The organism is Methylobacterium sp. E-016 (genome assembly GCF_022829745.1).
GTDB lineage: Bacteria > Pseudomonadota > Alphaproteobacteria > Rhizobiales > Beijerinckiaceae > Methylobacterium.
The window spans coordinates 55,894-110,588 of record NZ_JAKSYF010000145.1; the positions used below are offsets into that span (position 1 = coordinate 55,894).

56 protein-coding genes (2 of these 56 only partly in view) are annotated in these 54,695 nt (G+C 73.3%); 42 read left to right on the top strand and 14 right to left on the bottom strand.

Translation table 11 applies throughout. From position 1 onward, the window contains the following. Positions 1 to 1,890, top strand: partial view of a methyl-accepting chemotaxis protein gene (locus MKK68_RS21560; RefSeq protein ID WP_244032890.1) — the 3' portion only. Its footprint begins 267 nt before the window's first position; only the last 1,890 of its 2,157 coding nucleotides appear in the window; its start codon lies beyond the left edge, outside the window; the stop codon is at positions 1,888 to 1,890. Between the two features lie 240 nt (positions 1,891 to 2,130). On the opposite strand, the gene MKK68_RS21565 is transcribed toward MKK68_RS21560, so the two are convergent. Beyond that, a complete protein-coding gene (locus MKK68_RS21565; RefSeq protein WP_313899240.1) occupies positions 2,131 to 2,454 on the bottom strand; it encodes a hypothetical protein in 324 nt (107 codons plus the stop codon). Positions 2,455 to 2,744: 290 nt separating this feature from the next. On the opposite strand from MKK68_RS21565, the gene MKK68_RS21570 reads away from it, so the two are divergent. The 4 genes from MKK68_RS21570 to MKK68_RS21585 are packed head-to-tail and all read left to right on the top strand — an operon-like array spanning position 2,745 to position 5,593. Continuing rightward, complete coding sequence (locus MKK68_RS21570) at positions 2,745 to 3,179, top strand: DUF2948 family protein (protein ID WP_147843311.1); 435 nt, start codon at positions 2,745 to 2,747, stop codon at positions 3,177 to 3,179. Positions 3,180 to 3,217: 38 nt separating this feature from the next. Beyond that, a complete protein-coding gene (hisD, locus tag MKK68_RS21575; protein WP_244032891.1) occupies positions 3,218 to 4,513 on the top strand; it encodes a histidinol dehydrogenase in 1,296 nt (431 codons plus the stop codon). A 13-nt stretch (positions 4,514 to 4,526) separates the two neighbouring features. Continuing rightward, positions 4,527 to 5,051: a UPF0262 family protein gene (locus MKK68_RS21580; protein ID WP_244032892.1), complete on the top strand. Its 525-nt coding sequence runs from the start codon at positions 4,527 to 4,529 to the stop codon at positions 5,049 to 5,051. A gap of 56 nt (positions 5,052 to 5,107) precedes the next feature. Next, positions 5,108 to 5,593 (top strand): low molecular weight phosphatase family protein, encoded by a 486-nt coding sequence (locus MKK68_RS21585; RefSeq protein WP_147727383.1) that lies wholly within the window; start codon positions 5,108 to 5,110, stop codon positions 5,591 to 5,593. 199 nt (positions 5,594 to 5,792) lie between these two features. Here MKK68_RS21585 and MKK68_RS21590 read toward each other — a convergent pair whose 3' ends face one another. Then, on the bottom strand, positions 5,793 to 6,656 hold the full coding sequence (locus tag MKK68_RS21590; protein WP_244032893.1) for a C40 family peptidase: 864 nt from the start codon (positions 6,654 to 6,656) through the stop codon (positions 5,793 to 5,795). A gap of 284 nt (positions 6,657 to 6,940) precedes the next feature. Here MKK68_RS21590 and MKK68_RS21595 point away from each other — a divergent pair, with 284 nt between their 5' ends. Then, the gene (locus MKK68_RS21595) at positions 6,941 to 7,294 is read left to right on the top strand and encodes a hypothetical protein (RefSeq protein ID WP_147727385.1); all 354 of its coding nucleotides are present in this window, start codon (positions 6,941 to 6,943) and stop codon (positions 7,292 to 7,294) included. 31 nt (positions 7,295 to 7,325) lie between these two features. Here the strand turns inward: MKK68_RS21595 and MKK68_RS21600 are convergent, their stop codons facing one another. Together MKK68_RS21600 and MKK68_RS21605 are read right to left on the bottom strand one after the other, a co-directional pair. Then, positions 7,326 to 8,024 carry an SDR family oxidoreductase gene (locus MKK68_RS21600; RefSeq protein ID WP_244032894.1) on the bottom strand — a complete coding sequence of 233 codons (699 nt, stop codon included), beginning with the start codon at positions 8,022 to 8,024 and terminating at the stop codon, positions 7,326 to 7,328. 294 nt (positions 8,025 to 8,318) lie between these two features. Further along, the gene (locus MKK68_RS21605; protein ID WP_147727387.1) at positions 8,319 to 9,032 is read right to left on the bottom strand and encodes an MgtC/SapB family protein; all 714 of its coding nucleotides are present in this window, start codon (positions 9,030 to 9,032) and stop codon (positions 8,319 to 8,321) included. Between the two features lie 228 nt (positions 9,033 to 9,260). Between MKK68_RS21605 and MKK68_RS21610 the strand changes: the two genes are divergently transcribed. The 7 genes from MKK68_RS21610 (at position 9,261) to MKK68_RS21640 (ending at position 16,642) form a co-directional block, all read left to right on the top strand. After that, positions 9,261 to 10,259 carry an AAA family ATPase gene (locus tag MKK68_RS21610; protein WP_147727388.1) on the top strand — a complete coding sequence of 333 codons (999 nt, stop codon included), beginning with the start codon at positions 9,261 to 9,263 and terminating at the stop codon, positions 10,257 to 10,259. Positions 10,260 to 10,362: 103 nt separating this feature from the next. Then, a complete protein-coding gene (locus MKK68_RS21615; protein WP_243938780.1) occupies positions 10,363 to 11,307 on the top strand; it encodes a DUF58 domain-containing protein in 945 nt (314 codons plus the stop codon). A 153-nt stretch (positions 11,308 to 11,460) separates the two neighbouring features. Further along, positions 11,461 to 11,928: a DUF4381 family protein gene (locus MKK68_RS21620; protein WP_243989369.1), complete on the top strand. Its 468-nt coding sequence runs from the start codon at positions 11,461 to 11,463 to the stop codon at positions 11,926 to 11,928. Beyond that, complete coding sequence (locus MKK68_RS21625) at positions 11,925 to 12,944, top strand: VWA domain-containing protein (protein ID WP_243989370.1); 1,020 nt, start codon at positions 11,925 to 11,927, stop codon at positions 12,942 to 12,944. The genes MKK68_RS21620 and MKK68_RS21625 overlap by 4 nt, the downstream gene beginning before the upstream one ends. Positions 12,945 to 13,218: 274 nt before the next feature. Next, positions 13,219 to 14,148, top strand: coding sequence for a vWA domain-containing protein (locus MKK68_RS21630; protein ID WP_147860389.1), 930 nt, complete (start codon positions 13,219 to 13,221; stop codon positions 14,146 to 14,148). After that, on the top strand, positions 14,148 to 15,068 hold the full coding sequence (locus tag MKK68_RS21635; protein WP_244032895.1) for a tetratricopeptide repeat protein: 921 nt from the start codon (positions 14,148 to 14,150) through the stop codon (positions 15,066 to 15,068). Before MKK68_RS21630 ends, MKK68_RS21635 begins: the two co-directional genes overlap by 1 nt. Before the next feature lie 290 nt (positions 15,069 to 15,358). Next, positions 15,359 to 16,642: a hypothetical protein gene (locus MKK68_RS21640; protein ID WP_244032896.1), complete on the top strand. Its 1,284-nt coding sequence runs from the start codon at positions 15,359 to 15,361 to the stop codon at positions 16,640 to 16,642. A gap of 20 nt (positions 16,643 to 16,662) precedes the next feature. On the opposite strand, the gene MKK68_RS21645 is transcribed toward MKK68_RS21640, so the two are convergent. Beyond that, entirely contained in the window at positions 16,663 to 16,872 is a 210-nt protein-coding gene (locus MKK68_RS21645) for a hypothetical protein (protein ID WP_147844814.1), read from the bottom strand. Between the two features lie 108 nt (positions 16,873 to 16,980). Between MKK68_RS21645 and MKK68_RS21650 the strand changes: the two genes are divergently transcribed. From MKK68_RS21650 to MKK68_RS21670, 5 genes are all read left to right on the top strand, one after another. Beyond that, positions 16,981 to 17,184, top strand: a complete 204-nt coding sequence (locus tag MKK68_RS21650; RefSeq protein WP_243985733.1) for a hypothetical protein — start codon at positions 16,981 to 16,983, stop codon at positions 17,182 to 17,184. Positions 17,185 to 17,595: 411 nt separating this feature from the next. After that, complete coding sequence (locus MKK68_RS21655; RefSeq protein ID WP_409566135.1) at positions 17,596 to 18,606, top strand: sulfate ABC transporter substrate-binding protein; 1,011 nt, start codon at positions 17,596 to 17,598, stop codon at positions 18,604 to 18,606. Positions 18,607 to 18,731: 125 nt separating this feature from the next. Further along, the gene (gene cysT / locus MKK68_RS21660; protein ID WP_147727628.1) at positions 18,732 to 19,586 is read left to right on the top strand and encodes a sulfate ABC transporter permease subunit CysT; all 855 of its coding nucleotides are present in this window, start codon (positions 18,732 to 18,734) and stop codon (positions 19,584 to 19,586) included. Further along, positions 19,579 to 20,451 carry a sulfate ABC transporter permease subunit CysW gene (cysW, locus tag MKK68_RS21665; RefSeq protein ID WP_147727627.1) on the top strand — a complete coding sequence of 291 codons (873 nt, stop codon included), beginning with the start codon at positions 19,579 to 19,581 and terminating at the stop codon, positions 20,449 to 20,451. The genes cysT and cysW overlap by 8 nt, the downstream gene beginning before the upstream one ends. A gap of 58 nt (positions 20,452 to 20,509) precedes the next feature. Next, positions 20,510 to 21,493, top strand: a complete 984-nt coding sequence (locus MKK68_RS21670) for a sulfate/molybdate ABC transporter ATP-binding protein (protein WP_244032897.1) — start codon at positions 20,510 to 20,512, stop codon at positions 21,491 to 21,493. Between the two features lie 238 nt (positions 21,494 to 21,731). Here MKK68_RS21670 and MKK68_RS21675 read toward each other — a convergent pair whose 3' ends face one another. Further along, complete coding sequence (locus tag MKK68_RS21675) at positions 21,732 to 23,207, bottom strand: amino acid permease (RefSeq protein WP_147727626.1); 1,476 nt, start codon at positions 23,205 to 23,207, stop codon at positions 21,732 to 21,734. A 266-nt stretch (positions 23,208 to 23,473) separates the two neighbouring features. Here MKK68_RS21675 and MKK68_RS21680 point away from each other — a divergent pair, with 266 nt between their 5' ends. The 4 genes from MKK68_RS21680 to MKK68_RS21695 all read left to right on the top strand — a co-directional run bounded on the left by MKK68_RS21680 (position 23,474) and on the right by MKK68_RS21695 (position 27,698). Next, positions 23,474 to 24,274 carry an alpha/beta fold hydrolase gene (locus MKK68_RS21680; RefSeq protein WP_187274955.1) on the top strand — a complete coding sequence of 267 codons (801 nt, stop codon included), beginning with the start codon at positions 23,474 to 23,476 and terminating at the stop codon, positions 24,272 to 24,274. A 4-nt stretch (positions 24,275 to 24,278) separates the two neighbouring features. After that, complete coding sequence (locus tag MKK68_RS21685; protein WP_313899241.1) at positions 24,279 to 26,276, top strand: PAS domain S-box protein; 1,998 nt, start codon at positions 24,279 to 24,281, stop codon at positions 26,274 to 26,276. A 94-nt stretch (positions 26,277 to 26,370) separates the two neighbouring features. Next, on the top strand, positions 26,371 to 27,429 hold the full coding sequence (locus MKK68_RS21690) for a cysteine synthase A (RefSeq protein WP_147844572.1): 1,059 nt from the start codon (positions 26,371 to 26,373) through the stop codon (positions 27,427 to 27,429). 113 nt (positions 27,430 to 27,542) lie between these two features. Then, a complete protein-coding gene (locus MKK68_RS21695) occupies positions 27,543 to 27,698 on the top strand; it encodes a DUF3309 domain-containing protein (protein WP_147729453.1) in 156 nt (51 codons plus the stop codon). A gap of 151 nt (positions 27,699 to 27,849) precedes the next feature. On the opposite strand, the gene MKK68_RS21700 is transcribed toward MKK68_RS21695, so the two are convergent. After that, on the bottom strand, positions 27,850 to 29,412 hold the full coding sequence (locus MKK68_RS21700) for a serine protease (protein WP_244032898.1): 1,563 nt from the start codon (positions 29,410 to 29,412) through the stop codon (positions 27,850 to 27,852). 138 nt (positions 29,413 to 29,550) lie between these two features. On the opposite strand from MKK68_RS21700, the gene MKK68_RS21705 reads away from it, so the two are divergent. Beyond that, complete coding sequence (locus tag MKK68_RS21705; RefSeq protein ID WP_244032899.1) at positions 29,551 to 30,390, top strand: SDR family NAD(P)-dependent oxidoreductase; 840 nt, start codon at positions 29,551 to 29,553, stop codon at positions 30,388 to 30,390. A 46-nt stretch (positions 30,391 to 30,436) separates the two neighbouring features. On the opposite strand, the gene MKK68_RS21710 is transcribed toward MKK68_RS21705, so the two are convergent. Together MKK68_RS21710 and MKK68_RS21715 are read right to left on the bottom strand one after the other, a co-directional pair. Next, positions 30,437 to 30,970, bottom strand: a complete 534-nt coding sequence (locus tag MKK68_RS21710) for a hypothetical protein (RefSeq protein WP_409567294.1) — start codon at positions 30,968 to 30,970, stop codon at positions 30,437 to 30,439. Positions 30,971 to 31,091: 121 nt separating this feature from the next. After that, a complete protein-coding gene (locus tag MKK68_RS21715) occupies positions 31,092 to 31,589 on the bottom strand; it encodes an Hsp20 family protein (protein WP_147729722.1) in 498 nt (165 codons plus the stop codon). Between the two features lie 448 nt (positions 31,590 to 32,037). On the opposite strand from MKK68_RS21715, the gene MKK68_RS21720 reads away from it, so the two are divergent. From MKK68_RS21720 to MKK68_RS21775, 12 genes are all read left to right on the top strand, one after another. Then, the gene (locus tag MKK68_RS21720) at positions 32,038 to 33,699 is read left to right on the top strand and encodes a methyl-accepting chemotaxis protein (RefSeq protein ID WP_409567295.1); all 1,662 of its coding nucleotides are present in this window, start codon (positions 32,038 to 32,040) and stop codon (positions 33,697 to 33,699) included. Between the two features lie 694 nt (positions 33,700 to 34,393). Then, positions 34,394 to 36,322 carry a PAS domain-containing protein gene (locus MKK68_RS21725; RefSeq protein WP_279605458.1) on the top strand — a complete coding sequence of 643 codons (1,929 nt, stop codon included), beginning with the start codon at positions 34,394 to 34,396 and terminating at the stop codon, positions 36,320 to 36,322. A gap of 358 nt (positions 36,323 to 36,680) precedes the next feature. Next, positions 36,681 to 36,866 carry a hypothetical protein gene (locus MKK68_RS21730; RefSeq protein ID WP_147729728.1) on the top strand — a complete coding sequence of 62 codons (186 nt, stop codon included), beginning with the start codon at positions 36,681 to 36,683 and terminating at the stop codon, positions 36,864 to 36,866. Positions 36,867 to 36,883: 17 nt separating this feature from the next. Further along, positions 36,884 to 37,525: a nitrile hydratase subunit alpha gene (nthA, locus tag MKK68_RS21735; RefSeq protein ID WP_147729729.1), complete on the top strand. Its 642-nt coding sequence runs from the start codon at positions 36,884 to 36,886 to the stop codon at positions 37,523 to 37,525. Then, positions 37,522 to 38,187 carry a nitrile hydratase subunit beta gene (gene nthB / locus MKK68_RS21740; protein WP_147729730.1) on the top strand — a complete coding sequence of 222 codons (666 nt, stop codon included), beginning with the start codon at positions 37,522 to 37,524 and terminating at the stop codon, positions 38,185 to 38,187. Before nthA ends, nthB begins: the two co-directional genes overlap by 4 nt. Continuing rightward, positions 38,184 to 38,504: a nitrile hydratase accessory protein gene (locus MKK68_RS21745; protein WP_147860278.1), complete on the top strand. Its 321-nt coding sequence runs from the start codon at positions 38,184 to 38,186 to the stop codon at positions 38,502 to 38,504. The genes nthB and MKK68_RS21745 overlap by 4 nt, the downstream gene beginning before the upstream one ends. Positions 38,505 to 38,566: 62 nt before the next feature. Beyond that, on the top strand, positions 38,567 to 39,721 hold the full coding sequence (locus MKK68_RS21750) for an endo-1,4-beta-xylanase (RefSeq protein WP_244032902.1): 1,155 nt from the start codon (positions 38,567 to 38,569) through the stop codon (positions 39,719 to 39,721). Between the two features lie 426 nt (positions 39,722 to 40,147). Next, positions 40,148 to 41,047 (top strand): MipA/OmpV family protein, encoded by a 900-nt coding sequence (locus tag MKK68_RS21755; protein WP_187274916.1) that lies wholly within the window; start codon positions 40,148 to 40,150, stop codon positions 41,045 to 41,047. 181 nt (positions 41,048 to 41,228) lie between these two features. Beyond that, positions 41,229 to 42,383, top strand: a complete 1,155-nt coding sequence (locus MKK68_RS21760; protein WP_147844242.1) for an SDR family oxidoreductase — start codon at positions 41,229 to 41,231, stop codon at positions 42,381 to 42,383. Next, on the top strand, positions 42,380 to 42,706 hold the full coding sequence (locus tag MKK68_RS21765; protein WP_147729248.1) for a DMT family transporter: 327 nt from the start codon (positions 42,380 to 42,382) through the stop codon (positions 42,704 to 42,706). The genes MKK68_RS21760 and MKK68_RS21765 overlap by 4 nt, the downstream gene beginning before the upstream one ends. Positions 42,707 to 42,817: 111 nt before the next feature. Further along, entirely contained in the window at positions 42,818 to 43,078 is a 261-nt protein-coding gene (locus tag MKK68_RS21770; protein WP_187275608.1) for a hypothetical protein, read from the top strand. 205 nt (positions 43,079 to 43,283) lie between these two features. Then, complete coding sequence (locus tag MKK68_RS21775) at positions 43,284 to 43,712, top strand: hypothetical protein (protein ID WP_244032903.1); 429 nt, start codon at positions 43,284 to 43,286, stop codon at positions 43,710 to 43,712. 200 nt (positions 43,713 to 43,912) lie between these two features. Here the strand turns inward: MKK68_RS21775 and MKK68_RS21780 are convergent, their stop codons facing one another. Next, positions 43,913 to 44,917 (bottom strand): alpha/beta fold hydrolase, encoded by a 1,005-nt coding sequence (locus MKK68_RS21780; protein WP_147860009.1) that lies wholly within the window; start codon positions 44,915 to 44,917, stop codon positions 43,913 to 43,915. A 149-nt stretch (positions 44,918 to 45,066) separates the two neighbouring features. Here MKK68_RS21780 and MKK68_RS21785 point away from each other — a divergent pair, with 149 nt between their 5' ends. Further along, the gene (locus tag MKK68_RS21785; protein ID WP_147728833.1) at positions 45,067 to 45,561 is read left to right on the top strand and encodes an Hsp20 family protein; all 495 of its coding nucleotides are present in this window, start codon (positions 45,067 to 45,069) and stop codon (positions 45,559 to 45,561) included. Positions 45,562 to 46,037: 476 nt separating this feature from the next. Here the strand turns inward: MKK68_RS21785 and MKK68_RS21790 are convergent, their stop codons facing one another. Continuing rightward, positions 46,038 to 46,211 carry a hypothetical protein gene (locus MKK68_RS21790; protein WP_187274918.1) on the bottom strand — a complete coding sequence of 58 codons (174 nt, stop codon included), beginning with the start codon at positions 46,209 to 46,211 and terminating at the stop codon, positions 46,038 to 46,040. 161 nt (positions 46,212 to 46,372) lie between these two features. Here MKK68_RS21790 and MKK68_RS21795 point away from each other — a divergent pair, with 161 nt between their 5' ends. Both MKK68_RS21795 and MKK68_RS21800 read left to right on the top strand, forming a co-directional pair. After that, the gene (locus MKK68_RS21795) at positions 46,373 to 46,555 is read left to right on the top strand and encodes a hypothetical protein (protein WP_147843614.1); all 183 of its coding nucleotides are present in this window, start codon (positions 46,373 to 46,375) and stop codon (positions 46,553 to 46,555) included. 63 nt (positions 46,556 to 46,618) lie between these two features. After that, positions 46,619 to 46,894, top strand: coding sequence for a hypothetical protein (locus tag MKK68_RS21800; protein ID WP_244032904.1), 276 nt, complete (start codon positions 46,619 to 46,621; stop codon positions 46,892 to 46,894). Here the strand turns inward: MKK68_RS21800 and MKK68_RS21805 are convergent. The 3 genes from MKK68_RS21805 to MKK68_RS21815 are packed head-to-tail and all read right to left on the bottom strand — an operon-like array spanning position 46,869 to position 49,011. Further along, a complete protein-coding gene (locus MKK68_RS21805) occupies positions 46,869 to 47,807 on the bottom strand; it encodes an L-histidine N(alpha)-methyltransferase (protein ID WP_244032905.1) in 939 nt (312 codons plus the stop codon). The genes MKK68_RS21800 and MKK68_RS21805 overlap by 26 nt on opposite strands. After that, positions 47,804 to 48,754, bottom strand: a complete 951-nt coding sequence (locus tag MKK68_RS21810; protein WP_244032906.1) for a methyltransferase — start codon at positions 48,752 to 48,754, stop codon at positions 47,804 to 47,806. Before MKK68_RS21810 ends, MKK68_RS21805 begins: the two co-directional genes overlap by 4 nt. Next, positions 48,751 to 49,011 carry a hypothetical protein gene (locus MKK68_RS21815; RefSeq protein ID WP_244032907.1) on the bottom strand — a complete coding sequence of 87 codons (261 nt, stop codon included), beginning with the start codon at positions 49,009 to 49,011 and terminating at the stop codon, positions 48,751 to 48,753. Before MKK68_RS21815 ends, MKK68_RS21810 begins: the two co-directional genes overlap by 4 nt. Positions 49,012 to 49,405: 394 nt before the next feature. On the opposite strand from MKK68_RS21815, the gene MKK68_RS21820 reads away from it, so the two are divergent. The 4 genes from MKK68_RS21820 to MKK68_RS21835 form a co-directional block, all read left to right on the top strand. Beyond that, positions 49,406 to 51,502, top strand: a complete 2,097-nt coding sequence (locus MKK68_RS21820) for an OPT family oligopeptide transporter (RefSeq protein ID WP_244032908.1) — start codon at positions 49,406 to 49,408, stop codon at positions 51,500 to 51,502. A 441-nt stretch (positions 51,503 to 51,943) separates the two neighbouring features. Then, positions 51,944 to 53,116: a zinc-dependent alcohol dehydrogenase gene (locus tag MKK68_RS21825; RefSeq protein ID WP_244032909.1), complete on the top strand. Its 1,173-nt coding sequence runs from the start codon at positions 51,944 to 51,946 to the stop codon at positions 53,114 to 53,116. Beyond that, a complete protein-coding gene (locus tag MKK68_RS21830; RefSeq protein ID WP_244032910.1) occupies positions 53,113 to 53,718 on the top strand; it encodes a cyclase dehydrase in 606 nt (201 codons plus the stop codon). The genes MKK68_RS21825 and MKK68_RS21830 overlap by 4 nt, the downstream gene beginning before the upstream one ends. 97 nt (positions 53,719 to 53,815) lie before the next feature. Beyond that, on the top strand, positions 53,816 to 54,695 hold the 5' portion of the coding sequence (locus MKK68_RS21835; RefSeq protein ID WP_244032911.1) for an MBL fold metallo-hydrolase. Its footprint extends 5 nt past the window's final position; the window shows 880 of its 885 coding nt (coding positions 1–880); it begins with the start codon at positions 53,816 to 53,818; the stop codon falls past the right edge of the window.

Genomic DNA, 54,695 nt, shown 5'->3' on the forward strand with positions numbered 1-54,695 from the left:
CCGTCCAAGCCCGACTATGCCGGCCTCTTGGCCGCCTTCCGGGCGCCGGAGACGGCGGCGGCGCGCATCGCGCTCGACGGCACGGCGACCAACACGATGTACGGGCGCCGGCACGCGAAGGTGCAGGAGGTCGCCCGCAAGCTGCTGGCGCAGGCGGGCTACGCCGACCTGATGGTGCTCGATGAGGGCGGGCGCATCGTCTACACCACCACCAAGGGCGAGGATTTCGCGCGGCCGGTCTCCGATCCGGCGCTGCGGGGAACCGGGCTGGCGCGGCTGTTCGAGCGCCTGAAGGCCGCCGACCCCGAGGCCGCCCTGTTCGAGGATTTCGCGGCCTATCCGGTCGATGCCGGGCCCTCCGCCTTCATCGGCCGCGCGGTGACGAAGCGCGCCAACGTCGCCATGGGCACGGCGCAGGCGGCCGAGCGCATCGGCTACGTCGTGATGCGGGTCGGGCCGGCCCTGTTCGACCCCACCCTGTCGAAGCGCACCGGCCTCGGCGAGACCGGGCAGACGCTCTCGGCCGGCGCCGACGGCCTGCTGCGCACCCGGCCGCCGCTGAACCCGGACGCCAAGGCCGGCAGCCCCCTCGATGCGCTCGGGATCGCCCCGGCCCGCCTCGCGGAGGGGCGGCCGTTCGACTTTTCGGGCGCGGACGGCCGGCACCTGGCGGCGTCCTCGGTCGTGTCGGTGCTCGGCGCGCCCTGGACGGTGATCGCCGAGCAGAGCCTCGACGAGGCGATCGGCGCCGTCTCGACCCTGTCGCGGACGCTGGCGCTGGTCGGGCTCGGGGTGCTGGCCGGCACCGCCATCCTCGGCCTGCTGCTGGCCCGGTCGATCGCGCGGCCCCTCGGCGCGCTCACCGCCGCGCTCAAGGCCCTGGCCGCCCGGCAGGCCCTGGAGCAGGTGCCCGGCAGCGGCCGGCGCGACGAGATCGGCGACATCGCCCGGGCGGTGGTGACGATCCGCGACGTCTCCCTCGAGGAAGCCGCGCAGCAATTGAAGACCACCGAGGCGGCGCGCCTGCGCGAGGCGCAGGCGCGCCGCGCCCTCCTCGGCGACCTCGCCGAGCGCTTCGAGCGGTCGGTCGGCGGCATCGTCGCGCGGGTCGCCGGCTCGGTGGCCGGCCTGCAGGTCGCCTCGGGCGGCATGCGCGACGCGGTCGCGGGCACCTCGCAGCGGTCGAGCAGCGTCGCGAGCACCGCCCACGAGACCGCCCGGAACGTCAACACCGTCGCCGCGGCGGCCGAGGAGCTCGGGGCCACGGTCCAGGAGATCGGGCGGCAGGTCGAGCAGGCGGCGGAGATGTCGGACGGCGCGGTGCGCGAGGCGGCCCGCACGCAGGCCGCCATGGATGCGCTGGCCGCGGCCGCGACCCGGATCGGCGACGTCGTCGGCCTGGTCTCGACCATCGCCGGGCAGACCAACCTGCTGGCCCTGAACGCCACGATCGAGGCGGCGCGGGCGGGCGAGGCCGGCCGCGGCTTCGCGGTGGTGGCGGCCGAGGTCAAGGACCTCGCCGCGCAGACCGCGCGGGCGACGGAGGAGATCGGCCAGCAGATCGCCTCGATCCAGGCCGCCGCGGGGGAGGCCTCGGGGGCGATCCACGCGATCACCGGGCGGATCGACGCGATGAACCAGGTGGCGACCAGCATCGCCGCCGCGGTGGAGGAGCAGGGCGTGACGACCCAGGAGATCGTGCGCAACATGGGCCAGGCCTCGGCCGGCACCGGCGCCATGACGGCGGACATCGCCGCCGTCGCCCGCGCGGCGGACGCCGCCGGCACCGAGGTCGCGGCGGTGCTGCTGGCCTCCGACGAGCTCGCCGACCAGTCGGCACGGCTGCGCGCCGAGATCGGCACCTTCCTGGCGGGCGTCCGCGCCGCCTGAGCGAAGCGGGCCGCCTTTCAGGACTCGGGCCGGCTCCCCCTCGCCGGGCGCGCCGATCGGCGACCGGGGGGAGGGGACGCTCCGTCGCCCGCCCGCACCCCCATCCGTCGCGGCGTCAGCCTGGTGGGCGCGCCTCGGGACGAAGTCGCGGGGGGAATCCCGATCGACGGGCGTCCGAAACGAGAAGGGCCGCCCGGCCCGGATGGCTGGACGGCCCCTCGCTGATGGGAAGCCTTCCGATCAGCGGCCGATGGCGCCGCGCTTGAACCCGAAGCCCGGGACTTCGCAGCCGCAGGACGAGTTGAACGGCGCCGGGCGGGTGACGCAGTTGCCGCGGGCGGTGACGCAGATGCTGCCGCCGCGGCTGCCGCGGAAGTCGTCGCGGCGACGGTCGTAGCGATCCTCGTCGTAGTCGCGGCGGCGCGGGCGATCGTCGTCGTAGCCGCGGTCGAACCGGCGCGGGCCGCCGTAATCGTAGTACTGGGCGCTCGCCACGGTCGCGCCGAGGGTCGTCCCGAGGGTCAGGGCGGCGATGGCCGCGAGGGTGAGGCGCTTCATGGTCATAAGGTGTGTCCGTCTCCGGTCCGAGGTCGACGTGGGGTCGACCGGGTGTCTACGCGGGGCTGCCTGAACGTCGGCTGAGGCCGGCGCAACGGCTGTCCGTCCGGCGGCCCCGACGCTCAACGCGGCAGACTGCGCATCGGCCGCCACAATCGTCCGGCATGGTGCACGGCCGCCGCCCCGTCCGCCCTCGGCCTGCGACGACGGCCTGCGGTTGCCGGAACCGGCCGGCCTCGCTACTGACGCGGGCGAAAATGTTTCCCGTGAAACCTCCCCCGGAGCGGCCCCCCGACATGGAGCTCCTCAAGCTCGCGGCCCTCGACGCCGAGGACCTCACCGTCATCTCCGCCCACCTTCAGGATGCGGTGCTGAACGTGGCCGACCTCACCTTCCTCGCCGCCGAGCACCGCTTCGTGCTGGCGCTGCGCCGGTTCGACTGGCAGGCGCCGGAGACGCCGCGGCGGCGGCTCGCCGGCCTGCATTTCGAGCGCGTGCTCGGGGTCCGCACCCGCGGCCTGACGCCGGGGGATGCCAGCTTGAGCCTGCTCGCGATCACCTTCGAGGAGACCGAGGCGCCGTCCGGCATCGTCACGCTGCTGTTCTCCGGCCAGGCCGCGATCCGCCTCGACGTCGAGTGCATCGAGGCGCGGATGAAGGATCTCGGGCCGGTCTGGGAGGCCGACAGCCGCCCGGGCCACGCGGCGCCCGCCTCCGGCCCGTCGGCCTGAGCCGTCGCGTCCCACGCCCTCACCAGAAGAAGTGCCCGATGATCCGCCTCGATAGCAGCGACCCGACCTTCGCGGACGACTTCGCCCGGCTGCTCACGGTCAAGCGCGAGATCTCGGAGGACGTCGACGAGACCGTGCGCGCCATCATCGCCGGCGTGGTGAAGGGCGGCGACGCGGCGCTGGTCGACTACACCCGAACATTCGACCGGCTCGGCGACGGCTTCGGCGCGTCCGCCCTGCGCGTCACCGCGGACGAGATCGCGGCGGCGCTCGAAGCCTGCCCGGCCGAGGCGCTGGAGGCGCTGCGCTTCGCCGCCGCCCGGATCGAGGCGTTCCACGTGGAGCAGGTCCCCGGCGACCGCCGGACCACCGACGCCCTCGGCGTCACCTCGGGCTGGCGCTGGACCGCGCTCGAATCGGTCGGGCTCTACGTGCCCGGCGGCACGGCGAGCTACCCGTCCTCGGTGCTGATGAACGCGATTCCCGCCCGCGTCGCCGGGGTGCCGCGGATCGTCATGGTGGTGCCGATGCCCGACGGGCAGTCGAACCCGCTGGTGCTCGCCGCCGCGCATCTGTCGGGCGTCCACGAGGTCTATCGCGTCGGCGGGGCGCAGGCGGTGGCGGCGCTGGCCTACGGCACCGAGACGATCGCGCCGGTGGCCAAGATCGTCGGGCCCGGCAACGCCTACGTCGCGGCGGCCAAGCGCCGGGTGTTCGGCCAGGTCGGCATCGACATGATCGCCGGCCCCTCCGAGGTGCTGATCCTGGCCGACGGCCACGCCAACCCGGACTGGATCGCCGCCGACCTGCTGGCCCAGGCCGAGCACGACGTCGCCGCCCAGTCGATCCTGATCACCGACAGCGCCGCGCTGGCCGAGGCCGCGGAATCCGCCGTCGAGCGCGCGCTCGCCACCCTGCCGCGCCAGGAGATCGCGCGGGCGAGCTGGCGCGACTACGGCGCGATCGTCCGGGTCCGCAGCTTCGACGAGGCGGTGCCGCTGGTCGACCGCCTGGCGCCGGAGCACCTGGAGATCGAGACGCAGGACGCCGAGGCGCTCTCGCGAAAAATCCGCAACGCCGGGGCGATCTTCCTCGGCTCGCACACGCCCGAGGCGATCGGCGACTACGTCGGCGGCCCCAACCACGTCCTGCCGACCGCGCGCTCGGCGCGGTTCTCGTCCGGCCTCGGGGTGCTCGACTTCATGAAGCGCACCACGATCCTGGCCTGCACGCCGGAGAGCTTGCGGGCGCTCGGCCCCGCGGCGATAACGCTGGGCCGGTCGGAGGGCCTCGAGGGGCACGCCCGCTCCGTCGCGATCCGGCTGAACCTTTGAAGGCACGCGCACGATGTCGGAGGTCAAGGGGGGTGGGACGGGGGTCGAGAAGCGGGCCGAGCCGGCCGGGAAGGGCACGGATCGCCTGATCGGGGTCACGCTCGACGAGGACTCGATCGGCCGCGGCAACCCCGACCAGGAGCACGAGCGCGCGATCGCGATCTTCGACATCCTCGAGGACAACCACTTCGCGATCCTGGGCCGCACCGGGCCCTACGCGCTCAACCTCGGGCTCGTCGAGAACAAGCTCTCCTTCGCGATCCTGTCCCCGACGGGCGACCCGGTGATGACCCACCTGCTGTCGCTGACCCCGTTCCGCCGGGTGATCCGCGATTACGAGATGATCTGCGAGAGCTACTACAACGCCATCCGCACCGCCTCCCCGACGCAGATCGAGGCGATCGACATGGGCCGGCGCGGCCTGCACAACGAGGCGTCCGAGACCCTGAGGGAGCGCCTGGCCGGCAAGGTCGACCTCGACCACGACACCGCCCGGCGGCTGTTCACCCTGGTCTTCGCCTTGCACTGGAAGGGCTGAGGTGGGCCTGCGCCGCCGACGCCCGCACCGGCACAGACGCTGAGAGCCCCCGCGCGATGGACGTCCTCGTCCCGCCTCCGCCCGGCGACCTCGTCGTGCCGCGCAAGCGCCGGGTCCAGTCGGTGCTGTTCATGTGCAACTTCAACGCCGTGCGCTCGCCCGCGGCGGAGGTGATCGCGCGCCACTACTTCGGCAAGTCGGTCTACGTGCAGTCGGCCGGGGTGCGCTCGGGCGAGCCGGTCGACCCGTTCATGGTCGCGGCGCTGGACGAGATCGGCATCGACGCCAGGAAGCACCGGCCCCGCACCATCGAGGAGCTCGACGAGTGGGAGGGGCTGAACTTCGACCTGATCGTGACGCTGGCCCCCGAGGCGCACCACAAGGCGCTGGCGATGACCCACACCCTGGCGGCCGACGTCGAGTACTGGCAGACGGCGGACCCGACCATCCTCCAGGACGCCTCCCGCGAGCAGCGCATGGACGCCTACCGCGACGTCCGCGACGGGCTGACCTACCGGATCAAGATGCGGCTGAAGGGGTAGGGGACGCGGCGCGGGAGGCTCCGCGGTCGATCCTGCGCTTCCCCGCCGCGCGAACCGATCGCGGCGCATCCCGCGCGAAGGTCTGCCGCGCTCACCTGTTTTGCCGGCAAAGCGCGGGCCCCCTGTCCCTTTCCGGAGAGGGGGCCCGTTCGGCGCGAGGTGGTCGACACGATCGGTGTGCGGCGGGGAAGTCGCGCCCTCACGCCTCCAGCCGGCGCATCCCGGTGATCGCGCCGTAGCTGTTGGCGGCGATCCGCTCCGCCGCCCGGCGCAGGGGCTCGACCGCCACCGCCATGTGATGGCCGTTGGCGTGGATCAGGGTGTCGGCGTCGAGCATCAGGCCGGTATGGCCGCGCCAGTCGACGAAGTCGCCGCGGCGCAGGCCGTCGAAGCCGATCGGCAGGGCGCGGCCGACGGCGCCGGCCTGCTGGTCGGCGTCGCGCGGGCAGGGCAGGCCGGCGAGATCGAGGCAGAGCTGGACCAGGCCCGAGCAGTCGAGCCCGAGGCTGGTGCGCCCGCCCCACAGGTAGGGCGTCCCGACCAGCCGCTCGGCGGTGGCCGCGTAGTCCGGCACCGTGCGGTCGAGGGGCGCGCAGTGGGCCGCGAAGACGAAGGCGTCGCCGACCCGGACGAAGTCGCCGGCCGTGTCTGCGACCGTTATCCGCGCCCCGAGCCCGAGATGGCCGAGCGCCGGGCGCTTCATGTCGGGGGCGGGGTAGAGGAAGCTGCGCAGGGCCGTCACCCGGTGGGTCGGGGCCGGGTCGGCCGAGCCGAGGCTCGCCGCCGGCAGGTAGCCGACATAGCCGTCGCGCACGAGCTGGACCCAGGCGAACCCGTCGCCGACCTCGTACACGGCGACCGCGTCGCCCATCACCGCCTCGGTCTCGAGCCCGGCCTCCGGTCGCGGCGTCCGGCGAAGCGGGGCGGCCGGAACCACGACCCGGCGCGGCTCGCCGGCGACGAAGCGCGCCGCCTCGACCGCGCCGCGCAGTCGGATGTCGGCGAGGTCCGGCCGGGCCGGCGTGGTGCGCGGATCGTGGTTGGCGGTCGGCGGGCTCGTCATCACGGCTCGGGGCTGCGGCTGTCTCGGAATCTGCGGGCGTCTCGAAGTGATGATCGCGGGCCGCGGTGACCGAACCACGCCCCGGGACGCGTCTCCTCCCGCGCCATTTCGACGCATCGTCGTGCCGCTTGAGACGGCAACTGCATCATGAATGCGCCAGCGCGCCCGCAGGATTGCGGCGCACCTCTGCCTGCCTCTTCGGCACGCCGGGGCATGCATGGCAGGACGGCGACGGCCTCGTTTTGATGCGGTGCACAATCGGCGCGAATCGGGTACGGTGGGCCATGACGAGCGCGAGCCCTGCCGTGAAGAAGTCGAAGAAGAGCTTTGCCGACCTGCCGCCGATCCGGGTCCGCCGCGAGCCGCCGACGATCGTCGAGGCGGTGACCGCCGCGCAGGACCTGTCCGACGACCTCGAGCAGCAGATCGAGATCGCCGCCGGGCTGATCGGCCTGCCCGCCGAGGAGGTCCGCCCGCACGTCGTCGCGGCGCTGCGGGCCAAGCCCGAGCGCGTGCCGGAGCGGATCATCGCCCAGGCCGGCCCGAGCCGGGCGCCGCGCACCGTCATCGTCGAGCGCCGCACCCGCCCGCCGGTGATCGTCGAGCGCCGCGGCCGCCCGCTCGATCCGCGGCGCTGACGGCGCCCGCGGACCGCCTTCGGGTCCCGCGCTACCAGGCGAGCGTCTCGCCGCGGTAGTCGAGATAGGCCGTGCCGGGCCGGCCGAGCCGGGCCTCGATCACGTCGGCCATGCCGGCGACGCTGGTCGCCACGTCGATGTCGGCCCCGTCGCCGCCCATCTCGGTCCGCACCCAGCCCGGATGCATCAGCACCACGCTCAGGTTCTCCGCCGCGTGGCGGATCGCGAAGCTGCGGACCAGGGTGTTCAGCGCCGCCTTGCTGGCGCGGTAGTTTTCCCAGCCGCCGGAGGTGTTGAGCCCGACGCTGCCGAGGATCGAGCTCATGAACACCAGGCTGCCGCCGGGCGCGAGCCGATCGCGGAAGGCTTCGGCGAAGCGGACCGGGCTGATCGCGTTGGTGAGGTAGACCTGCGCCGCGACCGGCCGCGGCACCGCGTGCAGCGGATCGTGCGCCTGCGTCGCCACGCCGGCCACCACGAACACCAGGTCGAATGTTCGGGACGCCAGCCGGTCGTGCAGGGCCGAGACCGCTTGGTCGTCGTCGATGTCGGCGGTCTCGATCGTCAGCGCCTCGGATTCGAGGGCGGCCAGGCCCGGCGAGGCCTTGCGCTGGGTCGCGGTGACGCGCCAGCCGCGCCCCAGGAAGGTCTCGACGAGCCCGAGCCCGAGGCCGCGCGAGGCCCCGACGATCAGCGCGTTCCTGGCCGACGAATGTTCGAGTTCTGCCATGGGATGTCTCCTGCGAGGCCGGGTTCGGGATTTCTTGGGAGGAAGGTGGCTTCATCGCGCGATGCGGAAAGCGCCGTTGGGGATCGCCCGGTGTGCCGCCGCACGTTCGGTACCTCCACCCTCGGACGCAGCTTCGACACGCCCCCCTTCCCTCCCCCGACGATCTCGGGCTCGCCCGCGATCCGCACCCTGTGTGCCCGAGTCGGGCAGGCCCGACTTGGGTGCGGGGGAGGGGAAGGCGACGTGGGCGCCTTGCGCGCGAAACGTACGGGTTCGGCGCCTTGCCCCGTTCCCTCAATCCCCCGTCTGCACCGCCCAGGTGGCGTGGCGGATGCCCGGTTGCGCCTGCAGGGCGGCGACCACCGCGTCGAGCTCCTTGGCCGCCACCGCGCTGGCGATGAGGGTCGCGACCACGTCCACCGCCGCGTCGCCGCGCTCCTCGACCTCGACGCCGCCGACCGGGTAGCCCGCCGCCTCCAGCCGCTCGACGAGCATGTCCTGGGCGGGGCCCGCGGTGCCGGGGGCGGTGGTGACCTGGACCTCGTAGGTCGCCTCCGTCGCGCTCTCGTCGATCGGCGCGCGGTTGATCGCGTTGACGAGCGGGCGCAGCAGGGTGTTGCAGGCCAGGACCGCGACCGCGACGAACAAAGCCTCCAGCGGCAGGTCGGCGCCGGCGAAGGCGCCGACTGCGGCCGAGCACCACAGGGTCGCGGCCGTGTTGAGGCCGCGCACGTTCATGCCCTCCTTCATGATCACGCCGGCGCCGAGGAAGCCGATGCCCGAGATCACGTAGGCGACGGTGCGGGTCGCGCCCTCGGCCCCGGTCAGCCGCATGCCGAGATCGACGAAGGCGGCCGCCCCCACCGCCACCAGCACCGCCGTGCGCAGGCCGGCGGTGCGCTGGCGGTACTGCCGCTCGGCGCCGATCAGGGTGCCGAGCACGAAGGCCACGATCAGGCTGATCGCCGAATTGACCGGCTCGGGGAGGGGCGTGGGCAGAAGGACCATCCGGTCTCCTAGACGGGCGCGCATGACGGTTCCGTGACGGGAGCCGGTCCCGCCCGAGGTCGCAGCGGGATTGACGGGTGCCCCGGGCAGCGGGCACACCGGCTCGACTATGGATCGATCAAGAATCCAAGTGCGGCGGGTTCAGCCCGCCGGTTTCGACGAGGAGACGTGCAGGATGAAGGCTTCCTTCCAGCCGGCCCGGCCGTGTCGCGCAGGGTCCGCGCGCGCATGAGCGGCGCTGCGCTTGCCGAGCGTCCGGCTGCCGCCGCCGATCCGTTGCGGGCCCGCATCCTCGAGCTCCGCGCCGGCCTGGAGCACGGGCTGATCGGCTGCGAGGGCCTGGTCGAGCGCCTGATGATCGGGCTGCTCACCGGCGGCCACCTGCTGATCGAGGGCGCGCCGGGGCTGGCCAAGACCCGCGCCGTCAAGCGCCTCGCCGACGGGCTCGACGGCTCCTTCGCCCGCATCCAGTGCACGCCCGACCTGATGCCCGCCGACCTCACCGGCACCACCGTGTGGCGCCAGGATGCCGGCACCTTCGAGTTCCTGCCCGGCCCGCTGTTCCACTCGCTGATCCTCGTCGACGAGGTCAACCGCGCGCCGCCGAAGGTGCAGTCGGCCCTGCTCGAGGCGATGGCGGAAGGCCAGATCACCGTCTCCGGCGCGACCCATCCGCTCGCCGACCCGTTCATGGTGGTGGCGACCCAGAACCCGATCGAGCATGCCGGCACCTTCCCGCTGCCCGAGGCGCAGCTCGACCGCTTCCTGCTCCACGTCGTGGTCGGGATGCCGGACGAGGCCTCCGAGCGGAAGATCCTCGACCTCGTCGAGGGCGAGCTCAACCATCACGGCGAGGCGATGCCGGTGAAGCTCTCGGTCGCCGAGGTGCTGGCCGCGCGCGAGGCCGCCCTGAAGACCTACGTCTCGCCGGCGCTGAAGGATTATCTCGTGCGCATCGTCGCCGCGACCCGCACCGATTCCTCGGCGCCGGACCTGCGCGCCGCGATCGAGCATCCGGCCTCGCCGCGCGGCACGCTGGCGCTGATGGTCGCCGGCAAGGCGCGGGCCTACCTCCACGGCCGCGACCACGTCGTCCCCGAGGACGTGGCGGACCTCGCCGCCGACGCGCTCTCCCACCGCATCGGCCTGACCTGGCGCGCGGCCGCGGAAGGGCTCACCACCCGCGGCATCGTCGGCGGATTGGTCCAGCGGGTGCGGGCGCTCTGAGGGTGGTCTCGGCAACCGCGAGAAGGCCCCGCGCGACCACGCCCTGCGCGGGCCCCCTCTCCCATGGGGAGAGGCGGCCGCGTCGCGCTGGCCGGATTCCGGCATGACCGCCACCGCCGCCCCCGAGACGAACCCGGCCTTCCACCTTTCCGGCGAGGCGCTGATGGGCCTGCGCCACCTCGCGCGCCGCGGCGTCACGCCGGCGACGCGGACGCTGGCGGGCCTGCCCGGCGGCATCGTCACCAAGCGCCGCGGGCGCGGCTCGGAGCCCGACGACGTGCGGCTGTGGTCGGAGGGCGACGACCGCCGCCACATCGACCGCAACGCCACCGCGCGCACCGGCATCCTGCACGTGCGCACCCACCACGACGAGCGCGACCGCGCCGTGGTGCTGCTCGCCGATTTCCGCCCCTCGATGCTGTTCGGCACCCGCCGGGCGCTGCGCTCGGTGGCGGCGGCCGAGGCGCTGGCGCTGCTCGGCTGGCGCGTCGTCGGCGACGGCGGCCGCGTCGGCCTCGTGGTCGCGGGCGCGGACGAGCCGACGGCTTTGCGCCCGGCCGGCGGCGAGCGCGCGATGACGGCCGTCACCGGCGCGCTCGCGTCGGCCCACGCCCGCGCCCTCGCGCAACCCGCCGCCGCCGACCCGCCGCTCGACGCGCTGCTGACGCTGGCCCGCAGCCTGCTGCCGTCCGGCGGCCACCTCGTCCTCGCTTCGGCGCTCGACAGCCCCGGCCCCGACTTCGACCGCCTGCTGACGCTGCTCGCCGAGAGCCTGTCGATCCGCCTGATCCTGGTGAGCGACGCCTTCGAGCGGTCCCGGCCGCCGGGCTTCTACCCCTTCGCCCTGCCCGACGGCCGCCGCGGCACTGTCCAGTCCGCCCGCCAATCCGCACGCCAGCCCGCCCGCGAGCCGGCGCCCGCGCGCCTCGCCGCCGACGAGCGCCTGGCCGACTACGCCCGCCGCGGCATCGCGGGCCTGCGCCTCGACGTCGAGGCCGGCCCGGAGGCCTACGCCCCGCTGATGGAGCGGCTCGATGCGGTGTTGTGAAGCCGCCGCCGTTTCCCTCCCCCCCTGCTCCGCAGGGTACCCTCCCCCGCACCCAAGTCGGGCCCGCCCGACTTGGGCACACGAGGTGCGGATCTCGGGCTTGCCCGAGATCCGTCGGGGGGAGGGGGTACGTATGCCCGCAGGCGGAAAACGATGACCCCCGCCGACGCTCCTCCTACCCTCGAGGCCCTGCGCGGGCTGCACCTGCCGAACCAGGCGGCGGGGGCGATCTCCGGCGAGGTCGTGGTCGCGATCCTGGCGGGCTTCGCCGCCGCGCTGCTCGTCGGTCTGGTGCGCTATCTCCGGGTCCGCGCCCGCGCCACGGTCCGCCGCGCGGCGTTGCGCGATCTCGCCGCCGCGCGAAACCTCGACCCGGAGGCCCGGCTCGTGGCGCAGGCCCGGCTGCTGCGCCGCGTCGCCCGCACCGTGCAGGGCGAGGACGCGGCGAGCGCGCAAGGAACGGCCTGGGCGCACAGGCTCGACGGGCTGTTCGCCACCACCTTCTTCACCGCCGGCGCCGGGCGCGTCCTCGCCGAGGGGCTCTATCGCCGCAGCGACCGGCCGGACCCGGCCGTCCTCGATGCCGAGCTCGGGCGCCTGATCGGGCGGATGCGCGGATGAGCCTGCTCCCGGCCTGGGTCACGGCGCTCGGTTCCGCGTTCGATTGGGCGGCACCGCTGGCGCTGCTGCTGCTGCCGCTGCCGCTGCTGGTGCAGCGCTTCGTCCCGGCCGAGGCCGCGGGCGGCAGCGGCGCGCTCCGCGTGCCGGCCTCGCTGGTGGCGCGCGCCGAGGCCGGCGCCGACGTCGCCGCCCGCGGCCGGCGCCGGACCTGGCTGATCTGGGCCTTGTGGGCGGCCCTCGTCGTCGCGCTGGCCGGGCCCCGCCTCGTCCTGCCGGCCACCGCCCTGCCGGCCTCGGGCCGCGAGATCATGCTGGCGATGGACCTGTCCGGCTCGATGGAGCGGCGCGACTTCTCGCTCGACGGCGAGACCGTGAACCGCCTCGTCGCGGTCAAGCGCGTGGGCGCCGACTTCATCCGCCGCCGCGCCGGCGACCGCATCGGCCTGGTGATCTTCGCCGACCAGGCCTTCGTCGCGGCCGGGCTCACCTTCGACACGGCGAGCGTGGCGCGGGCCCTGGAGGAGGCGACGATCGGCCTCGTCGGCCGCTCCACCGGCATCGGCGACGGCCTCGGGCTGGCGCTGCGCCGGCTCGATCCGAAGGATTCCGGCATCGACGGCCAGCCGGTCGCGTCCTCGAAGGCGGTGATCCTGCTCTCCGACGGCGCCAACAACGCCGGCCAGACCACGCCGCGGGACGTGGCGGCTTTGGCCAAGGACCTCGGCATCAAGGTCTACACCATCGCCCTCGGCCCCCGCGACATGGCCGACGCCGACGGCGAGCAGGACGTGGTCGACACCGAGACGCTGCGCGAGATGGCCGAGATCACCGGCGGCAAGGCGTTCCGGGTGCGGACCACCGACGACCTCGTCGCGGTGGCCGACGCCATCGACACCCTGGAGGGCGGCCGCGCCAAGGCCCCCCCGGTGCCCCTGCGCCGCGACCTCTGGCCCTGGCCGGCGGCGCTCGCCTTCGCCTGCGCCGGGCTGCTCCTGGCTTCCCGGAGGCGGGGATGATGCCAGCGCGCGGGCTCGTGCCCGCCTTGCCGCCGACCGTTTCGCGCATCCCCTCTCCCCGCACGCGGGGAGAGGGCCGCGACGACCCCGTCGTCGTCGCGGCGAGGCGGCAGCCGACGGTGAGGGGGCTTCGACCGGCGAGCCTCCCAGGGCACCGTCCCCTCACCGCCGCCTCGGCTTCGCCTCCGCTTCCCGGCCGCACGACGAGGTGCGTCCGGGCCTCTCCCCGCGTGCGGGGAGAGGGGGGCCCTCCCCACTGCCGGGGCATCCCGCGATGACCGTCCTCGACGCCTACGCGCTGCTGCGGCCGTGGTGGCTGCTGGCGATTCCCCTGGTCGCCGTGCTGGCCTTCCGCGCCGCCGCCCGCGCCGCGCCCCTCGGCGACTGGGCGCGGGCGGTCGATCCGGCGCTGATGGCGCTGATGGTCCGGCGCGGGGCGGTGCTCGGCGGGCGGCGGCAGGCGAACCTCGCGGCCGCGCTCGCCGCCGGCTTCGTGGCGCTGGCGCTCACCGGCCCCGCGGTCGAGCGCAAGGACGCGACGACCTTCCGCAACCTCGATGCGACGGTGATCGTCGCCGACCTGTCGCGCTCGGTCGCCGAGGGCGGCGGGCTGAAGGACCTGCGCCAGATCGCGCAGGGCGTGGCCGAGGCCGCCGGCACCCGCGCGGTGGCGCTGGTGGTCTATGCCGGCGACGCCTACGTCGCGACCGGGCCGACCACCGACCGCGACAGCTTCGGCACCACCCTGTTCGCGCTCGATGCCGACACGGTGCCCGACCGCGGCAGCCACCCCGAGCGCGGGCTGGCGCTGGCCCGCCGCACCCTGGAGGAGGCCGGCGCGCTCGCCGCCGACGTGGTGCTGATCACCGACGGCGACGGCATCGGCGACGCGGCCCTGCGCGAGGCCGAGGCGATGCGGGCCAAGGGCTGGCGGCTCCAGGGGGTGTTCGTGCCGGCGCAGAAGACCCTGCCGCCCGGCGCGCCGAAGACCGACCGGGCCGCCCTCGACCGGCTCGCCGCCGCCGGCGGCGGGGTCGCGGCCGACCTGTCGGCACCCGCCCCGGTGCTCGACGCGGTCGGCGCCGGCACCGCGCAGCACCTGGCGGCGGGCGGCTACGCCGTGCTCGCCTTCGCCGATCTCGGGCGCTGGCTTCTGCTGCTCGCGCTCGGGCCGGCGCTGATCCTGTTCCGGAGGAGCGCGTGATGGCCGCCTTCGCGCTCGGCCGCCGGCCGCTCTCCCCCGCCGTCTCGGCCGCGCTCTCCCGCGGCTGGCGGCGCTGGGCCCGGACCTTCGGGCTCGCCGCGGCCGGGGCCGGCATCCTCGCGCTGATGCTGGTCTCGCAGCCGCGCACCGGCCTCGGCCGCCTGCTGATCGGGGTCGGACTGCCCTCGGCGGCGCTCGTGGTGCTCGACGATCCGGCCTGGCGCGGGCCGGCCCTGTACGAGGCCGGCCGCTACGACGAGGCGGCGGCCGTGTTCCGCAACGGCGGCCGGCGCAACGCCTACAACCTCGGCAACGCGCTCGCCCGGACGGGCGACTATGCCGGCGCGATCGAGGCCTACGACGCGGCGCTGCAGTTCAACCCGCGCGACGCCGACGCGCAGGCCAACCGCTCGCTGATCGCCCAGCTCGTCGCCGAGGCGATCGACCGTAAGGGCGGCGGCACCGCCAACGGCTCGGCGCAGTACGGCGCCCGCTACAACAACACCGCCAACCAGGAGAAGGACAACACCCTCCAGGCCAATTCCAGCGGCGAGGGCCTGGCGGGCAACAAGGAGGCGAGCTCCTCGGCCTCGATCCCCGGCAACAGCAAGGTCGCGCGCCGCGGCCAGGCCGAGCAGCAGACCGTGGAATCGGGCCGCGGCGAGGCCCGGGGCTCGGCCGGCGACGCCGCCGGGCGCGGCCGCACCGGCGGCGGCTCGGCGATGGTGGCCGAGGCCCCCGAGAAGGAGGTGCGTCGCGTCACCAAGAGCTTCGAGGCGCACGAGATCCGCCCCGACCGCCTCTGGCTCCGGACCCTGCCGGACGACCCCGGCCGCTACCTCAAGCTCCGCCTCAAGGCCGAGCAGGCCCGCCGCATCGAAGCCGGCACCAGCATGCCCGCCGGGAGCAACCCATGGTGAGGCTTTGGAATGCGCCGCGCCGCGTCCCTCACGAGCAGACACTTTCGGGTTCATGGCCTTCGCAAACGCGGTTCTCAGGCCCTCCCCGTCATCCCGGGGCGCCGGAGGCGAGCCCGGGATCCAGAACCGCAGGGCGTTGGTCGTCATGCGCCGTCGGCGACTCTGGATCCCGGGCTCTGCTGCGCAGCCCCGGGATGACGGGGTGGCGCGGATCCAAGCGCGATCGATACGGCTCCGATGCGAGGCATGAACACCGTGGCCCGCAAAGGGGGGAGGAAAGGGCGGGTCGCATGCGATGGACCGTCCTGTTCGCCGCCCTCCTCCTGGCCCAGCCCGCCCGCGCCGAGGTCGAGCCGGGCGACCTCACCCTCACGGTCACGCCCGAATTGAACGGCAACGCCGCGCCGTTCGTGCGCGAGATGGTGCTGCTGCGCATCCACGGGGTCTACAAGCAGCAGATCCTGCTCGAGGAGGTGATCCAGCCGACGCTGGCCAACTTCAGCTGGAGCCAGCTCGGCCGCGACCGCTGGAGCAGGACCAAGCTGAAGGACGGCCAGAGCGCCATCGCCTTCGACCGGGTGATCGCGGTGTTTCCGCACCATGCCGGCGACTTCACGATCGAGCCGTTCGACCACCGCCTGACGATCAACGACGACGGCCAGCGCCGGGTGATCGACGTGCGCTCCGGCCCGGTCGCGCTGCCGGTCGCGACCTGGACCAAGGAGGGCGGCGGCCCGGACGCCAAGGAGCCGTGGTGGCTGCCGGCCAAGGACGTGACGATCACCGATTCCTGGTCGCCCGACCCGGAGACGGTGAAGCTCGGCGACACCACCCGGCGCATCGTGACGGTGGAGGCGCAGGGCATGGTCGCCGAGGGGCTGCCGCCGCGCCCGGTGATGCGCACCCGCGGCATCCTCACCTTCGCCGGTCCGGTCACCCGCGAGACCCTGATCACCCCCGCCGGCCCGGTGGCGCGCGCCACCTACCAGTGGGACGTGAAGGCCGGCGTGCCCGAGATCATCCCCCTCGACGCGATCGTCATCCCGTGGTTCGACACGGTGTCGCGCACGATGCGCGAGGCCGAGATCCCCGCCCGCCAGATCGGCGGCGGCCTGCCCGACCGGGAAGGCGACCTCGCCCCCCCGCTCGCCACCGCGCGGTGGGTCGCGGCCGCCGCCGGGCTCGCCGCCTTCGGCCTCGGGCTGGCGCTGATCGGGTTCGGGACGGGCGCCGGGCGCCTGCGGCTGCCGCGCGGCGCCCGGGCGGCCCTGCGCCGCGCGGCGGCCGCGAACGACGCCGCCGCCTTCCGCGCCGCGACGCTCTCGGCCGAGCCCGATCTCGCCCGGGCCTGGCGCGCCGACCCCGATACCGCCGCCGGCCTCGCGGGCCTCGACCGCGCGCTCTACGCGCCGGGCGGTGCCGCGGCGCCGGACCTCCGGGCGCTCGCCCGCCGGCTGTCGCGCCCCGTCCGCCTGCGGGGCGCGGGCCCGGTCGCCGCCGACCGGCTCCATCCGCTCGACGGCCCCTTGAACGGCCCCTTGGACGGCCCCCTCGATCGCCCGCTCGGCCGCTGACGCCCGGCGCCGGGCCCTCCTCAGTCGACCGCGATGGCGACGAGGGAGAACAGCCCGGCGAGCAGCAGGTTGGCGACGAGCACGAGGGCGATGACGGTCATGGACATCTTGTCGGTTGGGGCGGCCGGTCCGGCGCGCCGCCGTCCATAGCCCGGGCGCCCGGGCGCTGTCCGCGGGGCCGCCGGCGAAGCGCGAAAAGTCCCGCCGGCGATGCAGGCCGGCCACGTCACCGCGGAGCCGCACGCAAGCGCCGACGGCGCGTTCGAACGTGCACGCCTTGCGTGTGCAACGCTTTCCCCACACCATCGTTAACGATCGGTTCGCGAACGGGGTGCGGCATGACGATGACAGCGATCGGCGGGGCCCTGACGGCGGCGTCCGGCTTCTTCGGCCTCGGCGGCCGCCTGCGCGCCGACGCGCCCGCGGCCCGCCCGGCGGCCGACGACGCCTTCGCCCCGCAGGCCGACGGCCCCGCCCCCGGCGATCCCTGGTTCGAGGCCGTGGCCGAAGCGCTGGCCGAGGCGGGATACCTCGACAGCTAGGGCGTCCGCGGCCCCGCGGTTCCTCCGCGCCCATGCATGCCTAGACGGGATCGCGGCTGCGCCGTCGCCTGTCCGTCATCGCCTCGCAGGCGCGGCACCGTTCGGCCCGAGACGCTAAAACGTTCGTTCTAAGAAACGGGCTGGTTACCGCAAATATCTTCTTCGGATGGGACGGTTCGGAGAAGATCCGATTTTTCGCGTGTGAAATACCAGCGGGCTCGGCAAGCGATGGCGCATCGAAGCGCCGTGTTCCGGTCGTGCAACGCCGCTCGACCAGTTGACAACGTTCTGTAAAAAGAACGAAAACTCGGTCTCTTCGTAAGGGATACGGGCCGAGGCCGGCGCGCATCCCGCGGTGATGACCGGAGGATCGGCGTGAGCGAGCGGCACGGAACACGGCGGACGGGGCGGATCGGGCGGCGGGCGGCCTTGGCGGGGCTGTGCCTGGCCGGCGGCCTGCTCACGGTGGTCGGCGCGCGCGCCGAGACGGCCCTGCTCAACGTCTCGTACGATCCGACGCGCGAGCTCTACCGCGACATCAACGCGGCCTTCGCCGAGGACTGGAAGGCCAGGACCGGCGAGACCGTGACGGTGCGCGCCTCGCATGGCGGCTCGGGCTCGCAGGCCCGCACGGTGATCGACGGGGTCGACGCCGACGTGGTGACGCTCGGCATCCCGTCCGACATCGACGCGATCGCCAAGCTCACCAAGCGCATCCCCGAGGATTGGCGCGGCAAGCAGCCGAATGCCGGCCTGCCCTACACCTCGACGGTGGTGTTCCTCGTGCGCAAGGGCAACCCGAAGGGCGTCAAGGACTGGGGCGACCTCGCCAAGCCCGACATCAAGGTCATCACCCCGAACCCCAAGACCTCGGCCGGCGGGCGCTGGAACTTCCTCGCCGCCTGGGGCTACGCCTACAACCAGGACAAGGACGCGGCCAAGGCCGACGCCTTCGTCGGCACCGTCTACAAGAACGTGCCGGTGCTCGACACCGGCGCCCGCGGCTCCACCGTCACCTTCGCCCAGCGGGGCCTGGGCGACGTGCTGCCGACCTGGGAGAACGAGGCCTACCTCGTGCTCCAGGAGTTCGGCGCCGACAAGTTCGACATCGTCGTGCCGCCGACCTCGATCTACGCCGAGCCGCCGGTGGCGCTGGTCGACGCCAACGTCGACCGCAAGGGCACCCGCAAGCAGGCCGAGGCCTACCTGGCCTTCCTCTACACCGACAAGGCGCAGGCGATCTTCGCCAAGCACCATTACCGCCCCTTCAAGCCCGCCGCGGCGGCCGAGGCCGACCTCAAGCAGCTGCCGGACATCAAGCTGTTCAAGATCGAGGATCTCCAGGGCAACTGGGACGAGATCCAGAAGCGGAACTTCGACACCGGCGGCCTGTTCGACCAGCTGAGCCGCCAGGGGCGGTAGCGCCGACCGACCCCCTCTCCCTATCCGGGCAGCCGATCCCGGGCAGGCCCGAGGTCGCCGGGAGAAGGGACCCGCGATCGGGCCAGCCGCGTCGACCGATCCGAACGTTTCTCGAGAGACTTCCCATGGTCGCCCCACCCCGCCCGAAGCGGCGCTTCCGACAAGCCAGCGTGATCCCCGGCTTCGGGCTCACCTTCGGCTACACGCTGACCTGCCTCGGGCTGGTGGTGCTGCTGCCGCTGGCCGCCCTCGTCGCCAAGGCCTCGGGCCTCGGCCTCTCGGGGATCTGGTACGTCGCCACCGACCCGCGCGTGGCCAGCGCCCTCAGGATCAGCTTCGGCGTGTCGCTGCTCGCCGCGCTCACCGCCTCGGTGTTCGGCTTCCTCGTCGCCTGGGTGCTGACCCGCTACCGCTTCCCGGGCCGCAAGCTCGTCGACGCCGTGGTCGACCTGCCCTTCGCCCTGCCGACCGCGGTGGCGGGCATCGCGCTGGCCTCGCTCTATGCCCCGAACGGCCTCGTCGGCGCGCAGCTGGCGCGGCTCGGCATCCAGGCGGCCTACACACCGGTCGGCATCTTCATCGCCATGGTGTTCATCGGCCTGCCGTTCGCCGTGCGCACCGTGCAGCCGCTGATCGCCGAGATCGACAAGGAGGTCGAGGAGGCCTCCGCGACGCTGGGCGCCACCCGGTGGACGACGCTGATCAAGGTGGTGCTGCCGCCGCTGATCCCGGCGGTGCTCACCGGCTTCGCGCTGGCCTTCGCCCGCGGCGTCGGCGAGTACGGCTCGATCATCTTCATCGCCGGCAACCTGCCCTACGTCTCCGAGATCGCGCCGCTGCTGATCGTCATCAAGCTCTCGGAGTTCGATTACGGGGGCGCGGCCGCCATCGCCACGATCATGCTCGGGATCTCGTTCCTGACCCTGCTGGCGATCAACCTGATCCAGGCCTGGAGCCGCCGGAGGTTCGGTTATGTCTGATCTGAGCCTGACGGCCGCGCCGGCGCAGGAGGAGGCCGCCAGCGAGGGCCGCCTCGTGCGCGGGCTGCTGATCGGCACCGCGGTGGTGTTCCTGGCGCTGTTCCTGGTGCTGCCGCTGTTCACGGTGTTCGCCCAGGCGCTCTCCCGCGGCGTGGGCGCCTATCTCGAGGCCTTCTCCGAGCCCGACGCCTGGACCGCGATCCGCCTGACGCTGACGGTGGCGGCGATCGCCGTGCCGTTCAACCTCGTCTTCGGGGTCGCGGCCGCCTGGGCCATCGCCAAGTTCGAGTTTCCCGGCAAGAGCCTGCTGATCACGCTGATCGACCTGCCGTTCTCGGTCTCGCCGGTGGTCTCGGGGCTGATCTACGTGCTGCTGTTCGGGAGCCGCGGCCTGTTCGGCGGCTGGCTGCAGGACCACGGCATCCAGATCCTGTTCGCGCTGCCCGGCATCGTGCTGGCGACGGTGTTCGTCACCTTCCCGTTCGTCGCCCGCGAGCTGATCCCGCTGATGCAGGAGCAGGGCAACGCCGAGGAGGAGGCGGCGCTGACGCTCGGCGCCACCGGCCTCCACACCTTCCGCACGGTGACGCTCCCCAACATCCGCTGGGGCCTGCTCTACAGCGTGCTTCTCTGCAACGCCCGCGCCATGGGCGAGTTCGGCGCGGTCTCGGTGGTGTCCGGGCATATCCGCGGCCTGACCAACACCATCCCGCTCCACGTGGAGATCCTCTACAATGAGTACAATTTCGTCGCCGCCTTCGCCGTCGCTTCGCTCCTTGCCGGACTCGCCCTTGTCACCCTCGCCCTCAAATCCCTCCTCGAATGGCGCTACGGGGCGGAGCTCGGGTCGCGGGCACGGCATTAACGCGAACTCGACCGCGATCCGCGTCGAGGGCCTGTCGAAGACCTTCGACACGGCCGCCGTGCTGCACGACTTCAACCTCGACGTGCGCGCGGGCGAGCTGCTCGGCCTGCTCGGCCCCTCGGGCTCGGGCAAGACGACGCTGCTGCGCATCATCGCCGGGCTCGACACGCCGGACCGCGGCCGCATCCTGTTCGGCGGCGACGACGCCACCTTCCTGCCGGTGCAGCAGCGCGCGGTCGGGTTCGTGTTCCAGCACTACGCGCTGTTCAAGCACATGAGCGTGGCCGACAACATCGCCTACGGGCTGAACGCGCGAAAGCGCGCGGAGCGGCCGCCGGCGCAGGAGATCAAGCGCCGCGTCGGCGAGCTGCTCGACCTGATCCGGCTGTCGGGCTTCGCCGACCGCTATCCCTCGCAGCCCTCGGGCGGCCAGCGCCAGCGCATCGCGCTCGCCCGCGCGCTCGCCGTCGAGCCGCGCGTCCTGCTCCTCGACGAGCCGTTCGGCGCGCTCGACGCGCAGGTCCGCAAGGACCTGCGCCGCTGGCTGCGCGAGATCCACGACCGCACCGGCCAGACCACGATCTTCGTCACCCACGACCAGGACGAGGCGCTGGAGCTCTCCGACCGCGTCGCCGTGCTCGACAAGGGGCGGCTCGAGCAGGTCGGCACCCCGGACGAAGTCCAGGAGAACCCGGCCTCGGCCACCGTGCTGCGCTTCCTCGGCGACGCCATCGAGGTCGAGGCGATCGCCGAGGGCGGCCGGGTCCGCGTCGACGGCAAGCCGACCCCGGTCGCCGCGCCCGCCGGCCTCATCGGCCCGGTGAAGCTGTTCGTGCGGCCCTGGCAGCTCCAGCTGGTGGAGCCCGCCACCGCCCACCTCACCGGCACCGTCCGCTCGTCCTACCGCAGCCAGGGCCGCCAGCGCATCGAGGTCGGCCGCCCCGACGGCGGCCTGCTGATCGTCGAGGATTCCGACGGCGAGCGCTACGCCGCCGGCCGCGAGGTCGGCCTGCGGATCAACGGGGGGTACGTGTTCGGGTAAGCTTCCTCTACGAGGGTACCAGGCTCACGCATCTCTGCCTGACGGTACCGGACGGCTCGTCGGAAGCGGCGCCTGGCCCCTGTCGCGAACAAGCGATCGAATTCCCGCCTCGTTGCCCGCGCTTGCGCCTCCGACGATCCGTGCACGGCGGCGATCGGTCGGCAGATCGATGCGATCTTAGCGCACCGCTTGCCCCGAGGCGTCTGACATCGCGCGATCGGAGCGGCACGGCCGCCCCTCACGCCGTGGTCCCGTCCCGGCGGCGGAGCACCGAATGCTTGCGGCTGTAGAAGAAGTAGATCGCGAAGCCGATCGCCATCCACACGACGAGCCGCAGCCAGGTGTCGAGGGGCAGGCCGGCCATCAGGAACAGGCAGGACAGGATGCCGAGGATCGGCACCGTCGGCACGCCCGGCACGCGGAACGGCCGGTACATCTCCTTGTCCGAGCGGCGCAGGTAGATCACCGAGCCGCAGACCAGGATGAAGGCGGCGAGCGTGCCGATGCTGACCATCTCGCCGAGGATCCCGATCGGCACCAGCGCCGCCACGATCGCCACCGCCGCGCCGATCAGGATCTGGCTGCGATAGGGCGTCTGGTAGGTCGGGTGCACGTGAGCGAACAGGCGCGGCAGCAGCCCGTCGTTGGCCATGGTGTAGAAGATCCGGCTCTGGCCGTAGAGCAGCACCAGGATCACGGTGGTCAGCCCGGTGAGCGCCCCGAGCTTGATCAGCGCCGAGAACCAGGCGATGCCGATCACGTCGACGCCCTTGGCGATCGGGTCGGGGACGTTGAGGTCCTTGTAGGGGACCACGCCGGTGAGCACCGCGGCGACCAGCACGTAGAGCACCGTGCAGATCGCGAGCGAGCCGAGAATGCCGATCGGCATGTCGCGCTGGGGCGATTTCGCCTCCTGCGCGGCGGTGGAGACCGCGTCGAAGCCGATGAAGGCGAAGAACACCACGCCCGCGCCGCGCAGCACGCCGCTCCACCCGAAATGGCCGAAGCTGCCGTCGTTGTCGGGAATGAACGGGGTCCAGTTGGCTTGCTTGATGTAGCCGTAGCCGAGCACGATGAAGGCCAGCACCACGGTGAGCTTCACCGCCACCATGACGTTGTTGAGCCGGGCCGATTCCTTGGTGCCGCGCACCAGCATCAGCGTGAGCAGCCCGACGATCAGCACCGCCGGCAGGTTCATCAGCGCGGTGGCGTCCGACCCGTCCGCGAGCTTCACCGCGGTGCCGGGCGCGGCGGTGAAGCGGGGCGGGATGACGAGCCCGACATCCTTGAGCAGGCTGACGACGTAGCCGGACCAGCCCACCGCCACGGTGGCCGCGCCCATGGCGTATTCGAGGATCAGGTCCCAGCCGATGATCCAGGCGAAGAACTCGCCCAGCGTCGCGTAGGTGTAGGTGTAGCTCGATCCCGCCACGGGGATGAGAGCGGCCATCTCGGCGTAGCACAGGCCGACGAAGGCGCAGGCGATGCCGCCGGCGACGAAGGACAGCATGATCCCCGGCCCGGCATATTGCGCGGCCGCCGTGCCGGTGAGCACGAAGATACCCGCGCCGATCACCGCGCCGATGCCCATCGCGATGATCGAGAACAGGCCGAGCGATTTCGAGAGCTGATGCCCGTCGCTCTCGCCCCCGGCGAGGATGTCTTCGACGGTCTTGCGCCCCGTCAGGCCGGAGGGTTGATCCGTGTCAGCCATGGTCGCTCCGATCCGCGCGGCGGCATCCGGCACCATGTCGGGCGGCTCTCGGGGATGCCAGCCGGCGACGCGACTGATCCCCCGGTTTCGCTCGGCCCCCGGTGACGTTCGGCCCGCTCCCGCCCGGCAAGGAGCGTGCCGTCCCGGCGGCGCCTCGGCCGGGCTGTCGAGTTCGTGAGCCCGCCGGCCGGGTTTGACCGGTATCCGGGCCCCGCGCACGGCACGGCGATGCGTGCTAGACCGGTTTTCGGCGGGGGAACGCGGGTTTGTCGGTCGTACAACGGCACAACACGAAGATCGCCGGGGCCGGCGAGACCGCGATGGTCTTCGCCCACGGCTTCGGCTGCGATCAGAACATGTGGCGCTTCGTGGCGCCCGCCTTCGAGGATCGCTACCGGACGGTGCTGTTCGACCATGTCGGCGCCGGCGGCTCGGACCTGTCGGCCTACGACCCAGCGCGGTACGCCACGCTCGACGGCTACGCCGACGACGTGGTCGCGCTCGCCCGCGCCCTCGGCGTGCGGCGCGGCGTCTTCGTCGGCCACTCGGTCAGCGCCATGGTCGGCATCCTCGCCGCGAAGGCGGCGCCCGAGCTGTTCGACACCCTCGTCCTGGTCTGCCCCTCGCCGCGCTACGTCGACGACGCGGAGGACGGCTACGTCGGCGGCTTCACCGCGGCGCAGGTGGAGGAACTGCTCAACTTCCTCGACAGCAACCACATGGGCTGGTCCCAGGCGATGGCCCCGACGATCATGGGCAACGCCGACCGCCCCGAGCTCGGCGCGGAATTGACCAACAGCTTCTGCCGCACCGATCCGGACATCGCCAAGCGCTTCGCCCGGACCACGTTCCTGTCCGACAACCGCGCCGACCTCGAGAACGTCGCCGCCCGCTGCCTGGTGATCCAGTGCGCGGAGGACGTGATCGCCCCCCGGGAGGTCGGCGAGTACGTCCACCGCAACCTGCCGGGCAGCGCGCTCGTCCTGCTCGACGCGACCGGGCATTGCCCGAACCTCAGCGCGCCCGAGGCGACGGTCGCGGCGATCGAGGCGTTCCTCCGAGGGTGATGACGTGGACGAGGCGACGCCCACCTCCGGGGTGCAGGAGGCCGACGACCTCGCCGACCTGTTCGAGAACGCGCCCTGCGGCTACGCCTCGGCCCTGCCGAGCGGGCGCCTGTCGAAGGTCAACCGGACGCTGGCGACCTGGACCGGATACCCGGCCGGCCACCTCGTCGGGCGCCGCTTCCTCGACCTGCTGACCATCGCCGGCAAGATCTACTACGAGACCCATTTCGCGCCGCTGCTGCGGATGCAGGGCTTCTTCAACGAGGTCGCCCTCGACCTCGTGCGCGCGGACGGCCGGACGCTGCCGGTGCTGGTCAACGCGGTGGTCCGCCGGGACGAGGCGGGCGAGATCCGCTTCATCCGGATCACCGTGTTCAACGCCTCCGACCGCCGGCGCTACGAGCGCGACCTGCTCGCGGCGCGGCGCGCCGCCGACGAGGCCACCGCCGCGCTGCGGGAGCTCAACCTCACCCTGGAGACGCGGGTCGCCGAGCGGACGGCCCAGCGCGACCGGGCCTGGCGGCTGTCGCAGGAATTGCTGATCGTGGCGCTGCCGGACGGCACCCTGGAGAGCGTCAACCCGACCTGGGCCGAGCTGCTGGGCTGGCGCGACGACGAGCTGATCGGCCGGTCGTTTGCCGCCTACACCCACCCGGACGACCTCGCCGCGACCCTGGCGGCCTTCGCCGCCATCCTGGAGCGGCCGCTCACGGTTCCGTACGAGTACCGCTTCCGCCACAAGGACGGCTCGTACCGGTCGTTCGCCTGGACCGCCGCGTTCGAGGACGGCCGCGTCTACGCCTCGGGGCGCGACACCACGCTCGAGCGGGAGCAGGCCGACGCCCTGCGCCAGTCGCAGAAGATGGAGGCGGTGGGCCAGCTCACCGGCGGCCTCGCGCACGACTTCAACAACCTGCTCGCGGGCATCGCCGGCTCGCTGGAGATGATGCAGACCCGGATGCGGCAGGGCCGGGTCGAGGACGTCGCGCGCTACATGGCCGCCGCCCAGGGCGCCGCGCGCCGCGCCGCGGCCCTGACCCACCGGCTGCTAGCCTTCTCGCGCCGGCAGACCCTCGATCCCCGGCCCACGGACGTGAACCGCCTCGTGGCGGGGATGCACGAGCTGATCCAGCGCACCGTCGGCCCGGGCATCCCGGTCGAGGTCGCCGCCGGCGCGCGGCTGTGGACCGCCCTAGTGGACGCGTCCCAGCTCGAGAACGCGCTGCTGAACCTGTGCATCAACGCCCGCGACGCGATGCCGGACGGCGGCCGCATCACGGTCGAGACCACCAACGCGCGGTTCGACGCGCGCGCCGCCCGCCAGCACGACGTGCCGGAGGGGCAATACCTCGCGCTGTGCGTGGCCGACACCGGCACCGGCATGCCGCCGGAGGTGGTCGCCCGGGTGTTCGAGCCGTTCTTCACGACGAAGCCGATGGGGGCGGGCACCGGCCTCGGGCTCTCGATGATCTACGGCTTCGCCAAGCAGTCGGGCGGGGAGGTGCGGGTCCGCTCGGAGGTCGGGGCCGGCACCCGCGTGAGCATCTTCCTGCCCCGCCACCACGGCGACGCCGAGGCCGAGGGCAAGGTGGCGGCCGGCCCGGCGCGGCCGCGCTCCGGGCAGGGCGAGACGGTGCTGGTGGTCGACGACGAGCCGACGGTCCGGATGCTGCTCGCCGACATCCTGGAGGACCTCGGCTACACCGCGATCGAGGCGAGCGACAGCGCCGCCGGCCTCAAGCTGCTGCAATCGGACGTGCGCATCGACCTGCTGGTGACCGATGTCGGCCTGCCGGGCGGGATGAACGGGCGCCAGATGGCCGATGCCGGCCGCGCCCGCCGGCCCGACTTGAAGGTGCTGTTCATCACCGGCTACGCCGAGAACGCCGCGCTCGGCGAAGGCCACATGGCCCCCGGCATGGCGGTGGTGACCAAGCCGTTCTCCGTCGACGCCATGGCCGAGCGCGTCCGCGCGATGATCGAGGCGCCGCGCCTGGCCTGATCGCCGTGGCGCCGCCCCCGGCTTCCGATGGGCCGCCTTCTGATCTATCGCGGAGGGCGGCGCCCCGGGAGGCGCGCGATGCGGAGGCACCGGCATGGGCGTGGCGACGGATCCGGAGCGGGGCACCCGCCCCGACGTGCTGGCGGCGATCGGCGGGACGCCGCTGATCCGGCTGCGCCGGGCGTCGGAGGAGACCGGCTGCACCATCCTCGGCAAGGCCGAGTTCCTCAATCCCGGCCTCTCGGTGAAGGACCGGGCGGCGCGCGCGATCGTCGAGGACGCCGAGGCGCGCGGGCTGATCCGGCCGGGCGGCACCATCGTCGAGGGCACGGCGGGCAACACCGGGATCGGGCTGGCGCTGGTGGCCTCCGTGCGCGGCTACCGCACGGTGATCGTCATCCCGGTCACCCAGTCGGAGGAGAAGAAGCAGACCCTGCGGCTCGCCGGCGCCCGCCTCGTCGAGGTGCCGGCGGTGCCGTACGCCAACCCGAACAACTACGTCCACGTGGCGCGCCGCCTCGCCGAGCGGCTCGCGGCCACCGAGCCCGCCGGCGCGTTCTTCGCCGACCAGTTCGACAACGTCGCCAACCGCGGCGCGCACGAGCGGCACACCGGCCCCGAGATCTGGGACCAGACCGGCGGCACCCTCGACGGCTTCGTCTGCGCCGCCGGCACCGGGGGCACGCTCGCCGGGACGGCGCTGGCCCTGCGGGCGCGCAACCCCGAGGTCGCGATCGCGCTCGCCGACCCCGAGGGCTCGGCGCTCCACGCGCACTACACCGCCGGGACGCTCAAGGCCGAGGGCTCGTCGATCACCGAGGGCATCGGCCAGGGGCGGATCACCCGGAACCTCGAGGGGTTCGCGCCCGACCACGCCTTCCGCATCCCCGACGCGGAGGCGCTCGACATCGTGTTCGGGCTGATGCGGGAGGAGGGGCTGTCGCTCGGCGGCTCGTCCGGCATCAACGTCGCCGGCGCGATCCGGCTGGCGCGGGTGCTCGGCCCCGGCCACACCATCGCGACGATCCTCTGCGACGGGGCGGCGCGCTACGCCTCGAAACTGTTCAACCCCGCCTTCCTGCGCGAGCGCGGCCTGCCGACGCCGGACTGGCTGGACGAAGCCGGCGCGCCGCTGCCGGACTGGCACGCTTGAGCCGGCAAAACCGTCCGTCACGTTTGCGTGCGAATTATTTGAACGGAACGGATTGTCGCGGCGTTTGAACGGTCAAGCTCACGACCCGTGCGCTCCCGCGGAGACTTTCTTCCATGTCGCTCGTCACCATTCTGCTCATCATCCTGATCATTCTCGCCTTCGGTGGTGGCGGCTTCCTCGGCGGCGGCGCCTATCGCGGCCCGGGCTTCGGCCTCGGCGGCATCCTGATCATCGTCCTGATCGTGCTGCTGGTCACCGGCCGGCTCTGACGCCGGACGCGGGGGCCCGGTTCCGCGATCCGCGATCGGGGACCGGCTCCCGACGCCCCCTTCGCGATCTGCGGATCGCGGAGGGGGCTCTGTTTTCCGTGAGGTCTGATCTTCTTCACGCGAGCCGGGATCCACCGCGCTCGAAACCGCTCTAGCGAGCGCAGACGATCCCGATCACGGCGCCGCCGACCGCAGAGGCGGCGGCGCCGACGCTGCCGGCACCGGCGGTCGATGGCCGCGTCGCGATGCCGGCCTCGCCCAGGACGGCGGCCACGACCGTCCCCGGGATCACCGGGAAGCTCGCAGGCGGCATCACGCCCGCGATCAGCCGCGGCGCCGCCGGATAGGACGCCACGAGCCCCGCGAGGCCGCCCGCCCGGTCGAGCACCGGCGCCCCGGCCGACCCGGGCTGCAACGGCGCCGTCACCCGCGCCGCGCCCACCATCGCGCCCGGCGCGACCGACACGCCCGCATCCCCGCCCGCTCCCTCGCGCGCCTCCTGCGCCGCGACCACGACGCGATCTTCGGACGCCGACGCTCCGACGATGCCCGGCAGGCGCGGCGCCGGCAGCCCGGCGGCCTCCAGCAGCGCCAGGCCGCGCTCGCTGCGCAACACCTTGGCCGGGGCGCTCCCGATCCGCGGGGCCGGGCACGCCTCCAGCACCGCCGACGCGGTCAGCACCCGCCCCGGCGCCACGACGAGGCCGGTGCCGACGACGTTCGGGGCCGAGGCGACCTGCGGCGCCGAGGCCGCCTGCGGGCGAACGGCGACCTGAGGAGCGCCCGAGACCTGCGGACCACCCGAGCTCTGCGGAGCGCCCGACGCCGGTGGCGCGGCGGCCGGCGCGGTCGCGATCCGGGGCGCCTCGCCCGGCGTCCCGGGAAACGGCACGAAGCTGTTGGCGATGGCGATGACGAGGCGGTCGATCTCGCCCGCCTGCGCCGCCTCGTAGCCGATGGCGAAGCCGCGGATGCCCTCCGGCCCGGCGGCGTAGCGCACGTACGAGCGCCCCGAGGCGGTCTCGCCGGTGACGACGATGAAGTCCGGCCGCTTGAGCTTGTACGTCACCTTGCGGTCGGCGAGCGGCGCGGTCGCGCGGGTGAACAGCGCGTCGAGGTCGGTGCCGCCGGCGGGAAACGACCGGCTCTCCAGGGTCAGGCGCCCGTCGGCGCTCTGCCAGCGGGTTCCGCCGGGGACCGCGCTGCGCTTGGGCAGCATCCGCTCGGGCACGCCGAGCACCGCGCCGCTGGCGGGATCGGCCTGCACGGTGAAGCGCACGGCCTTCCGCGCCGCCTCGCCCGCCGCCAGGATCGCGGCGCGGCTGCGTGGATCGAGGGGGTCGCCCGCGTCGGTGCGGGCGCGGGCGGCGCTCAGCGCCTCGAAGGTCCGCCGGCCGAAGGCGCCGTTGACGACGCTGTTGTAGTCGCCGGTCCAGACCAGCGCGTCCTGCAGCGCCTTGCGCTCGGCCTCCGGCAGGGCCTCGAACCCGGCCCGCATCGCCTCGAAGGCCGGGTCCGGCGCGGCGGCGGGCGGGCGCGGCGGCTGCGGTTTCGGCGCCTGCGCGGCGGCGGAGGCGGTGGCGGCCAGCGTCAGGGCGAGGGCGAGGATCACGCCGCGGGCCGGATCGCAGGCGGAGGCCGGCCCGCGCGCGGGGGCGGGAGCCCGGTCGCGGAGCGGGGGGACGCGCGGTCGGCCTGTGGCGCGGGCGGGCATGCGGGCGATTCCCGGAAGCGTGAGCGTGCCGGACGGTGGCAGAGGCGGCGGCCGAAGGCCAGGGCGGGGCGCCGCACCCTCGACAATCCCGGCCGCCGCCCCACCCTCACCGCGACGCGAAAGCAGCGAGAGGCGCCGATGACCCACCCAGCGATCGAACCCGGCCGGACGGCCGTCGTCACCGGGGCGGCCAGCGGCATCGGGCTCGCGGCGGCGCAGGCCTTCGCGCGGGCCGGCATGAACGTGTGGCTCGCCGACCTGCCGGGCGAGGCGCTCGAATCCGCCCGCGCCGCGGTGGCGACGCTCGCCGCCGTGGAGGTGCGCGCCTTCGCCCTCGACGTCGGTCAGCGCCCGGCGATGGAGGCGTTCGCGCAGGCCGTCGCCGCCGGGGGGGCGCCCGCCCTGGTGATGCTCAACGCCGGCATCGAGGCGGGCGGCACGCTGTTCTCCGAGGAGGCGACCTGGCGCAAGATCCTCGACACCAACCTGTGGGGGGTGATCAACGGCATCCACGCCTTCGCGCCGGCGATGATCGCGGGCCAGAAACCCGGCGCCGTGATCGTCACCGGCTCGAAGCAGGGCATCACCACGCCGCCGGGCAACACGCCCTACAACGTCTCGAAGGCGGGCGTGAAGGCGGCGACCGAGGCGCTCGCGCACGACCTGCGCGGCCGCGACGGCTGCCGCATCTCGGCGCACCTGCTGATCCCGGGCTTCGTCTATACCGGGCTGGCCAGGGCCCGCGGCGTCGCCGAGAAGCCGCCCGGCGCCTGGACGCCCGACGAGACGGTGGCCTTCCTGCTGGAGCGGATGGCGCAGGGCGATTTCTACATCCTCTGCCCCGACAACGAGACCACCCGCGCCCAGGACGAGCGCCGGATCGCGTGGGCGGCCGGCGACATCATCGAGAACCGCCCGGCGCTCTCGCGCTGGCACCCGGATCATTCCGAGGCGTTCCGGCGGGCGATGGACGGGTAGGGCCCGGGCCGGCGCGCCCCGGCGCATCCTCCGCGCGGCCCGGCCCTCAGGCCGGGATGGCGGCGGCCAGCGCCGTGCTCGGGGGCGTCTTCGGGCGCGGCATGACGCTCGCCGGGCAGGGCGGCGGATCGTCGTCGTCGTCGCGCCGCTTCGGGCGGACATACGTGTGCAGGTCCGCGAGGCGGCGCAGGCGGCGCAGGTGGCGTGGCGCGGCGCGCCTCGTCCGAGCCGGGCCTGCCCGGCGGACCGCCCGGTCGAGCTCGCCCAGCGCCGCGAGGACGGCGTCGACCGAGACCGGCTCGGCCCGGCTGCCGACGAGGCACCGCATGCCGGGCGAATCCGCGAGCACGCAGGCATCCGACGCCCAAGACGCCAGGATCGCGCGCTTGTCCGCCCGCGAGAGCGCGGGGTGGGCCAGGACCTCCCGCGGGTGGCGGAACACGTCGCCGGGGGCGACGAGCGCCTGCCAGGCCTCGAACGAAGCCGGATGGGCGCCGCCGCAATCATGCGCGCCATCGGGGTTCATGGCGCCGGAACCGGGATTCATGGCGCCGGAACGGAAAAGCTGCGTCTCCCTCATCGATGATCCTCCTTCCTGATGCGCGATGGGATGGACACACGGGCCGGAGCCCCCGCGCGGGCCCGCAGGCCAGGGCGGCACAAGGTTCACGGCCGTCGGAATCGAGGCGCGCGCCGGGGGCTCAGGCCGCCTTGCGCCCGGTCTCGATCCGGCTCGGCGCGTCGTCCTGGCTCAAGGCGTCCCGGCTCACGGCGGCCGCCGTGCCGCCGATCGGGATGCGCCGCGGCTTGAGGGCCTCGGGCACCTCGCGCTTGAGGGTCACGGTGAGCAGGCCGTGCTCGAGGCTCGCGCCGACGACCGTCACGTGGTCGGCCAGCTCGAAGGTCTGGCGGAACGTGCGGGTGGCGATGCCGCGATGCAGGATCCGGCGCTCGTCCTCGGGCGCCTTTCGCCGGCCGGCGACCAGAAGGCTGGCGCCGTGCTGCGTCAGCTCGATCTCGCCGGGTGCAAAGCCGGCGACGGCCATGGTGATGCGATAGGCGTCGTCGGCCACCCGCTCGATGTCGTAGGGCGGCCAGGTCGACGACGCCTCGGCCTGCGCGGCTCGGTCCAGCATCGCGAACAGGCGGTCGAAGCCGACGGTGGATCGGTAGAGCGGTGCGAAATCAAGGGTCCTCATGACCACATCCTCCTGGGAGCAACGTGATGACAAGGGTCGCCGGATGCCTTCCGGCGCCCGTGGGCGAGCCTTCGAACGGCCTCGCGCGCAGAAAATGCGAACACCGCGATCCGGTTCCCGGCCGGCTCCGAAAAATTCTCCTGGCGTCCGGCGTGCGATGCCGGGGGAGGGGGCCCGAACGCCCGGCCTCGCACGGACCCGCCGACGAGCTGCGGGACGGCGAGTCGGGGTCGCCGGCATGCGCTTCCACCGATGCAACCGGTAGGTTGTAGCAGGTGACGGCATCCGTATTCGCGCGGCCGCTTCGGCGTGCGCGCAACACTTCGTCGGTAGCGCGGGCTTAACCGCTTGCCGCGTAGAGGATGAACACCGCGTCCGAGAGGAAAAACTCGGTCTTGCGCCGTCATCCCGGGGCTTTCGAATGCGTACCGTCGTCGATTTACGCCTGATGACCAAGCTCCTGCTGGTCTTCGCGGTCATCATCGGCGCGGCCGGCCTCGCCGCGCTGGTGAGCTGGCGCGGCCTCGGCTCCGTCGAGGAGGCGCAACGGTGGCGCGATCACACCTACCGGGTCCTGGAGCAGGTCGAGGCGCTGACCACCGCCATGGTCAACCAGGAGACCGGCCTGCGCGGGTACCTGCTGAGCGCCGAGCCGAGCTTCCTCGAGCCCTACCGGGCCGGCACCAAGGCCTACGCCGATGCCCTCGCCCGGATCCGCGCGCTGGTCTCCGACAACCCGGCGCAGCTGCAGCGCCTGGGCGCGCTCGACCAGGACGCCCAGGCCTGGCACGACGGAATCGCCGAGCGCGAGATCGCGCTGATGCGCGACGAGCCGACGCGCGGCCAGGCGCGGCAGCTCGCGATCTCCGGCGCCGGCAAGGCGGCGATGGACCGGCTGCGCCTGAAGGCCGCCGAGATCGCGACGATCGAGCGGAGCCTGCTGGACGACCGGGCGCGGATCGCCGAGGCCGCCGGCGCCGGCTCGCGTCAGGCCGTCCTCGTCGGGCTCCTCGCCATGCTCGCCGCCGCCGCCTTGGGCGCGCTCCTGGTGAACTGGGCGGTCTCGCGCCCGATCCGGGCGATCACCGACCTGATGGGCCGCCTCGCGCGCGGCGACACCGGCGCCGAAATCCCGTTCCGGGACCGCCGCGACGAGGTCGGGGCGATCGCGGGCGCCGTCCAGGTCTTCAAGGACACCCTGATCCGCACGCAGGCGCTGGAGGCCGAGACGGCGCTCGCCCGCGCCTCGGCCGAGGAGCAGCGCAAGGCCGGCATGCGCCAGATGGCCGACGGGTTCGAGCAGGCGGTCGGCGGCATCGTCGGGCGGGTGTCGTCCTCGGCCGGCGCGCTGCAGGCCACCGCCCGGACCATGACGGCCACGGCGGCCGGGACCGCCAGCCAGTCGACGACGGTGGCCGCCGCCGCCGAGGAGGCGGCCGTCAACGTCAACACCGTGGCCGCCGCCGCCGAGGAGCTCGGCGCCTCGGTTCAGGAGATCGGCCGGCAGGTCTCGGGATCGACCGACCTGGCGCAGCGCGCCGTCGCCGAGGCCGACGATACCGCCGCCCTGGTGCAGGACCTTAGCGCCGCGGCCGGGAAGATCGGCGACGTGATCGGCCTGATCTCCAACATCGCGAGCCAGACCAACCTGCTGGCGCTCAACGCGACGATCGAGGCGGCGCGGGCCGGGGAGGCCGGCCGCGGCTTCGCGGTGGTCGCCGTCGAGGTGAAGGAGCTCGCCGCCCAGACCGCGCGGGCCACGCAGGAGATCTCGGACCAGATCGGCCAGATCCAGGGCGCCACCGGGCAGGCCATGCACGCGATCGGCTCGATCGCGGCGCGCATCCGCGAGATCGACATGGTGGCGACGACGATCGCGGCCGCCGTCGAGCAGCAGGGCGCGGCCACGCAGGAGATCGTGCGCAACGTCGGGCAGGCGTCCAGCGGGACGAACGAGGTGACGAGCAACATCGCGGGCGTGGCGCGCGCGTCCGAGGACACCGGGGCGGCCGCCAGCCAGGTGCTCGCCTCCGCCTCCGAGCTGTCGCGCCAGTCCGAGCACCTGACCGCGGAGGTCGCCCGCTTCCTGGCGACGGTCCGCGCCGCCTGACCGCCCGGCCCCGCGGCGGCCCTCCGGGCGGGGCCTCGGGGCGCGACGCCCGTGCCAGAACGCGGCCGAGGCCGGGCCGGTCGCGCTCCGGTGGCGCGAGCGATGGCGCCTGGCGGCCAGACGACGATGTGAGCCCGTTCGGCCCATGGCCGGTGTGGGAGGGAAGCGGGCCCCGACCTCTCGCTTTGACGCGGACGGCCCGGTGTCGCCCGAAAGTGGTCGTTCAGATCACAGTCAGCGCCTCCCGTAAGCACCCGTTCGCCGGCCTCATCGCGACCTCGGTTCGGGGTGAAAAGCGAGCGCCATAGCTCGGCCGAGGAGCAATCCCTCGGCGACCACTGAAGGCGCACGTGCCATAAGGGGGCATGGCCCCTGAAATGTCCTCCGATGAGCCGAAGCGTGCGATCACGTCTTCGGGCGACTGCGAAAATCACGACCGTACGGTCTTCGACACCCTCAATGAGGAGTGTCACCGACCCAGCAAGAGGACGTCCGGGCGCAGCCTCTGCCGCTTCGTACGGCGTCGGCGGGGCATGACGCGGTGAGTGACGCGACGGCCTTCCTGGCTGGCGGCGGTGAGGCCGCGCGCCTCATTCGCGGGCGCGACTGGTCGGCCCATCCTCTCGGCTCCCCCGAGACGTGGCCGCAATCTCTCAAGACCGCGCTCTCGCTGGTCCTGAACTCGCCCGAGAGCATGATCCTGGCCTGGGGGCCGGACCTGCACTTCTTCTTCAACGACACCTATTCCCGCCTGCTCGGCCCCCGGGTGGCCTGGGCCACGGGCGAACGCTTCGACAGGGTCTGGGCCGACGCCTGGGACCAGGCCAAGCCCATCATCGAAGACGCCTTCGCCGGGCGCAGCCATCGCTTCGAGGACCTTCCGTGGAAGCTCGATACCGACCGGGGGGCGGCGCAGACCTGGTTCTCCTTCTCCTACTCGCGGGTGCTCGATGCCGACGGCAGGATCGCGGGCCTGTTCATCTTCGCCGACGAGACCACGCAGCGGGTGCTGACCGACGCCGCGCTCAAGGACAGCCAAGAGAGCCTGGAACGGGCACTCGGCGAGGTGCGCAGCCTGAACGCGACCTTGGAACAGCGCGTGGAGGAGCGCACGAACGAGCGAGACCTGATGTGGGACACCGCTCCCGACCTGATGCTGATCATCAACTTCGAAGGCATCTTCCAACGGGTCAACCCGGCATGGACCCGTCTTCTCGGCTACGAGCCGCACGAATTGGTCGGGCACCACGTCAACGAGTTCGTCCTGGTGGAGGACCACGTGGAAACGGTTGGTGCTTATACCGAGGCGGCCGAGGGCGGGATGCCCCACATCGTCAACCGCTACCGGCACAAGGATGGCTCGACGCGCTGGATCTCATGGACCGCCGCCCCGGCCGGAACGCTGACCTACGCGACCGGGCGCGACATCACCGAGGCCCGGGAAAGGCAGGCCGAGCTGGAGCAGGCACAGGAGGCCCTTCGCCAATCCCAGAAGCTGGAAGCCGTCGGCCAGCTCACCGGCGGGGTCGCGCACGATTTCAACAACCTGCTGACCATCATCCGCTCGTCCGTGGACTTCCTTCGACGACCGGACCTGCCAGAAGTGCGCAAGGATCGGTATCTCAACGCCGTCTCCGATACGGTTGAGCGCGCGGCCAAGCTCACCGGCCAGCTGCTCGCCTTCGCACGCCGGCAGGCCCTCAAGCCAGAGGTGTTCGACGTCGGCGAGAGGATGCGCGGGATCGCGGAGATGCTTGATACCGTGACGGGCGCACGCGTCCATGTGGTCGCGGAGGTGCCCGATGCGCCCTGCTTCGTCCGAGCGGATCTAAGCCAGTTCGAGACCGCGCTCATCAACATGGCCGTCAACGCGCGCGATGCCATGGGCGGGGAGGGAACGCTCACCCTGCGCCTCGGATGCCGGACGGCCCTTCCCGTCATCCGCGGCCATGCCGGCTCGCGCAAAGCCTTCGCCACGGTCTCCCTCGTCGACACGGGTTCAGGCATCCCCCCGGACCTGCTCAGCCGGATCTTCGAGCCGTTCTTCACAACCAAGGAGGTCGGCAAGGGCACGGGGCTCGGCCTGTCGCAGGTATTCGGCTTCGCCAAGCAGTCGGGCGGCGACATCGACGTTGCCAGCACCGTCGGGGAAGGCACAACCTTCACCCTCTACCTGCCGGAAGTCGAGCAAGAGGAGGTCCAGGACCGTGTCCGCGGGCCCGACGGGGGTCAGACGCCGCTCGGCACGGGGCAGCGCATCCTCGTCGTTGAGGACAACATCGGCGTCGGTCAGTTCGCGACCCAGATCCTTGAGGACCTGGGTTACCGACCGACCTGGGCAGCCAACGCCGAGGAGGCGCTGGACCGGCTAGGCGGCAATGGCGCAGGCTTCAACCTGGTTTTCACCGACGTGGTGATGCCAGGCATGGGTGGCGTAGAGCTCGCCAAGGCACTGCAGCGGCGGTTGCCGCACCTGCCGGTGGTCCTGGCATCCGGCTACAGCCACGTGCTGGCGCAGGAGGGCACGCACGGGTTCGAGCTGCTGCAGAAGCCGTACTCGGCAGTGCAACTGGGCGACATCCTGCACCGGCTCCTCGGCCTTCAAGCGAGGGGTTCGGTCTAAGCAGGCTCGGCTTCCGGCTTGGTCGGTGTGTTCAAGACCCCGCTATGTCCGCTTCGATGCACCTGTCGTCCGAAAGCGGACGGGCAGAGAACCACCCGACCCGGTCTGACGTGCCGGGCTACCGGTCAGCGGACCGTCCGAGGTTCTGCAAAGCGTCGGACGCGGACCGTCCATCCCGCCCGAGGGTCCGGCTGCCGCCCGCCGCAGAACGCGGCGCCGACGGGCGGGCCCGCCCGCATCCCGCCCCCTCGGGCCAAATCCGCGCCGCGCTGCACCCGATTCACCGAACCCCTTCCCGATCCTCGCGGCCGACGCCACATCCGGGTATGGTCGATTCGAGCGATCGGGAGGACGTGCCGTGTACACTGTGAAGGCGAACGACCATGCGGGGCGCCCCGCGACGTTCGCGTGCGGGACCGCCGACCAGGCCCTGGAGAAGACCTGGGAGCTGGCCCGGCGCGGCTTCAAGGACATCGTCGTGACCGACCCGAAGGGGCACGCCTCGAACGCGGCCGCCTTCGAGCGCTCGCTCGACCTGGCCTGAGGCGGGCGGCGGCGCGGATGGCCTATCGTCACGACGACCCGGATCACGACCACGGGCACCAGCACGGGCACGACCACGGCGCGCTGTCCCCCGTCGAGGCGCGGGTGCGGGCGCTGGAATCGATCCTGGTGCAGAAGGGCTACGTCGAGCCGGCGGCGCTCGACGCGCTGGTCGAGCGCTACGAGACCCGGGTCGGGCCCCATCTCGGGGCGCAGGTGGTGGCCCGCGCCTGGGTCGATCCGGCCTATCGCGCGCGGCTGCTGGCCGACGCCACGCCGGCGATCGCCGAGCTCGGGATCGGCGGGCGCGGCGGCGAGCACATGGTGGTGGTCGAGAACACGCCGCACGCCCACAACCTCGTCGTCTGCACCCTGTGCTCCTGCTACCCCTGGCCGGTGCTCGGCCTGCCGCCGGTCTGGTACAAGGCGCCGCCCTATCGCGCCCGCGCCGTGATCGACCCGCGCGGCGTGCTCGCCGAGTTCGGGGTGCGCCTGCCCGAGACGACGCGGATCACCGTGTGGGATTCGACCGCCGAACTGCGCTACATGGTGCTGCCGATGCGGCCCGCCGGCACCGAGGCCTTCGACGAGCGCCGCCTCGCCGGCCTCGTCACCCGCGACGCGATGATCGGCACCGGCCTGCCGGGCGTCCCGGCATGAACGGCGGCCAGGACCTCGGCGGGATGCACGGCCTCGGCCCGGTCGCTCCCGAGCCGAACGAGCCGGTGTTCCACGCCGATTGGGAGAAGCGCGTCTTCGCGCTCGCCATGGCGATGGGCTTCACCGGTGCCTGGACCCTCGACGGCAGCCGCGCCGCCCGCGAGTCGATGCCGCCGGCCGACTACCTGCGCGCCAGCTACTACGCGATCTGGCTCGACGCCCTCGAGCGCCAGCTCGCCGCCCACGGCCTCGCGCGGCCGGAGGAGATCGCCCGCGGCGTCGCCGATCCCGATCCGGCGCCGGTGGCGCGGGTGCTCACCGCCGACATCCTGGAGCCGCGCTACCGCGCCGGCTTCCCGAGCGACCGGCCCGCGCCCGCGCCGGCGCGCTTCGCGGTCGGCGACGCGGTGACGATGCGCAACATCCACCCGCCGACCCACACCCGCCTGCCGCGCTACGTCCGGGCCAAAAGCGGCACCGTGCTGCGCGTCCACGGCGCCTTCGTCCTGCCCGACACCAACGCCTGCGGGCAGGGCGAGAACCCGGACTGGCTCTACACCGTGGCCTTCCCGGCCGCCGAGCTCTGGGGCGAGGATGCCGACCCGAACGGGCGCGTCACCGTCGCGGTGTTCGAGCGCTACATCGCGGGCGGCGCCGCATGAGCGAGCCCGTCGCCCCGTTCTCGGCACCCTGGGAGGCGCAGGTCTTCGCGATGGTGGTCGCGCTGCAGGATTCGGGGCTGTTCACCGGGGCCGAGTGGGCCGACGCGCTCGGCGCCGCGATCCGCCCGGCCGACGGCCCGGAGGCGCCGGCCGATTACGGCCGCTGGCTCGCCGCCCTGGAGACGATCCTCGCCGCCCGCGGCATCGCCGACGGCCCCGCCCTCGACGCCCGCCGCGACGCCTTCCTCCGCGCCGCGGAGGCGACCCCGCACGGCCTGCCGATCGTGCTGGAGAACGACCCGCTGTTCCGGCGATGACGCCGCAGGAGGACGACCGCGACCGTGGTGCGCTTCCTGCGCCCGCCCCGCGAGGGGAGGCCATGATCCCCACCCGCCGCACCCTCCTCGCCGGCGCCGCCTGCGCCCTGGCTGCGCCCGTCCGCGCCGCGCCCGCGCCGTTCGGGCCGCCGGGCCGGCCGTCGTGGTCGGCCGACAGCCTGCAGGCGGCGGCCGCCCGCACCGGGCTGACCTACGGCACCGAGGTGCCCGGCTTCCGGTTCGCGCGCGATCCCGCCTACCGGCAGGCGGTGGCGCGCGAGGCCGGGATGCTGGTCTGCGGCACCGAGATGAAGATGGAGGTGGTGCGGCCCGAGCCCGGCAAGACCGATTTCGCGCAAGCCGACGCCCTGGTGCGCTTCGCCCGCGGCAACGGCCAGCGCATGCGCGGGCATACGCTGGTCTGGCACGAGGCGCTGCCGCCCTGGGTGCGCCCGCTGCTGGCGCGGGCCACCGCCCCCCAGGCCGAGGACTTCCTGCGCCGCTGGATCGAGACCGTGGCCGGCCGCTACCGCGGGCAGATCGCCTCCTGGGACGTGGTCAACGAGGTGCTGTCGCAGGACGGCGGCGGCCCGGAGGGCCTGCGCGAGAGCCCGTGGCTCACCGCGCTCGGCCCCGGTTACGTCGACCTCGCCTTCCGCATCCTGCACGAGGTCGACCCGACGGCGGCCGGCTGCTGGAACGAGGACGCGGTCGAGCAGGGCGTGCCGTGGATGGAGGCGCGCCGCACCCGCGTGCTCAAGCGCCTGGAGGGGATGCTGGCGCGCGGCGTGCCGATCCGCCGCTTCGGCCTGCAATCGCACATCACCAGCACGGTGCCGATCGACCAGGGCCAGCTTCGGCGCTTCCTCGCGGAGATCGGCAGGATGGGGCTCGGCATCGAGATCACCGAGTTCGACATCGACGACCGGGCGTTCCCGGCCGACATCGCCACCCGCGACCGCAAGGTCGCCGACCTCGCCAGATCCTATCTCGAGGTCGTGGCGGCCGAGCCCGCGGTGCTGACCGTGATGTCGTGGGACCTCTACGACCCCGACACGTGGCTCAACGACCACCCCTACCGCAAGCGCCCCGACGGCCTGCCCCAGCGCGCGCTGCCGCTCGATGCGCAGTTTGGGCGCAAGCCGCTCTGGCACGCGATGCGGGCGGTGTTCGCCCAGGCGCCGGACCATGCGGCGGCGCGGGCGAAGCTGCGGTAGCGCCCCTCGGGCCCAGGGGCCAGGATCTTGACGTCGCGCAGCTCGCCGTCGCGCGGCGCCTCCTCGATGCCGTGCTTCCGCGCCTTCGCGACGAGGCCTTCCATGCCCTTGCGATGCTCCGGCCAATGCTCCGGCCTGGTCTCGCCGCCCTTGGCCGGGATCGGGCTCCGCAGCACCTCGGCGTGCGTCCGGATGCCGCCGAGCGACGGCTCCGGCATCCGCTTCCGCCTGGCGTCGCTCGCCCGGCCGATCGGACAAGCATGCCCCCGTTCCGGCGACGCGTTCGACACGAAAGCGTGACGGGCGGGGCGGCCGGCATCGCCCGAAATCCGCCGGCGGGACCGTTCCCCGGGCGGCGGATCTGCTAGGCATCCTGTCTCGCCCGAGGGGCGTGCGCACGGCGGTCGCGCCGCTGGAGGCCGGGTCTTGGGCGCGATCGACGAGACAGGGGCCCGAGCCCGGGCGACCCGCGCGGCGGCCGTCCGCGCGCCCGCCGTGGCCGCGCTCTTCCTGGCCGCGCCCGCCTTGGCCGTGCTCGCCTTGGCCGTGCTCGCCTCGGCCGCGCTCGATCCGGCGCCGGCCCGCGCCGGCGACCTTTCGGCGCTGTTCGACCCCGGCACCGTGGTGTCCGTCGGCGGGTTCGCCGGCGCCGGCGGGCGCTTCCAGGGCGCGCGGGCGGCCGGGCTGTGGGGGCTGCCCTACGCTTCGTTCCGCAAGGCCGACGAGCGCCCGGACTGGTTCTCGCCCGACGACGCCCTCGACGCCGCCCTGGTGGACGAGCGCGCGGTGCAGGCCGGCGCCGTTCTCGATGTCCGCAGCGGCCGCGCGGCGCACGACGACCGCAGCCTCGCCGGGCTGCCGCGCCGCCCGGTCGCGGCCGGGCTCGGCCTGTTCGGCGCGGTCTGGCCGGTGGAGGACGTGCTGCGGCTGCGCGCCGAGGTCACGCAGGGCCTGCGCGCGCATGACGGCCTCGTGGCCAAGCTCGGCGCCGACCTCGTCGGCACCGCCGGCCGCGTCACCCTGAGCGGCGGCCCCCGCCTCGTGCTGGGGGACGCCGCCGCGATGCGGCTCGACTTCGACGTGCCGGTCGCCGCGATCGCCGACCCGCGGCTGACGCCCTACCGCGCCGCGGGCGGGCCCCGCTCCGTCGGCGCGATCGTGGCCCTGGCCTACGCCTGGTCGGAGGCGTGGCAGACGATCGGCTCGGTCCGCTACGACCGCCTCGTCGCCGCCGCCGCGGGAAGCCCGATCGTCCGGCGCCTCGGCACGCCGAACGACGTCACGGTCGGATTCGGGGCGATCTACTCGGTCCGGATCGACCCGTGAGGCTGCAGCGCAAGCAACGGGACTTCAACGCCAAGATGTCGTTCACGAATTCGTGAATGTTGCCGGCCGAGCACGGCCGATCTTTAATCACCCTCTGCGCCGCGATGCGGGGATTATATCGGAACGTTTCTGTCTATGTCTCGCCGCAAGGAGTGGGAGGCGGACTGTGCCACGGATTCTGTTGACGGGGGCGACCGGGCTGATCGGCGGCGCGGTGCTGCACCGGGCGCTCGAGGCGGGCGACGACGCCACCTGGGTCTGCCTCGTGCGCTGCGCCGGCGTCGAGCAGGGCCGCCAGCGGATCGCGGCGCGGCTCGCCCGGTTCACCGACGCCTTCACCGCCCAGCGCCTCGCCCGCAAGGTCGAGGTCGTCCCCGGCGACTTCACCCGGGCCGACCTCGACCGCGATCCGCGCCTCGACGACTGCACCCACGTGCTGCACCTGGCCGCCGACACCTCGTGGTGGGGCGACGAGCGGGTCTACCGCACCAACCACGACGGCACCCTGGCGCTGGCGCGGCGGGCGCAGGCGATGCCGAAGCTCCGGCGGTTCCTGCACGTCGGCACCGCGATGATCTGCGGCGCCGACGCCGCGGCGATCGTCGCCGAGACCGACTACCCGGCGGCCGAGGCCCGGCACATCGTCGCCTACACCGTGTCCAAGGCCGCGACCGAGACCTCGCTGGCGGCGCGGTTCCCCGACCTGCCGATCGTCGTCGCCCGGCCCTCGATCGTCGTCGGCCATGCCAGCCTCGGCGCGGGCCCGAGCTCGAGCATCCTCTGGGTGCTGCGCGCCGCCGACGCCCTGCGCATGCTGCCCTGCGCGCCCGAGAGCCACGTCGACGTCGTCCCGGCCGACTGGGTCGCCGAGATGCTGGTCGGGCTCCTGACCAAGCCGACGCTCCGGCACGACCTCTACCACCTCTCGGCCGGCATGAGCGGCCGCACCACCTGGGCCGAGGTCATCGCCGCCTTCGAGGCGGCCGAGCCGAGCGACGGCGTGCGCGCCTTCCGGCCGTTCGACCTCGCCGCCGACCGCACCGTGCTGCGCCGGCGCTTCGCCGAGGTGTTCGGCCTCGACGGGCCGCTGAAGCAGGCGATGCTCCGCGCGGTGCGCGCCTACTACGCGTTCTGCGCCCTCGACGTGACCTTCGCCAACGACCGCCTGCTCGCCGAGGGGTTCGCGCCGGCGCCGCGGCTGCCGGCCTACCTGCCGGTGTGCCTGGCGAACGCGGCGACGATCGTCGAGCAGTTCGCCGACGACATCGAGATGTTCGCCGTGCCGCCCCCGGTGCCGGAAGACGCGGCCGGCACCGCGCTGGCGGCCAGCGCATGAGCCCCTACCTGACGCTGGCGATCGCGATCGGCGCCGAGATCTCCGCGACCCTGGCGCTGAAGGCGGCCGACGGCCTGACCCGGCCGGTCCCCACCCTGATCGTCGCGCTCGGCTACGGCACGGCCCTGTGGCTGATGTCCTCGAGCATGGACATGCTGCCGATCGGCGTCGTCTACGCGATCTGGGCCGGCGTCGGCATGGTCGGCGCCGCGCTCGGCGGCGCGCTGCTGTTCGGCGAGCCGGTGACCCTGCCGATGATCGCCGGCATCGCGGTCATCGCCTGCGGCGTGGCGATCCTGGCGAGCGCGCGGGTCGAGGCCTGAGGCCGCGCCCGGCGCTGGACCGCGCGGACGGCAACCGATAAGATTATTTGCCTAAGCGGGGTACCGAGGGATTCGGGAGCCCGGCTTGCAACGTCGGAAGGTTTCACGCGCATGATGGTCGGATCCCGCATCCTGCTCGCGGCCGCCGGTCTCCTGGCCTTCGGAGCCTTGGCCCGGGCCGACGACACGCCTGGAAAACCCCGGGACGCGGCCGGGTCCGCCGAGATCGGCGCCCAGGACCGCAAGCCGATGGAGGCCCCGCCCGGCAACGTGGCGAAGCAGGACGGGCGCACCGGCATGGCGCCCGACGTGCGCGACGTGCGGCAAGACTCGATGCCGGTGTTCAGCTTCCCCGGTGGCGCGCGCTTCTGAGCGGCCGGCGCACGGAGGGGCCGGTGTCGGCGTTCCGCGACAGGCGTCGGGTTGGCGCTCGACGGGCCCATGCTGCCCCCAACGAAGCAGAGCCAAGCCGACAGGCTGGGGACGTGCGCAATCCGCGCCGTCTGGTGATCCCAGGCGTTTGCGATCCTGCGCCGCCAAACCGCTGCAACCCGGCCTTTCACGATGGCGGCCAACGATGAAACGCCTGCCCCTCCTGCTCGTCATCGCGGCCGCACCGGCCCTGGCCGACGCCTGTGACGACGCAGCTCAACGCATCGCGACCGAGGTCGGAAACGCGTACGCGATCCGGACGGGTCCGGTCATTACCATCAAGCGCGGCCGCCGGACCTTTCACTACACGCTGGAATGCGCAGACGGGCAGCCCTCGATGGTATCGGGGGATGCGGGCTTCGGCACCGACATGGGGGAGTTCGGCCGAACGCTCGAGCGCGCGACCAGCCTCGCCCTCGACGTACCCGAAAACGTCGCGCGAAGCGCCCTGGACAAGTGCGCGCGCCTCGCTCGGCGGCACGGCATGGATGGCGCGGCGACGACGGACGACGCGCTCGCCGTGAGCTGTACCGTCGTACACGATTGGGAGACGTTCGAGATCCCTCGCCGATAGGGGGCGGTCGAAGGCCGGTCGTGGCGCGGTGTCCCGGAACGGATGTGCCCGATCCGGTCCTTCGACGGCGGATCATGGCGAACTCTGCGGGACCGCCGACCACCCCGACCCGAAGCCGTCGGACGGCCATGGAACGGCCGCATCGGGAAGCGGCGACGGCCGGCCTCGCGTCGCGACCGGCGCCCCGCCCGCGCGCAGCCTCACGCGGTCGCCAGTCGCTCCCGCTCCGTCTTCGTCTCCCGCACGGTCGAGCCCGGCACGAAGGCGTCGAAGGCGGCCCAGAAGTCGGCGCGGATCGCGTCGCGCTCGGAGAGGATCTCGTGGCGGGCGTCGGGCAGCACCAGGATGTGGCCGGCCTTGAGGCGGGCGGCGAAGCGCTCGGCCGCGGGCGTGCCGCAGACCGGGTCGGAGCCGGCGGCGAGGATCAGCGTCGGGGTCGCGATCCGCGGCGGCACGCGCGGGTCGCGCAGGCGCGCCACCGCGCGGAAGGCCTCCGCCGTCCAGGCGATGGTCGGGTCGCCGACGGCGCCCGCGCCGACCGCGAGCGCGGCGGCCGCGTTGCGGGCGTAGCGCGCCGGGTCCCGGGTCAGCCGGTTGTTCGGGTAGGGCTTCGTCGCGATCGAGACCGGGCCGCCGCCGGGCACGTAGCGGCTGCCGAGGCCGAGGCGCTGCAGCAGCCGCGTCGCGACCGAGGCGAAGGCGGGCGAGCGCACCATCCGGATCGACAGCATCGGCGCCACGGTGACGATCCGCCGGAACGGCAGCCAGCCGTCCAGCGCCCCGGTCAGCGCGACGCAGCCGCCCATCGAGTGGGCGAGGCAGACATGCGGATCGGGCATGAACGGCACCAGCACCGCGTCGCGGATCGCCAGCAGGTCGCGGCGGTAATCGTCGAAGGCGGCGACGTGGCCCTTGTGCGGGTCGTCGACCCGCCGGTCCGACGCCCCTTGCCCGCGCCAGTCGAAGGCGACGACGGCGAAGCCCCGGGCGCGCAGCTCGCGGATGGTCTCGTAGTACTTCTCGATGAACTCGGCCCGGCCCTGGAGCAGGCAGACCGTGCCCTTGCAGGTCCGCGTCGTCGCGGCCCAGCGCGCCGCCCGCAGGGTGCAGTCGTCCGCGGTGCCGACCGCCATCACCACGGCGCCGGGGGGAACCGGGTTTCCGGGCGTGTCGTGCAGGCTCAGAAGTGCGGCGTCCTGCCGCATCGTTCCCGTCGTCCGGCCGGGTCTTGAACGCACCTCGCCCCCCTCCAATATCACGATCGTACCGGCCGTCAGGCGGTACGAGCCCGGTCCGGCCCACGCGGCGGACCATAGACTCAAACCTGCATGTTGCTCCACGGAGGATGTGTCCTATGCGTCAGTTCGATCTCGCTCCCCTCTACCGTTCCACCGTCGGCTTCGACCGCCTGTTCTCGGCCCTCGACCAGTTCGTGGCGTCCGACGCGGTCCCGACCTACCCGCCCTACAACATCGAGCGCACCGCCGAGAACGCCTACCGCGTGACGGTGGCCGTGGCCGGCTTCACCGAGGCCGACCTGTCGATCGAGGTGCGGGAGAACGCGCTGACCGTGAAGGGCGAGCGCAAGCCCGATCCCGAGCGTCGCGCCGAGGTGCTGCACCAGGGCATCGCCGCCCGCGGCTTCGAGCGCCGGTTCCAGCTCGCCGACTACGTCCAAGTGACGGGTGCGGCGCTGGAGAACGGCCTCCTCCACGTCGATCTCGTCCGCGAGATCCCGGAGGCGAAGAAGCCGCGCCGCATCGAGATCGCCATCGGCGGCAAGAGTCGCGCGCCGGCGATCGAGGGGGCGGCCACCGAGGTCCCGGCCGAGGTCCAGAAGGCGGCGTAAACCGCGCCGTCGCAGAGCGTGGGAGCGCCCCGGCCGCCGGCCGGGGCGTTTTTCGTCGTGGCCGGCGTCGGGGATGCTGCCGGCGGAACGGATCTCGGCGGTTTCGCGTCGGCGGGCGAGGGGCGCCGCGAGGCGCCCGTGACGTTGCCCTTCGCGCCAGGATGCGTTGCATCTTCGGGATCGCCGCGCTGCTGCGCCGCCGCGCACCGGTCGTTCGGGGTGGGGTGACGGCGGCCGGACCCCACGTCGCCGGCTCGGTCGCGCGAAGCACCGCCGCGGCCCCCTCTTCCGTCCGGGAGAGGGGACCCGCGAGCGGTTCGGCGCGGCTGTGCTGGAAGGTAAGGTGGCAGGGGGCACGGCGCATCCGGCCCACGCGATCTGATGCCGGAACGGCTTCGTCCGACGCGACCTCGGGTGCTGGGATGTCGGCTTCCTGCTTGCGCGGGAGATCCGACCGTCTTCCCCGCGGCGCCGCCTCAATGCTCCTGGGGCTTCCCCCGCGGCTCGGCCTGGCGGCGGGCCATCTCCCGGCCGATCTGAAGCAGCAGGAGCCGGATCATCGCCCGCATCGCCGGCGTGCCGCCGGCATCGATCAGGGCATGCGCTTCGAGGCAGACCTCGGCCATGCGGTCGAGCTTGTCCGTCGTCACGTTGACCCTCGCATCGATTTGAGCAAAAGTTGCGCGCAATCGATGCCACGCCCCCGTTCCCCGATAGATCGCTGGTCCGGGCCGGACAATAACATAGGTCAACCGGGCATCAAAGTATGCAAAATTCAAATATCGGCGGGGCCGGCCACAGCAACGAAGCGATGATCGCCAAGATCGCCGAGGCTCTCGACTGTCCGGTCGACGACTTCTTCGATGCCAAATCGAACCCGACCGGTGAAACGGCCGACTTGCTGTCGTTCTGGGCGGCTCTCGAAGATGCACGCGAGCGCCGGGGCGTTCTCGATTATATTCGAGCCGTCGCTGTAAAATCGACACAGTCTTGATGGAATTCGGTTGCACTTAACCTAGGTGGTTGCGGATTTTTCCGGGTCGAATAGACCCGCTTCATGCGCGATGTGCCCGAACCCGATTCCGCGGATGCCGTGATCGCCGAGTCTCAGGACGTGATCGCGCGATCGCGCGCGGCGCGGGAGGAAGCGCGGCTGCAGCGGGCGGCGGCCCGCGCCGTGGTCGAGCAGGTCCGGGCGATGATCGCCCGGTCGCGGCCGGACAGCGAAGCCAGCGCGTGGCCCGCCCGCGATCCCGCCATGCTCGATCCTGCCATGTCCGATCCGGCGAAGGGCGGGGCGGCACGCGTCAGCGGCTCAGGAGGTGCAGGCTGAACAGGCCCTCCGGGTCGAGCCAGAGGCGCTTCGGCGTCCAGCCGGCCCGCGCCGCCATCGCCTGGAACGCCTCCGGCGCATGCTTGTGCGAGATGTCGGTGCGGACGCTCTCGCCGGCCGCAAACCGGATCGCGTCCGTCCCGAAGCGCCAGGTGTCGGCACGGTCGGCGACGAGATGGGCCTCGACCCGCAGCGGATCGTGCAGGATGCGGACCGCGTGGCGGAAGGCGTCGCGGTCGATGCCGGCGCCGAGCTCCCGGTTCAGGCGCGTCAGGTAGTTCAGGTGCAAGGCCGGCATCAGGCCGTCGCAGCCGCCATAGACCCGCCGCAGCCGGTCCGCGTCCTGCGTCGGGTCGGCGCCGACCAGGAGATGGCTCGGCCCGAGCGTGTCGCGGGCCCGCGCCAGGAAAGCCTCCGCCTCGGCCGGCGCGAGGTTGCCGATGCTGGTGCCGGGGAAGAACCCGAGCACCGGCCCGCCGCCGAGGTCGACCGGAAGCCGGATCGGCGCGGCGTAGTCGGCGCCGACCGGGATCATCGCGATGCCGGGATAGTCCCGCGCCAGCGTGCCGACCGAGGTCTCGAGGTAGGCGCGCGAGATGTCGATCGCCACGTAGCGGCGCGGCCGGTCGAGGCCGTCGAGCAGCGTGCGGATCTTGCGGCTCGCGCCGCTGCCGTACTCGACGATCGTCGCGCCCGCTCCGACGAGGGCGGCGAGCTCCGGCACGATCGCGGGCAGCAGCGCCATCTCGCGCCGGGTCGGATAGTAGTCGGGGCTGTCGCAGATCCGGTCGAACAGGATCGAGCCGGCCTCGTCCCACAGGTACTTGCCCGGCAGGCGCTTCGGCACCTCGGACAGGCCGGCGAGCACGTCCCGCCGGAACGCGTCCCGCTCCGCGATGTCCGCCCGCGTCATCGCGGCGCCCCGCGGGTTACGGTGAGCACGACGAGGGCGATGCGCTCCGCCTCGGCATAGGCCGGCGCGTCGAGCTCCTCGCCGTAGGCATCCGGGTCGAGCTCGCGATAGGTCCAGCCCAGCCCCGCGGCCTCGCAGGCGGCGGTCGCGGCCCGCCGGAACGGGTCGGCGCCGTCCACGATCGCCGAGCCGGTGAACAGCACCAGGCTGCCGCCGGGGGCGAGGCGGGTGCGGGCGGCCTCGACCACGGCGAGCGACAGGCCCTCGCCGTAGGTCCCGCCGCCGTCGCGGTAGGTCCGCCCGGCGCGGTCGAGCATGAAGGGCGGGTTCGAGACGACGAGGTCGAAGGCGCCCGCGACGTCCGCGAGGAGGTCGCTGCGGCGCGGCACCGTGCCGTGGACGCCCGCGAGCCGGCTGTTGGTGGCGGCGGCCGCGAGCGCCGCGTCGTTGATGTCGACGAGCGCGATCTCGGCGTCGGGCGCGCGCTTGGCGATGGCGATGCCGGCCGCGCCCGATCCGCAGCCGATGTCGACCGCTCGGCGGACCGGCGCGGCACGGTGCGCGAGGTGATCGACCACGGCCGCGACGAAGCGGGTGGTGTCGGGGCCGAAGAACACCACGTCGGTCGTGCTCGGCGGATAGGCGGAATGGACGAACAGCTCGCCGTCGAGGCTCGACACCCGGATCGCCGAGCGCCAGGCGTCGCCGTCCCGCACCAGCACGCCGGCCGCGTGCATCGCCGCGAAGAGGTCGGCCGGCAGCAGGTCCTCGGCGAAGGGGCGGCTCCAGCCGAACACGTCGCGCAGATTGCGGGCCCGCGCCGCCTGCGGGCGGGCGTTGACGCGGGCATGGGTGGCGGGCGTCACGGTGGTGAAGCTGTAGCCGAGGGCGCGCAGTCGCTCGACCAGGGCGATCAGGGCGGGGTTCGGGTCGGGCCGGCCGGTCATCGCGCCGGCTCCGCGGCGCGGCGCCCGCGCTCATGGGCCGCCGCGAAGCCCTCCTCCGACGGCGTGCCCGGCTGGCCGGAGATCGCCCGGAGGCCCTGAAACGGCGCCGGGCGCGCCCGGTCGCGGCCGACGACGGACCGGATCGGCCCGCGCGTGGGGGCGGGCTCGGCGCCGACGCGAGGGAAGGATGGGGTCTGAAGGAAGGCGCGGAAGCGCTCGGCCAGCGGGGGGCTGGCATCGTCCGTGGGGAGATCCATGCGCACCTGTCACGATCGCTCGGGCGTGCCGCGTCGCGTCCCGCGCGGCGACCGTCCGAGGCCCGGCTGTGTGTGTCGAAGCGCGGCGGGGCGGAGCGCCCATCGGGCCCGAGCCCGCCGATCTGCCGGGGAAACCTCGGCTCGAATTCCTTGTTCCGCGACGCGGCCGACAAAAATCAAGCTTAACGCAGGTTATGGTTCGGCCCGTCGCATCGATCGACAGACTAGCCGAGGTCGACGCGAACGGCCGTCGCGCGGCGAGCCTTGCGAGGATCGTCGTGGGACGCGCCCGGCGCGGCGAATGCAGATCCCGTCCATGCCGGGCCGCGACGGCAAAGCGTCGCGGCGGGAGAAAACGCCCTGCCGCTCGGGTTTCGCTCGGGACGACGCGTCGATGTCGCGCGGGACGGCCGGGACCGGGGGCACGATGGACGCGGCGAACCAGGTGACGAAGGCCCAGGATGCACCGCGTGGAAGCCAGGATGCACCGCGTGCACGCAAAGGCGCGCCGCGTGCGCGGGAGATCACCCCGCGCGGGATCGCGCTCGGCGCCGCGATCACGGTCGTGTTCATCGCCGCCAACGTCTACATGGGCCTGAAGACCGGGATGACGTTCTCGTCCTCGATCCCGGCGGCGATGATCTCGATGGGCTGCCTGCGGCTGCTCGGCGGCTCGAGCATCCTCGAGAACAACATCGTGCAGACGCAGGCCTCCGCCGCCGGCACGCTGTGCAACGTCATCCTGATCCTGCCCGGCCTGGTGCTGATCGGGCATTGGCACGGCTTCCCGTTCTGGCAGACCAGCGCGGTCTGCGCCCTGGGCGGCCTGCTCGGCGTCGCGTTCTCGATCCCGCTCCGGCGCGCGCTCGTCACCCGCGCGGGCCTGCCCTACCCAGAGGGCGTCGCCGCCGCCGAGGTGCTGCGCACCGGCGAGGGCGAGGCCGGCGCGAAGGGCCTGCGCGATCTCCTCGGCGCGGCCGCCGGCGCGGGCGCGATCGGGCTCGCGACCACCGGGTTCCGGCTGCTGGCCGAGGGGATGCACGGAACGCTCGCGGCGGGGAGCGCGGTGTTCCGCCTCGGCACCGGCTTCTCCCTGGCGCTCGTCGGCGTCGGCTACCTCGTCGGGATCGGCGCGTGCCTGGCGCTGCTCACCGGCGTCGCGATCGCCTGGGGCGTCGCCGTGCCGCTGCTGACCGCGCTCGGGCAGGGGGAGGGCGCTTCGCCGTCGGAGATGGCCGAGGCGGTGTGGTCCGGGCAGGTCCGCCTGATCGGGGCGGGCATCATCGCGGTCGGGGGCCTCTGGACCGTCGGGTCGCTCGCCCGCCCGATCCTCGGCAGCATCGCCACCGCCCTGGCCTCGGTCCGGACCAGCGGCTCGCGGCTGCCCGGCCCGGACCATCCGCGGGCCGAGCGCGACCTGCCGATCACCTGGGTCGGCGCCGCGGTGCTGGCGCTGACCCTGCCGCTGGCATGGCTGTTCGCCGGCTTCGCATCGGGCGCCGAGCTCGGCGGCGGGCTGTACGGGCTCGTCGCAGCCGCGACCGTGTTCGCGGTGCTGTTCGGCTTCCTGATGGCCGCCACCTGCGGCTATCTGGCCGGCCTCCTCGGCTCGTCCTCGAGCCCGATCTCCGGCATCGGCATCCTCACCGCCATGGCCGCGGCGGTGCTGCTGCCGCTGCTGGTCGGCCGCTCCGCCGGACCGGATGGCGACCGCTTCGTCATCGCGATGGCGCTGCTCGTGGCCGCGGTCATCGTCACGATGGCCTCGATCGCCAACGACAACCTCCAGGACCTGAAGACCGGCCAGCTCGTCGACGCCACGCCCTGGCGCCAGCAGGTGGTGCTGCTGATCGGCGTCGCGGTCGGCGCCGCCGTCATCGGGCCGCTGCTGTCCCTGCTCTACGAGGCCTACGGCTTCGTCGGCGCCCTGCCGCGCGAGGGCATGGAGGCGGCCAACGCCATGCCCGCCCCCCAGGCGGCGCTGACCTCGCAGATCGCCGGCGGCATCGTCCACGGCACCCTGCCGTGGACGATGGTGCTGATCGGCGCCGGGCTCGGGGCCGTGCTGGTCGCGGTCGAGGCGTGGCTGCGGCGGCGCGACCTCACCTTCCCCGCCCTCACCGTCGGCATCGGCATGTACCTGCCGCTCTCGGTCGAGATGACGATCGCGGTCGGCGGCGTCCTCGGCTGGCTCGCCGAGCGGACGATCCGGGCACGCGCCGCGGCGCAAGGGGACGATGCCGGCGCGGCGACCGAGACCGCGCGCCGCCGCGGCGTCCTCCTCGCCTCCGGATTCCTGGTCGGCGAGAGCTTCGTCGGCGTGATCCTGGCCGTCGCCGACACCCTGGCCGGGCGCAGCGCGTCCCTCGCCCTCGTCGGGCCGGGTTTCGCCCCTTACGCGACCTGGCTCGGCGCGGCCGTGTTCGGGTGCGGCCTCGCCGTGTTCTACCGGCTCACCGCGCGGGCGGACCCGGACGAAGCGGCGGCGTAGGCACGGCCGCGCCGGTGCGGGCGGTGTTTTGGGAGAGCAGGTTTCCGGTAACAGCTTCGCCATTGCCCGGCAGGGCGTGCGGCCCCGTTCGATCCCCGATCCCACCCGCATCCGCATCCTGAGGTGCTTGCGCGAAGCGGAAGCCTCGAAGGAGTTCCCCAGCGCGCGCGAGATCCCGTGAGGGCTCCTTCGAGGCCGCTCGCGCGGCGCCTCAGGATGAGGTCCGAGCCCGGAGAGGAAGCGTGACCCGCCCCGGTCGCCGCGGCATCCGAAGCCCGTCCGCCTCGGTCGCCGGAGCCGGCACGAAAACGTCGGCCCGCCGCCCGTATCTCGCCAGCCGCCCGCCCGGTTCGGTCCGAAACCCGACAGAACCAACCCCGGGGACCGCAGTTGCTCCCGTATGCGCCGCATCGTCCGAGCGGCGGCCGGGAGCTTCGCACCATGAAGGCCCTCGTCTGGCACGGCACCACCGACATCCGCTGCGACACGGTTCCCGATCCGACGATCGAGGACGGGCGCGACGCGATCATCAAGGTCACGAGCTGCGCGATCTGCGGCTCCGACCTGCACCTCTACGACCACTTCATGCCCGGCATGAAGGCGGGCGACATCATGGGCCACGAGACCATGGGCGAGGTGGTCGCGGTGGGGAAGGACAACACCGCGCTGAAGGTGGGCGACCGGATCGTCGTCCCGTTCACGATCACCTGCGGCCAGTGCCCGCAATGCCGGCGCGGCAACTTCTCGGTCTGCGAGCGCACCAACCGCAACAAGGCGCTCGGCGACGCCGCCTTCGGCCACACCACGGCGGGCCTGTTCGGCTACACCCACCTGACCGGCGGCTATGCCGGCGGCCAGGCCGAGTATCTGCGCGTGCCGTTCGCCGACTCGACCCACATCAAGGTGCCGGACGGCATCCCCGACGAGCGGCTGCTGTTCCTGTCCGACATCTTCCCGACGGGATGGCAGGGCGCGGTCCAGTGCGACATCCAGCCGGAGGACACGGTCGCGATCTGGGGCTGCGGGCCGGTCGGGCAGATGGCGATCCGCTCCGCGATCCTGCTCGGGGCCAAGCGCGTGATCGCCATCGACCGGGTGCCCGAGCGCCTCGCGATGGCGCGGGCCGGCGGCGCCGAGGTGCTCGACTACCACGCCGAATCGAACATCGTCGCCCGGCTCAACGACATGACCGACGGCCGCGGGCCGGAGAAGTGCATCGACGCCGTCGGGCTCGAGGCGCACGCGCTCGGCGCGGTCGACGCGGTCTACGACCGGGCCAAGCAGGCGATGATGCTGGAGACCGACCGCGCCCACGTCCTGCGCCAGATGATCATGGTCTACCGGCCGGCCGGGATCCTCTCGGTGCCGGGCGTCTATGGCGGCCTGATCGACAAGTTCCCGATCGGCGCGCTGATGAACAAGGGGCTGACCGTCCGCACCGGGCAGACGCACGTGAAGCGCTGGACCGACGACCTGCTGCGCCGGATCGAGGAGGGGCAGATCGACCCGTCCTTCGTCATCACCCACACGGTCGGCTTGGAGGACGGCCCCGAGATGTACCGCACCTTCCGCGACAAGCAGGACGGCTGCATCAAGGTGGTGATCCGGCCATGAGTGGAACGCGTCCCTCCCCCCCGACGCGCCCGGCGCCCGGCCGCGGCGCGCGGACCGGCCGCCACGCGCTCGCGCGCGGCCTCGGCTGGTTCTCGATCGGCCTCGGGCTGCTGGAGCTGGCGGCGGCGCGGGGCCTGTGCCGGACCCTCGGCCTCGAGGGCCGGGAGACGCTGGTGCGCAGCTACGGCGTGCGCGAGGTCGCGACCGGCGTCGCCATCCTGACGAGCCACGATCCGGCGCCGTGGATCCTGGGCCGCGTCGTCGGCGACGCCCTCGACCTCGCGACCCTGGCCCAGGGCTTCGAGGGCGATCGTGGGCAGAGGGCCAACCGTGTCGCCGCGACGGCGGCGGTGGCGGGCGTGACGGTGCTCGACGTCGTCTGTGCCCAGGGGCTGATCGCCGCCAAGCGCCTCTCCCGGCCCGGTGCCTTCGACTACGGCGGCCGCAGCGGCTTCCCCCGTCCGCCGCAGGCCATGCGCGGGGCGGCGGCCGACTTCGCGGTCCCGCACGATTTCCGGACTCCCGAGGCCCTGCGGCCCTGGTCCGGCGACGCCTCCGGGTCGCGCGGCATGCCGAGAACCTTGCCGGCGGAAAATATCTGATTTGCCGGCAAATGATACGGTCGGCGAGATGCGTGGCCGATCGGATCCGCGTCGGCACGCGGGCGGTCATCGCCCCCCATCGAAAGGACGCGCGGCCATGGTCCAGCAGGTTTCGGTCGACCCGGAGGCGCAGGCGGACAAGGCCGCCGAGGACGGCACAAGGACGCTCGCCGGCGATCTCGCCTATCGCCGCCTGATGATGGTCAACGTGGTCTTCGTCGGCACGCCCGGCGCCGGGGATCGCGGCTGGGTGCTGGTCGATGCCGGCATTCCCGGCACGAAGGGCCTGATCCAGGGCGCGGCCGAGGCACGCTTCGGCCCGGGCGCCCGCCCTGCGGCCATCGTCCTCACCCACGGGCATTTCGACCATGTCGGGGTGCTGGAGGATCTGGCCGCGGAATGGGACGCGCCCGTCTACGCCCACGCGCTGGAGCGGCCCTACCTCGACGGCAGCGCCGCCTACCCGCGGCCCGATCCGAATGTCGGCGGCGGCGCGCTGGCGCTGCTGTCGCCGTTCTACCCGACGAAGCCGGTCGATGTGGCCAGCCGCCTCGTCACCCTGCCGGAGGACGGGACGGTGCCGCCGATGCCGGGCTGGCGCTGGATCCACACCCCCGGCCACAGCCCCGGCCACGTCTCGCTCTGGCGCCCGGGCGACCGGTCCTTGATCGCCGGGGACGCCTTCGTGACGACGGCGCAGGAATCGATCTACGCGGTCGCGGTCCAGGAGCTCGAGATCCACGGGCCGCCGATGTACCTGACGATCGACTGGCCCGCCGCCGCCGCCTCGGTCCGCAGCCTCGCCGCCCTGCAGCCCGAGCGCGTCGTCACCGGCCACGGCCGCGCCCTGGAAGGCGCGGAGATGCGCCGCGGCCTCGACGTCCTGGCGCGGGACTTCGAGACCGTCGCGGTGCCCCGGCACGGCCGCTACGTCGACCACCCGGCGACCGCCGGCGACGGATCGGCCTATCGCGCGC

Excerpts from the sequence above, each read along its gene's own strand:
- MKK68_RS21565 (WP_313899240.1), bottom strand. The coding sequence starts at position 2,454 with ATGACCATGAAGCGCCTCACCCTCGCGGCCATCGCCGCCCTGACCCTC.
- MKK68_RS21570 (WP_147843311.1), top strand. The coding sequence starts at position 2,745 with ATGGAGCTCCTCAAGCTCGCGGCCCTCGACGCCGAGGACCTCACCGTC.
- hisD (WP_244032891.1), top strand. The coding sequence starts at position 3,218 with ATGATCCGCCTCGATAGCAGCGACCCGACCTTCGCGGACGACTTCGCC.
- MKK68_RS21580 (WP_244032892.1), top strand. The coding sequence starts at position 4,527 with ATGTCGGAGGTCAAGGGGGGTGGGACGGGGGTCGAGAAGCGGGCCGAG.
- MKK68_RS21585 (WP_147727383.1), top strand. The coding sequence starts at position 5,108 with ATGGACGTCCTCGTCCCGCCTCCGCCCGGCGACCTCGTCGTGCCGCGC.
- MKK68_RS21590 (WP_244032893.1), bottom strand. The coding sequence starts at position 6,656 with ATGACGAGCCCGCCGACCGCCAACCACGATCCGCGCACCACGCCGGCC.
- MKK68_RS21595 (WP_147727385.1), top strand. The coding sequence starts at position 6,941 with ATGACGAGCGCGAGCCCTGCCGTGAAGAAGTCGAAGAAGAGCTTTGCC.
- MKK68_RS21600 (WP_244032894.1), bottom strand. The coding sequence starts at position 8,024 with ATGGCAGAACTCGAACATTCGTCGGCCAGGAACGCGCTGATCGTCGGG.
- MKK68_RS21605 (WP_147727387.1), bottom strand. The coding sequence starts at position 9,032 with ATGGTCCTTCTGCCCACGCCCCTCCCCGAGCCGGTCAATTCGGCGATC.
- MKK68_RS21610 (WP_147727388.1), top strand. The coding sequence starts at position 9,261 with ATGAGCGGCGCTGCGCTTGCCGAGCGTCCGGCTGCCGCCGCCGATCCG.
- MKK68_RS21615 (WP_243938780.1), top strand. The coding sequence starts at position 10,363 with ATGACCGCCACCGCCGCCCCCGAGACGAACCCGGCCTTCCACCTTTCC.
- MKK68_RS21620 (WP_243989369.1), top strand. The coding sequence starts at position 11,461 with ATGACCCCCGCCGACGCTCCTCCTACCCTCGAGGCCCTGCGCGGGCTG.
- MKK68_RS21625 (WP_243989370.1), top strand. The coding sequence starts at position 11,925 with ATGAGCCTGCTCCCGGCCTGGGTCACGGCGCTCGGTTCCGCGTTCGAT.
- MKK68_RS21630 (WP_147860389.1), top strand. The coding sequence starts at position 13,219 with ATGACCGTCCTCGACGCCTACGCGCTGCTGCGGCCGTGGTGGCTGCTG.
- MKK68_RS21635 (WP_244032895.1), top strand. The coding sequence starts at position 14,148 with ATGGCCGCCTTCGCGCTCGGCCGCCGGCCGCTCTCCCCCGCCGTCTCG.
- MKK68_RS21640 (WP_244032896.1), top strand. The coding sequence starts at position 15,359 with ATGCGATGGACCGTCCTGTTCGCCGCCCTCCTCCTGGCCCAGCCCGCC.
- MKK68_RS21650 (WP_243985733.1), top strand. The coding sequence starts at position 16,981 with ATGACGATGACAGCGATCGGCGGGGCCCTGACGGCGGCGTCCGGCTTC.
- cysT (WP_147727628.1), top strand. The coding sequence starts at position 18,732 with ATGGTCGCCCCACCCCGCCCGAAGCGGCGCTTCCGACAAGCCAGCGTG.
- cysW (WP_147727627.1), top strand. The coding sequence starts at position 19,579 with ATGTCTGATCTGAGCCTGACGGCCGCGCCGGCGCAGGAGGAGGCCGCC.
- MKK68_RS21675 (WP_147727626.1), bottom strand. The coding sequence starts at position 23,207 with ATGGCTGACACGGATCAACCCTCCGGCCTGACGGGGCGCAAGACCGTC.
- MKK68_RS21690 (WP_147844572.1), top strand. The coding sequence starts at position 26,371 with ATGGGCGTGGCGACGGATCCGGAGCGGGGCACCCGCCCCGACGTGCTG.
- MKK68_RS21695 (WP_147729453.1), top strand. The coding sequence starts at position 27,543 with ATGTCGCTCGTCACCATTCTGCTCATCATCCTGATCATTCTCGCCTTC.
- MKK68_RS21700 (WP_244032898.1), bottom strand. The coding sequence starts at position 29,412 with ATGCCCGCCCGCGCCACAGGCCGACCGCGCGTCCCCCCGCTCCGCGAC.
- MKK68_RS21705 (WP_244032899.1), top strand. The coding sequence starts at position 29,551 with ATGACCCACCCAGCGATCGAACCCGGCCGGACGGCCGTCGTCACCGGG.
- MKK68_RS21710 (WP_409567294.1), bottom strand. The coding sequence starts at position 30,970 with ATGAGGGAGACGCAGCTTTTCCGTTCCGGCGCCATGAATCCCGGTTCC.
- MKK68_RS21715 (WP_147729722.1), bottom strand. The coding sequence starts at position 31,589 with ATGAGGACCCTTGATTTCGCACCGCTCTACCGATCCACCGTCGGCTTC.
- MKK68_RS21720 (WP_409567295.1), top strand. The coding sequence starts at position 32,038 with ATGACCAAGCTCCTGCTGGTCTTCGCGGTCATCATCGGCGCGGCCGGC.
- MKK68_RS21725 (WP_279605458.1), top strand. The coding sequence starts at position 34,394 with ATGATCCTGGCCTGGGGGCCGGACCTGCACTTCTTCTTCAACGACACC.
- nthA (WP_147729729.1), top strand. The coding sequence starts at position 36,884 with ATGGCCTATCGTCACGACGACCCGGATCACGACCACGGGCACCAGCAC.
- nthB (WP_147729730.1), top strand. The coding sequence starts at position 37,522 with ATGAACGGCGGCCAGGACCTCGGCGGGATGCACGGCCTCGGCCCGGTC.
- MKK68_RS21745 (WP_147860278.1), top strand. The coding sequence starts at position 38,184 with ATGAGCGAGCCCGTCGCCCCGTTCTCGGCACCCTGGGAGGCGCAGGTC.
- MKK68_RS21750 (WP_244032902.1), top strand. The coding sequence starts at position 38,567 with ATGATCCCCACCCGCCGCACCCTCCTCGCCGGCGCCGCCTGCGCCCTG.
- MKK68_RS21765 (WP_147729248.1), top strand. The coding sequence starts at position 42,380 with ATGAGCCCCTACCTGACGCTGGCGATCGCGATCGGCGCCGAGATCTCC.
- MKK68_RS21770 (WP_187275608.1), top strand. The coding sequence starts at position 42,818 with ATGATGGTCGGATCCCGCATCCTGCTCGCGGCCGCCGGTCTCCTGGCC.
- MKK68_RS21775 (WP_244032903.1), top strand. The coding sequence starts at position 43,284 with ATGAAACGCCTGCCCCTCCTGCTCGTCATCGCGGCCGCACCGGCCCTG.
- MKK68_RS21780 (WP_147860009.1), bottom strand. The coding sequence starts at position 44,917 with ATGCGGCAGGACGCCGCACTTCTGAGCCTGCACGACACGCCCGGAAAC.
- MKK68_RS21785 (WP_147728833.1), top strand. The coding sequence starts at position 45,067 with ATGCGTCAGTTCGATCTCGCTCCCCTCTACCGTTCCACCGTCGGCTTC.
- MKK68_RS21795 (WP_147843614.1), top strand. The coding sequence starts at position 46,373 with ATGATCGCCAAGATCGCCGAGGCTCTCGACTGTCCGGTCGACGACTTC.
- MKK68_RS21800 (WP_244032904.1), top strand. The coding sequence starts at position 46,619 with ATGCGCGATGTGCCCGAACCCGATTCCGCGGATGCCGTGATCGCCGAG.
- MKK68_RS21805 (WP_244032905.1), bottom strand. The coding sequence starts at position 47,807 with ATGACGCGGGCGGACATCGCGGAGCGGGACGCGTTCCGGCGGGACGTG.
- MKK68_RS21810 (WP_244032906.1), bottom strand. The coding sequence starts at position 48,754 with ATGACCGGCCGGCCCGACCCGAACCCCGCCCTGATCGCCCTGGTCGAG.
- MKK68_RS21815 (WP_244032907.1), bottom strand. The coding sequence starts at position 49,011 with ATGGATCTCCCCACGGACGATGCCAGCCCCCCGCTGGCCGAGCGCTTC.
- MKK68_RS21820 (WP_244032908.1), top strand. The coding sequence starts at position 49,406 with ATGTCGCGCGGGACGGCCGGGACCGGGGGCACGATGGACGCGGCGAAC.
- MKK68_RS21825 (WP_244032909.1), top strand. The coding sequence starts at position 51,944 with ATGAAGGCCCTCGTCTGGCACGGCACCACCGACATCCGCTGCGACACG.
- MKK68_RS21830 (WP_244032910.1), top strand. The coding sequence starts at position 53,113 with ATGAGTGGAACGCGTCCCTCCCCCCCGACGCGCCCGGCGCCCGGCCGC.